At 67.2% G+C, this 55939-nt stretch carries 49 protein-coding genes and 1 tRNA gene (1 of these 50 cut by a window edge); 22 read left to right on the top strand and 28 right to left on the bottom strand.

The window, feature by feature from the left end:
- The 9 genes from BLR75_RS17420 to BLR75_RS17380 form a co-directional block, all read right to left on the bottom strand.
- Nucleotides 1–1045, bottom strand: the 5' portion of a protein-coding gene (locus BLR75_RS17420; RefSeq protein ID WP_084311719.1) for a methyltransferase. It extends 179 nt beyond the left edge of the window; the window shows 1045 of its 1224 coding nt (coding positions 1–1045); it begins with the start codon at nucleotides 1043–1045; the stop codon falls past the left edge of the window.
- A 323-nt stretch (nucleotides 1046–1368) separates the two neighbouring features.
- Nucleotides 1369–2061, bottom strand: coding sequence for an ABC transporter permease (locus BLR75_RS17415; RefSeq protein WP_084311720.1), 693 nt, complete (start codon nucleotides 2059–2061; stop codon nucleotides 1369–1371).
- The gene (locus BLR75_RS17410) at nucleotides 2058–2753 is read right to left on the bottom strand and encodes an ABC transporter permease (protein WP_084311721.1); all 696 of its coding nucleotides are present in this window, start codon (nucleotides 2751–2753) and stop codon (nucleotides 2058–2060) included. Before BLR75_RS17410 ends, BLR75_RS17415 begins: the two co-directional genes overlap by 4 nt.
- Nucleotides 2754–2812: 59 nt before the next feature.
- Entirely contained in the window at nucleotides 2813–3565 is a 753-nt protein-coding gene (locus tag BLR75_RS17405) for an ABC transporter substrate-binding protein (RefSeq protein WP_084311722.1), read from the bottom strand.
- A 14-nt stretch (nucleotides 3566–3579) separates the two neighbouring features.
- Nucleotides 3580–4353 (bottom strand): ABC transporter ATP-binding protein, encoded by a 774-nt coding sequence (locus tag BLR75_RS17400; RefSeq protein WP_084311723.1) that lies wholly within the window; start codon nucleotides 4351–4353, stop codon nucleotides 3580–3582.
- A gap of 321 nt (nucleotides 4354–4674) precedes the next feature.
- Nucleotides 4675–7005, bottom strand: coding sequence for an LTA synthase family protein (locus tag BLR75_RS17395; protein WP_084311724.1), 2331 nt, complete (start codon nucleotides 7003–7005; stop codon nucleotides 4675–4677).
- 211 nt (nucleotides 7006–7216) lie between these two features.
- A complete protein-coding gene (locus tag BLR75_RS17390; protein ID WP_084311725.1) occupies nucleotides 7217–9571 on the bottom strand; it encodes a TonB-dependent receptor in 2355 nt (784 codons plus the stop codon).
- Between the two features lie 227 nt (nucleotides 9572–9798).
- Nucleotides 9799–10719, bottom strand: coding sequence for a FecR family protein (locus BLR75_RS17385; RefSeq protein ID WP_084311726.1), 921 nt, complete (start codon nucleotides 10717–10719; stop codon nucleotides 9799–9801).
- Nucleotides 10716–11246 (bottom strand): sigma-70 family RNA polymerase sigma factor, encoded by a 531-nt coding sequence (locus BLR75_RS17380; protein WP_084311727.1) that lies wholly within the window; start codon nucleotides 11244–11246, stop codon nucleotides 10716–10718. The genes BLR75_RS17385 and BLR75_RS17380 overlap by 4 nt, the downstream gene beginning before the upstream one ends.
- Before the next feature lie 193 nt (nucleotides 11247–11439).
- On the opposite strand from BLR75_RS17380, the gene dctP reads away from it, so the two are divergent.
- The 4 genes from dctP to chrA all read left to right on the top strand — a co-directional run bounded on the left by dctP (nucleotide 11440) and on the right by chrA (nucleotide 15723).
- Nucleotides 11440–12435, top strand: coding sequence for a C4-dicarboxylate TRAP substrate-binding protein DctP (gene dctP / locus BLR75_RS17375; RefSeq protein ID WP_084311728.1), 996 nt, complete (start codon nucleotides 11440–11442; stop codon nucleotides 12433–12435).
- A 60-nt stretch (nucleotides 12436–12495) separates the two neighbouring features.
- The gene (locus BLR75_RS17370) at nucleotides 12496–13128 is read left to right on the top strand and encodes a TRAP transporter small permease (RefSeq protein WP_084311729.1); all 633 of its coding nucleotides are present in this window, start codon (nucleotides 12496–12498) and stop codon (nucleotides 13126–13128) included.
- Nucleotides 13125–14408 (top strand): C4-dicarboxylate TRAP transporter large permease protein DctM, encoded by a 1284-nt coding sequence (dctM, locus tag BLR75_RS17365; RefSeq protein WP_084311730.1) that lies wholly within the window; start codon nucleotides 13125–13127, stop codon nucleotides 14406–14408. Before BLR75_RS17370 ends, dctM begins: the two co-directional genes overlap by 4 nt.
- 112 nt (nucleotides 14409–14520) lie before the next feature.
- Complete coding sequence (gene chrA, locus BLR75_RS17360) at nucleotides 14521–15723, top strand: chromate efflux transporter (protein WP_084311731.1); 1203 nt, start codon at nucleotides 14521–14523, stop codon at nucleotides 15721–15723.
- Between the two features lie 321 nt (nucleotides 15724–16044).
- Here chrA and BLR75_RS17355 read toward each other — a convergent pair whose 3' ends face one another.
- From BLR75_RS17355 to BLR75_RS17315, 9 genes are all read right to left on the bottom strand, one after another.
- Nucleotides 16045–16743, bottom strand: a complete 699-nt coding sequence (locus BLR75_RS17355; protein WP_084311732.1) for an anaerobic ribonucleoside-triphosphate reductase activating protein — start codon at nucleotides 16741–16743, stop codon at nucleotides 16045–16047.
- Nucleotides 16740–16886 (bottom strand): anaerobic ribonucleoside-triphosphate reductase, encoded by a 147-nt coding sequence (nrdD, locus tag BLR75_RS27265; RefSeq protein ID WP_024766965.1) that lies wholly within the window; start codon nucleotides 16884–16886, stop codon nucleotides 16740–16742. The genes BLR75_RS17355 and nrdD overlap by 4 nt, the downstream gene beginning before the upstream one ends.
- A 39-nt stretch (nucleotides 16887–16925) precedes the next feature.
- A complete protein-coding gene (locus BLR75_RS17345) occupies nucleotides 16926–18947 on the bottom strand; it encodes a ribonucleoside triphosphate reductase (RefSeq protein WP_084311733.1) in 2022 nt (673 codons plus the stop codon).
- A gap of 318 nt (nucleotides 18948–19265) precedes the next feature.
- Nucleotides 19266–19341, bottom strand: a tRNA-Phe gene (locus tag BLR75_RS17340).
- A 107-nt stretch (nucleotides 19342–19448) separates the two neighbouring features.
- Nucleotides 19449–19721 (bottom strand): oxidative damage protection protein, encoded by a 273-nt coding sequence (locus tag BLR75_RS17335; protein WP_084311734.1) that lies wholly within the window; start codon nucleotides 19719–19721, stop codon nucleotides 19449–19451.
- Complete coding sequence (mutY, locus tag BLR75_RS17330) at nucleotides 19718–20785, bottom strand: A/G-specific adenine glycosylase (protein WP_084311735.1); 1068 nt, start codon at nucleotides 20783–20785, stop codon at nucleotides 19718–19720. Before mutY ends, BLR75_RS17335 begins: the two co-directional genes overlap by 4 nt.
- Entirely contained in the window at nucleotides 20782–23016 is a 2235-nt protein-coding gene (locus tag BLR75_RS17325; protein WP_084311736.1) for an AsmA family protein, read from the bottom strand. Before BLR75_RS17325 ends, mutY begins: the two co-directional genes overlap by 4 nt.
- Nucleotides 23017–23077: 61 nt before the next feature.
- Complete coding sequence (locus BLR75_RS17320; RefSeq protein WP_084311737.1) at nucleotides 23078–24178, bottom strand: NAD(P)/FAD-dependent oxidoreductase; 1101 nt, start codon at nucleotides 24176–24178, stop codon at nucleotides 23078–23080.
- Nucleotides 24179–24181: 3 nt separating this feature from the next.
- Nucleotides 24182–24580, bottom strand: a complete 399-nt coding sequence (locus tag BLR75_RS17315; protein ID WP_084311738.1) for an acetyl-CoA sensor PanZ family protein — start codon at nucleotides 24578–24580, stop codon at nucleotides 24182–24184.
- 154 nt (nucleotides 24581–24734) lie between these two features.
- Here BLR75_RS17315 and hisB point away from each other — a divergent pair, with 154 nt between their 5' ends.
- The 6 genes from hisB to BLR75_RS17285 all read left to right on the top strand — a co-directional run bounded on the left by hisB (nucleotide 24735) and on the right by BLR75_RS17285 (nucleotide 28846).
- Complete coding sequence (gene hisB, locus BLR75_RS17310; RefSeq protein ID WP_015479330.1) at nucleotides 24735–25328, top strand: imidazoleglycerol-phosphate dehydratase HisB; 594 nt, start codon at nucleotides 24735–24737, stop codon at nucleotides 25326–25328.
- The gene (hisH, locus tag BLR75_RS17305; RefSeq protein WP_084311739.1) at nucleotides 25328–25966 is read left to right on the top strand and encodes an imidazole glycerol phosphate synthase subunit HisH; all 639 of its coding nucleotides are present in this window, start codon (nucleotides 25328–25330) and stop codon (nucleotides 25964–25966) included. The genes hisB and hisH overlap by 1 nt, the downstream gene beginning before the upstream one ends.
- 3 nt (nucleotides 25967–25969) lie before the next feature.
- Nucleotides 25970–26230, top strand: a complete 261-nt coding sequence (locus BLR75_RS17300) for a DUF2164 domain-containing protein (RefSeq protein ID WP_084311740.1) — start codon at nucleotides 25970–25972, stop codon at nucleotides 26228–26230.
- Nucleotides 26231–26266: 36 nt separating this feature from the next.
- Nucleotides 26267–27004: a 1-(5-phosphoribosyl)-5-[(5-phosphoribosylamino)methylideneamino]imidazole-4-carboxamide isomerase gene (gene hisA / locus BLR75_RS17295; protein ID WP_084311741.1), complete on the top strand. Its 738-nt coding sequence runs from the start codon at nucleotides 26267–26269 to the stop codon at nucleotides 27002–27004.
- A gap of 112 nt (nucleotides 27005–27116) precedes the next feature.
- On the top strand, nucleotides 27117–27887 hold the full coding sequence (gene hisF, locus BLR75_RS17290; RefSeq protein ID WP_084311742.1) for an imidazole glycerol phosphate synthase subunit HisF: 771 nt from the start codon (nucleotides 27117–27119) through the stop codon (nucleotides 27885–27887).
- Between the two features lie 203 nt (nucleotides 27888–28090).
- Nucleotides 28091–28846, top strand: coding sequence for a substrate-binding periplasmic protein (locus BLR75_RS17285; protein WP_084311743.1), 756 nt, complete (start codon nucleotides 28091–28093; stop codon nucleotides 28844–28846).
- 318 nt (nucleotides 28847–29164) lie between these two features.
- Here BLR75_RS17285 and BLR75_RS17280 read toward each other — a convergent pair whose 3' ends face one another.
- The 4 genes from BLR75_RS17280 to gpmI form a co-directional block, all read right to left on the bottom strand.
- On the bottom strand, nucleotides 29165–29941 hold the full coding sequence (locus BLR75_RS17280) for a divergent polysaccharide deacetylase family protein (RefSeq protein WP_084311744.1): 777 nt from the start codon (nucleotides 29939–29941) through the stop codon (nucleotides 29165–29167).
- A 3-nt stretch (nucleotides 29942–29944) separates the two neighbouring features.
- Nucleotides 29945–31261 carry a S41 family peptidase gene (locus BLR75_RS17275; RefSeq protein ID WP_084311745.1) on the bottom strand — a complete coding sequence of 439 codons (1317 nt, stop codon included), beginning with the start codon at nucleotides 31259–31261 and terminating at the stop codon, nucleotides 29945–29947.
- A gap of 27 nt (nucleotides 31262–31288) precedes the next feature.
- The gene (locus BLR75_RS17270) at nucleotides 31289–32575 is read right to left on the bottom strand and encodes a murein hydrolase activator EnvC family protein (RefSeq protein ID WP_084311746.1); all 1287 of its coding nucleotides are present in this window, start codon (nucleotides 32573–32575) and stop codon (nucleotides 31289–31291) included.
- A 116-nt stretch (nucleotides 32576–32691) separates the two neighbouring features.
- Entirely contained in the window at nucleotides 32692–34227 is a 1536-nt protein-coding gene (gene gpmI / locus BLR75_RS17265) for a 2,3-bisphosphoglycerate-independent phosphoglycerate mutase (RefSeq protein ID WP_084311747.1), read from the bottom strand.
- Between the two features lie 143 nt (nucleotides 34228–34370).
- Here gpmI and BLR75_RS17260 point away from each other — a divergent pair, with 143 nt between their 5' ends.
- The 3 genes from BLR75_RS17260 to secB are packed head-to-tail and all read left to right on the top strand — an operon-like array spanning nucleotide 34371 to nucleotide 35570.
- A complete protein-coding gene (locus tag BLR75_RS17260; protein ID WP_084311748.1) occupies nucleotides 34371–34793 on the top strand; it encodes a rhodanese-like domain-containing protein in 423 nt (140 codons plus the stop codon).
- Nucleotide 34794: 1 nt separating this feature from the next.
- Nucleotides 34795–35049, top strand: a complete 255-nt coding sequence (gene grxC, locus BLR75_RS17255) for a glutaredoxin 3 (RefSeq protein ID WP_084311749.1) — start codon at nucleotides 34795–34797, stop codon at nucleotides 35047–35049.
- Nucleotides 35050–35084: 35 nt separating this feature from the next.
- A complete protein-coding gene (gene secB, locus BLR75_RS17250) occupies nucleotides 35085–35570 on the top strand; it encodes a protein-export chaperone SecB (protein WP_084311750.1) in 486 nt (161 codons plus the stop codon).
- Between the two features lie 467 nt (nucleotides 35571–36037).
- On the opposite strand, the gene BLR75_RS17245 is transcribed toward secB, so the two are convergent.
- Nucleotides 36038–36487, bottom strand: coding sequence for a hypothetical protein (locus BLR75_RS17245; protein WP_084311751.1), 450 nt, complete (start codon nucleotides 36485–36487; stop codon nucleotides 36038–36040).
- On the opposite strand from BLR75_RS17245, the gene BLR75_RS17240 reads away from it, so the two are divergent.
- Nucleotides 36486–36947, top strand: a complete 462-nt coding sequence (locus BLR75_RS17240) for a tRNA (cytidine(34)-2'-O)-methyltransferase (protein ID WP_084311752.1) — start codon at nucleotides 36486–36488, stop codon at nucleotides 36945–36947. The genes BLR75_RS17245 and BLR75_RS17240 overlap by 2 nt on opposite strands.
- A gap of 220 nt (nucleotides 36948–37167) precedes the next feature.
- On the opposite strand, the gene ntrC is transcribed toward BLR75_RS17240, so the two are convergent.
- The 5 genes from ntrC to glnA all read right to left on the bottom strand — a co-directional run bounded on the left by ntrC (nucleotide 37168) and on the right by glnA (nucleotide 42862).
- Nucleotides 37168–38598, bottom strand: coding sequence for a two-component system response regulator NtrC (gene ntrC, locus BLR75_RS17235; protein ID WP_084311753.1), 1431 nt, complete (start codon nucleotides 38596–38598; stop codon nucleotides 37168–37170).
- A gap of 3 nt (nucleotides 38599–38601) precedes the next feature.
- Complete coding sequence (gene glnL / locus BLR75_RS17230; protein ID WP_084311754.1) at nucleotides 38602–39678, bottom strand: nitrogen regulation protein NR(II); 1077 nt, start codon at nucleotides 39676–39678, stop codon at nucleotides 38602–38604.
- A gap of 181 nt (nucleotides 39679–39859) precedes the next feature.
- Entirely contained in the window at nucleotides 39860–40408 is a 549-nt protein-coding gene (locus BLR75_RS17225) for a DUF4124 domain-containing protein (RefSeq protein WP_084311755.1), read from the bottom strand.
- Nucleotides 40409–40410: 2 nt separating this feature from the next.
- The gene (locus tag BLR75_RS17220; protein ID WP_084311756.1) at nucleotides 40411–41010 is read right to left on the bottom strand and encodes a DUF4124 domain-containing protein; all 600 of its coding nucleotides are present in this window, start codon (nucleotides 41008–41010) and stop codon (nucleotides 40411–40413) included.
- A 442-nt stretch (nucleotides 41011–41452) separates the two neighbouring features.
- Nucleotides 41453–42862, bottom strand: coding sequence for a glutamate--ammonia ligase (gene glnA, locus BLR75_RS17215; RefSeq protein WP_015479309.1), 1410 nt, complete (start codon nucleotides 42860–42862; stop codon nucleotides 41453–41455).
- Nucleotides 42863–43192: 330 nt separating this feature from the next.
- Between glnA and thiI the strand changes: the two genes are divergently transcribed.
- The 8 genes from thiI (at nucleotide 43193) to BLR75_RS17175 (ending at nucleotide 55570) form a co-directional block, all read left to right on the top strand.
- Entirely contained in the window at nucleotides 43193–44647 is a 1455-nt protein-coding gene (gene thiI, locus BLR75_RS17210) for a tRNA uracil 4-sulfurtransferase ThiI (protein ID WP_084311757.1), read from the top strand.
- A 139-nt stretch (nucleotides 44648–44786) separates the two neighbouring features.
- The gene (typA, locus tag BLR75_RS17205) at nucleotides 44787–46607 is read left to right on the top strand and encodes a translational GTPase TypA (protein ID WP_084311766.1); all 1821 of its coding nucleotides are present in this window, start codon (nucleotides 44787–44789) and stop codon (nucleotides 46605–46607) included.
- Nucleotides 46608–46716: 109 nt separating this feature from the next.
- Nucleotides 46717–47865, top strand: coding sequence for an efflux RND transporter periplasmic adaptor subunit (locus BLR75_RS17200; RefSeq protein WP_084311758.1), 1149 nt, complete (start codon nucleotides 46717–46719; stop codon nucleotides 47863–47865).
- A complete protein-coding gene (locus BLR75_RS17195) occupies nucleotides 47862–48542 on the top strand; it encodes an ABC transporter ATP-binding protein (protein ID WP_084311759.1) in 681 nt (226 codons plus the stop codon). Before BLR75_RS17200 ends, BLR75_RS17195 begins: the two co-directional genes overlap by 4 nt.
- A complete protein-coding gene (locus BLR75_RS17190) occupies nucleotides 48542–49756 on the top strand; it encodes an ABC transporter permease (protein WP_084311760.1) in 1215 nt (404 codons plus the stop codon). The genes BLR75_RS17195 and BLR75_RS17190 overlap by 1 nt, the downstream gene beginning before the upstream one ends.
- The gene (locus BLR75_RS17185; RefSeq protein WP_084311767.1) at nucleotides 49756–50952 is read left to right on the top strand and encodes an ABC transporter permease; all 1197 of its coding nucleotides are present in this window, start codon (nucleotides 49756–49758) and stop codon (nucleotides 50950–50952) included. Before BLR75_RS17190 ends, BLR75_RS17185 begins: the two co-directional genes overlap by 1 nt.
- An 86-nt stretch (nucleotides 50953–51038) precedes the next feature.
- On the top strand, nucleotides 51039–54224 hold the full coding sequence (locus BLR75_RS17180) for a DUF2339 domain-containing protein (protein ID WP_084311761.1): 3186 nt from the start codon (nucleotides 51039–51041) through the stop codon (nucleotides 54222–54224).
- Nucleotides 54221–55570 carry a DUF3999 domain-containing protein gene (locus BLR75_RS17175; protein ID WP_084311762.1) on the top strand — a complete coding sequence of 450 codons (1350 nt, stop codon included), beginning with the start codon at nucleotides 54221–54223 and terminating at the stop codon, nucleotides 55568–55570. The genes BLR75_RS17180 and BLR75_RS17175 overlap by 4 nt, the downstream gene beginning before the upstream one ends.
- Nucleotides 55571–55939 lie beyond the last annotated feature (369 nt).

Raw genomic sequence — 55939 nt, 5'->3', positions numbered from 1 at the left:
GGCGCCGGTAGCCGCTGGCTTCCAGCTGCTGCCAGGCGCGTTCGACGGGAGCCGGCAGGTCCTTGAGCGCGGCCAGGTCGCGGCAGTAGTCGGCGAAGGGCTTGTCCAGCCAGGCGGGCGGCACGGGTGGTACCGGCAGGTAGCTGTCCTCGCCGCGCAGTTCCCGCTGCAGCAGGTCGAAGGCCAGGCGCCGGGCCATGGAGGCGTCGCGCTGGCGGCGCACGCGCGCGCCGGCAGTGACGGTTTCGGTCAGCGGCAGGCGCAGGTCGTCGTGGCTCAGGCGCAGCGACGAGCGCTGTGCGGTGGCGGACAGCGGCGAGTATTCCGGCGTGTCGATGCGGTTGTAGCAGCAGGGCGCGACCGCCAGTTGCCGACAGCCGTGGGCGGCGCCGAGGCGCAGCAGGCGGACGTGCAGGTCGCCGCAGGCGTGCAGGGCGACGGCGGTCTGCGCGGCGCGCAGGTGTTCGCCTGCGGAATCCTCGAGGACATCCTGCTGGCGGTGGCGGGCGTTGAGGTGCAGGCGGTCGCTCAGGCGCTGGCCGTCCTCCACCAGCGCCGCCTGGTACTCCAGGCTCACCAGCGGCTCGCCGGCATGGGCCAGCAGGCGGCCGAGATGCCCTTTGCCGGCGCACCAGTCCAGCCAGCGCGCAGGTGCCTCGGTGAAATCCAGGCGGCTGGCGAAGGCTTCGATCTGCTGCCATTTGCGCCCGGGCACGTCGACGCTGAAGCTGGCCGGCAGCTGCGGCAGCTCCCGGGCCGGCAGGTCGCCGACGGCGCACAGCGCGGCGGATTGCGCGGCCAGGGCGGGAAAGGGCGCCGGTGCTGGCAGTTCATGCGGCTGGTTGTGCGCCGCGTCGGCCTGCTCCAGGGTGCGCTCGCGCAGCCAGCGGGCCAGCTCCGGGTACTCGGCTTCCCACGGCAGTTCGAGCAGGGTGAACGGCTTCGGCCGCCACAGTGCCTGATGGGCGAGCAGGAAGGCGTCCAGGGCCTGGAAGCGCTGGATCAGGGCATCGCCGGTCAGGATGGGGGCGGTCGGGTGGTTCACGGTGGGCAGCGGGGGAACGCGGAGGGGCGGGGATTATAGCGGCAGTGCGGGGGAATGGCGTGTCGTTTGGTCGAAGGGGCGCCATGTCGCCGGCACATGTTGCAATGGCGGATGAAGCGTTCCGCTTCATCCGCCCTACGCCCAGAGTTCGGCGCCAGTCGTAGGAGCGCGCCACGCGCGCGACCCGTTTCCATTCGGTCGCGGGCATGGCCCGTTCCTACAGGGCAGGCCCACTGGGCTCTTGTGTAGGAGCGAGCTTGCTCGCGAAATTCAGCCGCGCCGATCGCCAGCAAGCTGGCTCCTACAGGTCCGTGCGGCTCCCTTCAGCGCCCCTGCATCGCATCCACCCGCAGCCAGCGTTCCAGCAGACGGAACACGCGGGTCAGCACCAGGGTGATCAGCAGGTAGAAGAGTCCGGCCAGGGCGAAGAACAGCATCGACTCGTAGGTGCGGGCGATGATGGTGCGGGTCATGCCCATGATGTCGAACAGCGTCACGGTGTAGACCACGGCGCTGGCCTTGAGCATCAGGATCACCTCGTTGCTGTAGGCCGGCAGGGCGATGCGCGCGGCGCGCGGCAGGATGATGTGGAACAGCGCCTGCCGCCGCGACATGCCCAGCGCGCGGGCCGCTTCCACCTCGCCGACCGGGATGGCGCCGATGGCGCCGCGGAGGATCTCGGCGATGTAGGCGGCGGTGTGCATGGTCATGGTGACCAGCGCGCACCAGTACGGATCGCGCAGGTACGCCCAGAACATGCTCTTGCGCACCGCCTCGAACTGCGCCAGTCCGTAGTAGACGATGAACAGCTGCAGCAGCAGCGGGGTGCCGCGGAAGAAGAAGATGTAGGCATACGGCAGCGCGCGCACGTACCAGTGCCGCGAGGCGCGGGCGATGCCCAGCGGCAGCGCCAGGGCGAGGCCGGCGACCACGGCGATGGCCAGCAGCTCCAGGGTCAGGCCGACGCCCTGCAGCATGCGCGGCAGCCACTTGATGATCAGTTCCAGGTCGGTCATAGCTCGGTCCTCACGAAACCGCGGCCGGCGCGGCGTTCAAGGTAATGCAGGGCCGCCATGATGAAGACCGTCAGGCCCAGGTAGATCAGGGCTGCAGTCATGTAGAAGGTGAAGGGTTCCTTGGTCGCGTTGGAGGCCACCTGCGCCTTGCGCATGATTTCCTCGAGGGTGATCAGCGAGACCAGGGCGGTGTCCTTCAGCAGGATCAGGTACAGGTTGCCCAGGCCGGGCAGCGCCACGCGCCAGACCTGCGGCAGGATGATCCGCCAGAAGATCCGCGGGGCGGAAAGACCGAGTGCCTGGCCGGCTTCGCGGTGCCCCTTGGGGATCGCCAGCAGCGCGCCGCGGAACACCTCGGTGGCGTAGGCGCCGAAGCACAGGCCCAGCGCGCAGGTGCCGGCGGCGAAGGGCGTGAGGGCGAACTCCGGCTTGCCGAACAGGCTGCCGATGGCGTTCAGGCCGGTCACCGTGCCGAAGTAGATCATCAGCACCCAGAGGGTTTCCGGCACGCCGCGGACGATGGTGGTGTAGCTGCCGCCGAGGAATTGCAGGAAGCGGTTGTTCGAGGTCTTGGCGATGGCGCCGAGCAGGCCCAGCAGCAGTCCCACGCAGACCGCGGCGAGCGAGAGCTTCAGCGTCATCCAGGTGCCGGCGATCAGCTGATCGCCAAAGCCGTGCAGGTCGAAAATCATGGAGTGTCACGCCTGAAGGCACACGCCGGCCCCGCAGGGCCGGCGTTGCGGGGTCGGCATCAATAGATGCTGAAGGGGAAGTACTTGTCGTTGATCTTCTTGTAGGTGCCGTCTTCGACGATTTCCTGCAGCGCGGCGTTCAGCTTCTCGCGCAGCGGGTCGCCCTTGCGTACGGCGATACCGATCTTGTCGTTGTCGAACACGGGCTCGCCCTTGAACTCGAAGTCCTTGCCGGCGTTGCTCTTCAGCCAGTCGTACTGCACGAACTTGTCGGCCAGCACGCCGTCCAGGCGGCCCGAGGACAGGTCGAGGTAGGCGTTTTCCTGGGTGTCGTAGAGCTTGATGGTGACCACGTCGGCCAGGTTGTCTTCCAGCCAGGTGCCGGCGATGGTGGCGCGCTGCGCACCGATCACCTTGTCCTTCAGGTAGCCCTTGTCGGTCTTGAAGTCCACCGACTTGGGCGCCACGAACTGCAGCTTGTTGGTGTAGTAGGGGTTGGTGAAGTCGACGGCCTGCTTGCGCTCGTCGGTGATCGACATGGAGGCGACGATGAAGTCGAACTTCTTGGCGTTCAGCGCCGGAATGATGCCGTCCCAGTCGGAGGTGACGACTTCGCACTCGGTCTTCATCTTGGCGCACAGCGCCTTGGCGATGTCGAGGTCGAAGCCGACCACCTGGCCGCTGGCATCGATGCCGTTGAAGGGAGGGTATGCGCCTTCGGTGCCGATGCGCAGCTTGTCGGCGGCGACGGCGTGGACGCCGAAGGCCAGGGTGGCTGCTGCGGCCAGAAGAAGCTTCTTGTAGTTTTTCATGCGGTGTTGCTCCGTTAGCGGTGGCTAGACATGAACTGTTTACAGCGTGCCGACGTGGGGTTGTCAAATACCTGGTCCGGCGGGCCCTTCTCTTCCACCACGCCCTGGTGGAGGAACACCACCTCGCTGGAAACCTGGCGGGCGAAATTCATCTCGTGGGTGACCAGCAGCATGGTGCGGCCTTCCTCGGCCAGCGCGCGGATCACGTTGAGCACTTCCTGGACCATTTCCGGGTCGAGCGCCGAGGTGGGTTCGTCGAACAGGATCACCTTCGGCTGCATCGCCAGGGTGCGGGCGATGGCGGCGCGCTGCTGCTGGCCGCCGGAAAGCTGGGCGGGGAAGCTGTGGCGCTTGTCGGAGATGCCGACCTTGGCCAGCAGGGCCTCGGCGATCTCGATGGCCTCGGCCTTGCTCTTGCCCAGCACGCGGCGCGGCGCCTCGATGATGTTGTCGAGGATGGTCATGTGCGGCCACAGGTTGAAGTTCTGGAAGACGAAGCCGAGCTCGCTGCGCAGGCGGTTTATCTGCCTGCTGTCGGCAGCGATCAGGTCGCCGTTCTTGCTCTTCTTCAGCTTGAGTTCTTCGCCGGCGACGAGGATCTGGCCCTCGTGCGGGTTCTCCAGCAGGTTGATGCAGCGCAGGAACGTGGACTTGCCGGAACCGGAGGAGCCGAGAATGGAGATGACGTCGCCGTCACGGGCGGTGAGGGAAATGCCCTTGAGCACTTCCAGGTCGCCATAACGCTTGTGCAGATTGCGGATTTCCAGGGCGGGTACAGCCTCGGCCATGGGGGGCTCCTCTATTATTCTTCGAACGCTTTTGACGCTTGCCACTGCAAGTTTGGGGCCTTCCTGGCGATGCGAAGCTAACACGCGCTCCCGGGGGAGCCCAGCCGCAGGCCGGTGCGATGCTGGCAAGTTGTCGCATTGCCGCAGTGTCTTGTCGCCAGGGGTGAACAAGCGGCTGCTGGCATGGCGCTATCAGCGTCGCGGCTGCGTTCACAAAGAGTAGCGTGTGCGGGGGGCAATGCGAGGGGCGCGGATACTGCCAGCTTTCGCCGGACGGGAAAAGCCCGGCGGCAGGCACTGCCGCCGGGGCGTCCGGCCGGGTCACTGCATCAACTGGCGCAGTTCCGGATCGGGTGTGGCGGACAGCTTGGTGCCGTCCGCTTCCTTCTCCAGCTGGTCGAGCTGGCGGGCCATCAGGATCGGATGGCCGCCGATGCGCGGGCCGCTGGGGGACGTGCCGTCAGCCATGCGCCGGGAGTCCGGTTCGCGGGCGTCGATGCTGGATTTTCGCGGCTGGGTGCTGACGTGGAAGTCGGTGATCTCGATGACTCCGCGGCCTTCCACCAGCAGGTGGAAGGAGAACGCCTTGCGCGCCTTCTCGTTGTCGAAGCTGAAGCTGACGTCGAGCGGCTGGTTGCGGGTGATCAGCGGGAATTCCGGCATCGGCACATGCACGTTCTTCTCGAACTCCTTGGTCTTCAGCTGCACCCGCGCGCCTTCCTTGCCCATGCGGATCGCGCGGATCTTCAGCTGCACGGTGGTGAGGCTGTCCGGCGGGAATTCCAGGTACTGCGCGCCGATCAGGTTGTCCGTATAGTCGTTGGTGGCGTTCGGCTTCAGGCGAATCCGCTCGTGGGTGGCGAACTGGTATTCGCGGTCCATCGGATTGGCGATCACCGAATGGTCGAGGAAGGCGGCCTCGGCGGCGATCATCCGCGCCTTGCGCCCGCCGAAGCGGCCGGCGAAGTGCGCGCTGTCGGCGATGAAGCCTTCGCTGTCGTACGTGCGGCAGACCTGCTGGAAGTCGCACTCGGTGAAATGGCCCTTGCCGTCGTGGAAGCGCAGCAGGCCGTTGGTGAAGGAGATCATCTCGCGGCCGCTGTCGTACTCGCGGAACAGCGAGCGGCCGTAGATGCTCTGCGGCAGCGGCAGGCCGAAGTAATCGAGCACCGAGGCCTCCAGGTCGACGTGGCCGTAGACGCCGCTCTTCACCGGCGGCAGCGCGGCCTGTTCCGGGGCGAAGACCAGGTTCAGGCCCCAGGAGGAGGCGAGGCGGACGCCGTCGATGCCGTGGGATTCGTCGGAGGTGACGATCACCAGGGTGTCCTTCAGCACGCCCTGCTTCTCCAGGCCCTTGAGGAAGGCGTCCATGGCGTCGTCCAGGTAGGCGACGGCGGCCTGGCGCGCGGTGGGGTACTTCGCCAGGTACTCGGGCGTGGCGGAATAGGGCTGGTGGGTGCCGACGGTGAGCAGGGTGAGCATCCACGGCTTGTCCTTCCTGCGCAGCTGGCCGACGTAGTCCAGCGCGCCTTCGAAGAACGCCTTGTCGTCCATGCCCCAGGCGAATTCCAGGTACGGCTTGTTGCGGAACCAGTCGCGGCCGAGGGTCTTGTCGAAGCCCATGGCCGGCATGACCTTGTCCTTGGCCATGAAGCGCAGCCCGGCGCCCTGCAGGAAGTGGGTGCTGAAGCCGTGCCGGCGCAGTTGCCCCGGCAGGCAGTCGTTGCCGCGGGCGGGATTGCCGAGCAGTTCCACGCCCTTCGGCGTGCCGTTGTCCAGCTTGCTGTAGTCCCCGCAGAGCAGCGCGTACATGCCGCGGATGGTCTGGTGGCTGTGCACCGCGTAGTCCGGCGTGGTCATGGCGCGCGTGGCCCAGGCGCTGAGCCGGGGCATCATCGACTCGCCGTAGCTGCTGCTCAGCGCCGCGCGGTTGGTGGCGATGTAGCCGCCCGGGATGCCTTCCATCGCGATGATCAGCACGTTGCGCGCCTGGCCGTTGCCGGCCAGCAGCGGGGTGCCGTTCAGGTCCTGGCGGGTCAGGCCGCTGGCGTCGACGGGGATTTCCGGCTGGTTGCGGTCCTGCCAGTTCTCGATGGCCAGCTCGGCGCGGCTGATCTGCCCGGCGAGCAGCTTGTGCGGCAGGTTGAACTGCTTCCATTCCCAGGCGTCGCTGGGCACGTAGTACTGCATGCCGAAGTGCCCGGCCAGCAGGCCCAGCGGCACGGCATAGGCGTAGCGCGGCAGGGGCTTCTCCTCGCGCCGCCAGAGCAGCGCGCAGAGCGCCACGCCGGCGGCCAGCGCGGCCACCAGCCACGGCTGGGCGAGCCGGCCGCCTTCGGTGGAGTTGCCGACGAACTGCGGGTCGAGCGCGTACTTGATGTCGGCCAGGTCCGGCATGCGGCCGACGGCGCTGACCAGCTCGACGCTGCCGATGGTGATCAGGCTCCACAGCAGCATCACCGGCAGGGCGACGAACAGCCGGCGGTTGTGCAGCAGCACCACCAGCAGGCTGCCGGTGAACAGGTCGGACAGATAGCCGAGCGGCGTTCCCCAGCCCAGCCAGTAGCGGCTGGCGACGGGGATTGCAAGGAACAGGGCGGCGAGGGTGGCGAGGTTGCCGCGGGTATGCCACCAGCGAGTAAGAGGGCGCACAGATGCTCCGTCAGGACGAAACTGGGAAACCGGACGAAATTCGCCATTGGGCAGAAATCGTCCGGAATTTCACGATTCTGAAATATCGCCGTGATACATGCTAGTAGACAGTGCTGCCGCCGGATTATTCGATCTTTCTGCGGCGATTCGTTTGTATCCGCGCATTGCCGCGCCTCCGGGGCCTGCGGCCAGGCCCCGGAGGCGCTCGGCGTCACCAGTCCACGGAATAGCTCAGCGCCAGCCGGCGGCCCTCGGCATGGGGGAAGGGCGCGGCGGCGTTGGCCTGGACGAACAGGGTCTCGTAGGTGCGGTCGGTCAGGTTGTAGACACCCGCCTCCAGCTTGCCCACCGGCAGCGCCACGGCGCCGAGCAGGTCGAGGGTGGTGTAGCCCTCGATCTTGCGCCCGTTGCTGTCCTTGAACGCATCGTCGTAGCTCTCCAGGCGCATGGCCTGCAGGCGCAGGTTGTAGCCGTCCTCCTCGAAGCCGACGAACGCGGTGGTCTTCGCCGGCGACACGCGGGTGGCCGGCAGGTCGATCCACTTGCCGTTCTGGTGCGTCTCGCCCTTGGTCCAGGCGTAGCTGCCGCCCACCGACCAGTTGTCGTCGAGATGCCAGGTCAGGCTGCTTTCCACCCCGCGCACCCGCTCCTCCTGGTCGATCAGGCGCAACGCGCGGTTGATCGAATCGAAGAACTGGGTCACGTCCGAGCGGTTCTCGAACAGCGTCACGTTGGCCTGCACGCCCTGCCAGTCGCCGCGCCAACCCAGCTCGTAGCTGTCGACCTTGATCGCCTGGGCGTTCAGCTGCCGGATGTCGTAGCCGCCGCGCACGTCGCGCAGGAAGCGCTGCATGTCGGGCAGCGAGAAGCCCTGGCTGAAGTTGGCGAAGACGTCCTGGTAGTCGCTGATGTGGTAGACCACGCCGAGGTTGTAGAGGGTGTCCTCGTAGCGCAGGGTGCCGCCGTCCAGCTGCTCGACCACCCCGGCCTGCCAGATGCCGCCGAACGAGGTGCTGTCCGCCACGTCGCTGTGGATCCACTGGTGGCGCGCGCCGCCGCGCAGGGTCCAGTCGCCGATGTCCCAGCTGGTCTGGGCGAACAGCGCGCTGCTCAGGGTCTCGATGTCCGGGCCGAAGTCGTAGCGCTGGCCGGTCTTGCTGTAGCTCAGGCCGTCGACGCTGTAGCGGTCGCCGGACTGGCTGACCTTCTCGTTCTCGAAGTCCGCACCCCAGACCAGGTTGCCACGGGCCTCGCCGATATCCGGCAGGGCGCTGTCCACCGCGGCGCGCAGGCCGTAGACCTCGGCCTCGCTCTCCGAGGCGACCACTCCGGCGTTGGCGCCCCAGTTGAACGGGAAGAAGCGCGCCTCCTGCTTGCGCCAGTAGCTTTCCACCTGCAGGCGCTGGCCGAGCAGGTCGTGGTCGCTGTAGTTGAGGTTCACCGCCTGGTTGTGGGTGAACGGCTGGTCGCTCAGCTGCAGGCCCTGGATCGCCACGGCCTCGCCATCGCGCACGCCGGCGGCGTAGCCGGTGTCCTGCCTGTCGCGGTAGTCCTGCAGCGACAGGTCGAAGCGGCGCTCGGCGTCCAGCTCCAGGCCCAGCCTGGCGTGCAGGTCATGGCCTTCGGTATCCATCTCGCTGCCCTGCAGCGGTTCCGGCGGGATGCGCTCGTTGTCGCCGTCGAACTGGTCGTTGCGCTGCAGCCAGTCGGCGGAGAGGTACCAGTCCAGCGCGCCCTGGCGGCCGGTGGCGCTCTGGAACGCCTCGTAGGCGAAGCCCTTGGGATTGAAGTTGTCGTAGCTGCTGAGGCCGGCGCGGCTGCTGAAGGCCAGCTCCTCGCCCTGGTTGCGCTTGGTGATGATGTTGATGATCCCGCCGGACGCGCCGGCGCCGTAGAGACTGCTGGCGCCGGAAATCACCTCGACGCGCTCGATGCTCGACGGCGCGATGCTGTTCAGCTGGCGCGACACGTCGCGGCTGGCGTTCTGCGAGACGCCGTCGATCAGCACCTGCACGTTGCGCCCGCGGATGGTCTGGCCGAAGTTGCTCATGGTCCCGGAGGAGGGCGCCAGGCCCGGGACCAGGGTGCCGAGGATGTCGGCGATCTTGCGTCCCGCGGCGTTCTGCTCGGCGATCTGCTGCGCCTCGATCACCTGCACCGTGCCGGGGATCGAGGCGATGCTGGCGTCGCTGCGGCTGGCGGAGATCACCGTATCGCCCAGCGACAGCGGCTCGCCGGCAGTTGCGGGGGCCCGATACAGCGTCACGCTGCGTTCGCCGTCGAGGCGCCATTCCAGCCCGCTGCCCTGCAGCAGGCGGTCCAGCGCCTGCGCCGCGCTGTATTCGCCATGCAGCGCCGGGGCCTGCTTGCCGGAGAGCAGCGCGGCGTCGGCGCCGATGGACAGGCCGGTCTTCGCCGCCAGCTCGGTGAGGGCGCGATCCAGCGGCTGGTTGGCCTGCTCGAAGCGGTACGTCGGCTCCGCCGCGACGGCCAGCGCCGGCATGCTGCAGCCAAGGGCCAGCGCCAGGGCGCTGGCGCGGAACAGGGAAAGGTTCGGTGCGGTCATTGTTCCCCCCAAGGGAATTCCGTGTTTTGCCTTCAATGACCGGGCTCGAAGGAAATCGGGCAGTGCCCATGGGAAATTTTTCCGTTTGCACGCGTATGGGCGCCGCTGTAGGAGCGAGCTTGCTGGCCGGCGACGGGAAAGAGCTTCGCGAGCAAGCCCGCTCCTACAGGGGCTGTCGGCTTTCGTAGGGCGGATAACGTTCCACGTTATCCGCCGATACCCACACCTCAGCGCGGCACCACCCGCACCAGATAAGCGCTGTGCCGCTCCAGGCGGATCGGCAGGCTCGCCTCCAGCAGGCGCAGCGCCGCATCGCTGTCGGCAAGCGGCAGCACGCCGGTGAAGCGCAGGCTTTCCAGCGCGTCGCCGGACGACCAGATCAGCCCATGCCGATGCCGCTGCAGTTCCGCCAGCACCTCGCCCAGCGGCCGGTCGTGGAACACCAGCTGGTTGCGCGACCAGGCCGCGGTTTCCGCCGTCACCGCTTCCACCGGGCCGATACGTCCGGCGTCGAAGCGCGCCTGCTCGCCGGCATTCAGCGTCTGCACGGCGTCGGCGCTGCTGACGCTGACCTTCGATTCGAGCACCGCCGCGCGGCTGCCGTCGTCGTCCTGGCGCACCAGATAGCGGGTGCCGAGCGCGCGCACTTCGCCGTCGCGGTCGCTGATCAGGAACGGCCGGCCGAGCGGATCGCGGCGCACCTCGGCCAGCACCTCGCCGGCAACCAGTTCGATGCGCCGCTGCCGGCCGTCGTAACGGATGTTCACCGCGGAATTGCTGTTCAGCATGAGGTAGCTGCCGTCTTCCAGTTCGATCCGGCGGATTTCGCCGCTGCCGCTGCGCTGGTCGGCCAGCCACGGACGCACCGCCGGCGCCTGGCCGAGCAGCAGCAACGCGGGAATCGCCAGCGCCAGGGCGAGCGCCACGGCGCGCGGCGGCCGGCGTTTCGGCGCCGGCTGCAGGGCCTGCCAGAGGCGCTGGATCTGCTCGAACACCTGCGCGTGGCGTGGATCGGCGCCGCGCCAGGCTTCGAATTCGGCGAGGGTCTGCGCCGAGGAATCCTCCAGGCGCAGCAGCCAGTCGGCGGCCTCTTCGCGGATGCGGCCAAGCTCGGATGGAAGGTGGCCGGCTGGAGAGTGCCCGCTCATGCGCCATCCCCCTCGGCCAGAGCGTCGTAGAGGCGGCCGTGCAGGTGTGCCAGGGTCTTCGCCAGGTACTGCTTCACACTGCTTTCGGAAACCTGCAGATGGCGGGCGATCTCGGCGTAGGAACAGCCCTCCAGCCGCGCCATCAGGAAGGCCGTGCGCGGCTTGGGCTCCAGTTCCTCCAGCAGGAGCAGCAGCACCTTGCCGAGCAGATGGTGCTGGGCGGCGATGCGTTCGGGACTCCGCTCGTCCTGCTGCTCCATCAGCAGCGCCATGCTGCGCAGGGTTTCCTCCTCCACGCGGCGCCGGTGGTAGTGGTTGATCAGCAGGCGGTTGGCCGCCACCAGCAGGTAGGCGCGCGGTTCCTGCAGCTGCGCCAGGTCATCCTTGCCGAGCAGCCTGGCGAAGGTGTCGTGGGCGGCGTCCGCCGCGTTGTCCGGGCAGCCGAGCTTCTTGCGCAGCCAGCCGAACAGCCAGCCGTGGTGGCTGCGGTAGAGCGCGGCGAGCGGGGAGGCGGGCGGAGCGGACACGATGCGGACCTCTGGCGGGAGCGGCGTGCGAAATAATAAGGACTCGCATTTGAGAATGCATGCATTTCCTTTTGGGAACGGAATCTCCCCGAGCGCCTAGACTTGCTCCTGTCTCTGCAACCAGCGACGAGCGGTGCCGGCCCGTCAGGAGTGCGACGTGGGCGGCCAGCGATAACAAGAAGAGGACCCACCAATGTCGAAAGCATTTCTCAAGGGGCTGGGCTGTGCCCTGCTGATGAGCCTGGCCGGCCTGGCGCAGGCAGCCGATCCCATCGTGATCAAGTTCTCCCACGTCGTGGCCGAGCACACGCCGAAGGGCCAGGGAGCGCTGTTGTTCAAGAAGCTTGCGGAGGAACGCCTGCCCGGCAAGGTGCGGGTGGAGGTGTATCCCAACTCGTCGCTGTTCGGCGACGGCAAGGAGATGGAGGCGCTGCTGCTCGGCGACGTGCAGATCATCGCCCCGTCGCTGGCCAAGTTCGAGCAGTACACGAAGAAGCTGCAGCTGTTCGACCTGCCGTTCCTGTTCGATGACCTGGCGGCCGTGGACCGCTTCCAGAAGAGCGCCGAAGGCCGCGCCCTGCTCACTTCGATGCAGGACAAGGGCATCACCGGTCTGGACTATTGGCACAACGGCATGAAGCAGCTCTCGGCGAACAAGCCGCTGCGCGAGCCCAAGGACGCCCGCGGCCTGAAGTTCCGCGTGCAGGCTTCGGCGGTGCTCGAGGAGCAGTTCAAGGCGGTACGCGCCAATCCGCGCAAGATGAGCTTCGCCGAGGTCTACCAGGGGCTGCAGACCGGCGTGGTCAATGGCGCCGAGAACCCCTGGTCGAACATCTATTCGCAGAAGATGCACGAGGTGCAGAAGTACATCACCGAGTCCAACCACGGCCTGCTCGACTACATGGTCATCACCAACACCAAGTTCTGGAACGGCCTGCCGGACGACGTGCGCACGGAGCTGACGAAGATCATGGAGGAGGTCACCGTGGAGGTGAACCGGCAGGCCGATGCCCTCAACCAGGGGGACAAGCAGCGCATCATCGAGGCCAGGACCAGCGAGATCATCGAACTCACTCCCGAGCAGCGGGCCATGTGGCGCGACGCCATGAAGCCGGTATGGAAGAAGTTCGAAGGGGAGATCGGCGCCGACCTGATCAAGGCCGCCGAAGCGTCCAACAAGGCGATGTGATCCGCCGGCGGCCGGCCCCGGCTGGAGCCGGCCGCGGCCCCTATCCGGGAGATGCCAACGATGAGCGCATTGCGGCGCGTCTGGGAGCACTTCGAGGAAGGCTTCATCGCCTTCCTCCTGGCGGCGATGACGCTGGTGACCTTCGTCTACGTCGTCCTCAACAACCTCTACAGCGTGTTCTACAGCCTGGCCGACCACTGGGAAGGCGCCAGCGAGACGTTCCTGGCCATCGGTGACGCGATCCTCGCCATGGCCCAGGCGATGACCTGGAGCAACGCGCTGACCAGGGCCCTGTTCGCCTGGCTGATCTTCTTCGGCCTGTCCTACGGCGTGCGGGTCGGTGCGCATATCGGCATGGACGTGCTGGTCCGGCTCTTCGGGCGGCCGTTGCAGAAGATCATCGGCGTGATCGCCTGCCTGCTCTGCCTGGGCTATGCCGGCCTGCTCTGCGTCGCCAGCTTCGAGTGGATGCAGACCCTGTTCGTCGCCGCCATCGGCGCCGAGGATCTCGGGCACTTCGGTGTCCAGCAGTGGCACATCGGGCTGATCGTCCCGCTGGGCTTCGCCCTGATGTTCATTCGTTTCGCCGAGATACTGGTGCGCATCCTGCGCAACCGCCAGACCGGCCTCGGCCTTGCCGACGAGGCAGCCGAAGCGCTGGAGCTCGCCAGGGAAACGGAGGAACGGAAATGACCATCGCCTTCCTCTTCCTCCTGCTGTTCCTGCTCATGTTCATGGGCGTACCCATCGCCATTTCCCTCGGGCTGTCCGGCGCGCTGACGATCATGCTGTTCAGTCCCGACTCGGTGCGCTCGCTGGCGATCAAGCTGTTCGAGACGTCCGAGCACTACACCCTGCTGGCGATCCCGTTCTTCCTGCTGGCCGGGGCCTTCATGACCACCGGCGGCGTGGCGCGGCGCCTGATCGACTTCGCCAATGCCTGCGTCGGGCATATCCGCGGCGGCCTGGCCATCGCCGCGGTGCTGGCCTGCATGCTGTTCGCCGCGCTCTCCGGCTCGTCGCCGGCCACGGTGGCGGCGGTGGGCTCCATCGCCATCGCGGGAATGGTGCGTTCCGGTTATCCACAGGCGTTCGGCGCCGGCATCATCTGCAACGCCGGCACCCTCGGCATCCTCATCCCGCCGTCGATCGTCATGGTGGTCTACGCCGCCGCCACCGAGACCTCGGTGGGCCGGCTGTTCATCGCCGGCGTGGTGCCGGGGCTGGTACTCGGCGTGGTGCTGATGGTCGCCATCTACCTGGTGGCGGTGAAGAAGCAGCTGCCGGCCATGCCGCGAGCCTCCCTGCGCGAACTGCTGGACTCCGGGCGCAAGGCCCTGTGGGGGCTGCTGCTGATGGTGATCATCCTCGGCGGCATCTACTCCGGCATGTTCACGCCGACCGAGGCGGCGGCCGTCGCGGCGGTCTATTCGGCCTTCATCGCGCTGTTCGTCTACAAGGACATGAGCCTGCGCGAGGCGCCGAGGGTGCTGCTGGATTCGGCGCGGCTGAGCATCGTGCTGATGTTCATCATCGCCAACGCCATGCTGTTCGCCCATGTGCTGACCACCGAGCAGATTCCCCAGGCCATCACCGCCTGGGTGATCGAGGCCGGTCTCACGCCGGTGGCCTTCCTGCTGATGGTGAACATCGTGCTGCTGATCGCCGGCGCCTTCATGGAGCCGTCGGCGATCATCCTGATCCTCGCGCCGATCCTGTTCCCCATCGCCACGAAACTGGGGATCGACCCGATCCATCTGGGCATCATCATGGTGGTGAACATGGAAATCGGCCTGGTCACGCCGCCGGTGGGCCTGAACCTGTTCGTCTCCTCGGCGATCACCGGCATGCCGCTCGCGGCGACCATCCGCGCCGCCATGCCCTGGCTGCTGATCCTGCTGCTGTTCCTGGTCCTGGTCACCTATGTGCCGTGGCTCTCGCTGGCGCTGCCGAACTGGCTGCAGATGAGCTGAGCGTGCCCTTGCCGTCCAGGCGCCCCGGCTGGAGCGTAGCGCAGCGGTCACGCGGATGCTCCAGGATGGGGCGCCGCGCGCTCGACTGCGTTCCAGGAGACTCCCCATCGCCATGTCCTTCGACGACGATCACCCGCCCGCCAGTGCCTGGCAGGTCTTCCTCATCTTCCTGCGCCTGGGCTGCATTTCGTTCGGCGGGCCGGTCGCCCATCTCGCGTTGTTCCGCGACGAGTTCGTGCGTCGGCGAGGATGGCTGGGCGAGCGCGATTACGTCGAACTGGTCGCGCTCTGCCAGTTCCTCCCCGGCCCGGCCAGCAGCCAGGTGGGCATGGCGCTGGGTATGTCGCGCAGGGGATACAGGGGCGCGCTGGCGGCGTGGGCGGGATTCACCCTGCCGCCGGCCGTGCTGCTGATCTGCCTCGCCCTCGGCGTGGCGGCGGCGGGGCAGGCGCTGCCCGATGGACTGGTGCACGGCCTGAAGCTGGTCACCGTCGCGGTGGTCGCCCAGGCGGTCTGGGCGATGGCGCGCAGCCTGTGCCGGGGCTGGCAGCGCCTGGCGCTGATGGCGGGATCGGCGCTGGTCCTGCTGCTCTGGCCCTTCCCGCTGAGCCAGTTGCTGGTGATGGCCGCCGCCGGGCTGATCGGCTGGCGCTGGTTGCAGAGCCCCGGCGTGACGTCCGGCGACTCCCTGGCGATCGGCCGCGGACGCAAGGCGGGGCGGTGTTTCCTCGGCCTGTTCTTCCTCCTGCTGGCCGCCCTGCCGCTGGCCGCGCGCCTGTGGCCGCAGCCGGAACTGGCCGCCTTCGACGCCTTCTACCGCACCGGCTCGCTGGTCTTCGGCGGCGGCCATGTGATGCTGCCGTTGCTGCAGGCGGAAGTGGTCGGCCGCGGCTGGCTGGACAGGGACATCTTCCTCTCCGGCTACGGCGTGGTGCAGGCGCTGCCGGGGCCGCTGTTCGCCTTCTCCGCCTACGTCGGCACCGCCCTGCAGAACGACGCCGGCGGCTGGAGCGGCGGGCTGCTGTGTCTTGTGGCGATCTTCCTGCCGGCCTTCCTCCTGCTTGCCGGCGCGCTCCCGCTGTGGAGCCGCCTGCGCACCAACCCCTCCGCCCAGGCGGCGCTGGCCGGAGTGAATGCGGCGGTGGTGGGTCTGCTGCTGGCGGCGCTGTACCGCCCGGTGTGGACCAGCGCGGTGTTCGGTGTGGGCGACTTTCTCTTCGTCCTGCTGGCGCTGGCCGCGCTGCTCAGTGGACGGTTGCCGGCGTGGGCGGTGGTGGTTGTGGGTGGGGTGGGGTATTGGCTGGTGCAGGGGTGAAACTCGGCTACGCAATGGGATCAGAAATGAAACCTGCTCCCGCCAATGCCTGAACGACTCCGCGAAGCAGGTAGCTCTGGCTGAGCCCCAGCGTGTACTGGTCCACCAGGAGCGAGTCGAAGGAGGGGGTCAGCAGTGCCAGGTCGTGATACTTGAAGGATGGCATGTCGGATTATCTCGAAATCCAGATTTCGTTATTTAGAAAATAGAATCTGGAGGTCCCGTACTACAGGGCATGCTGCAGAAATGAAGAAGAGTTTATTTGGAATTCAGAGCTTTCCGTATCTCAAACTCGGCTAATTCGGACGGCCGCAGTTCCGCTCATGCATCGCGCAACTCGAAGTTGGGGAACAGGCGCTCCAGGCTGCGCCAAAGGGCTGGAGCTTCATCCGGCGTCGGGGCAAGCTCGAGGTCGGGATCGAGCTGGTGGGTCGCACGCGCCAGCTGCACCGCGAAACGCTCCACGCCCATTTCCCGCAGGCGTCGGGCCAGGCGCCAGAGACGCTCCACATCGAATAGCTGCCAATGGACGGTGGTCCGGCACTCGTGCGCCACGCCGCTCTCCAGCAGCAGTTCCAGGCTGCGCCAGTTGGCTGCGCCGCTGCCTTTCACGCCGGTGATCGATGCGACGTCCCCCGCCAGCGCCTTGACGTCGAAGCCGACCCAGTCCGTCCGCGGCAGTGCCTGGGCCAGCGCTCGCGGATTGATTCCCGCGCTGTGCAGGCCGACGCGGAAGCCCAGTTCGCGCACCCTGTCCATGGCGCCGGGAAGTGCGGCCTGGAGCGTCGCCTCGCCGCCGCTGAAGACCACGGCCTGCAGCAGGCCGCGGCGGCGCTGGAGGAATGCGAGCACCTCCGGCCAGGCGATTTCCCCGGCGCCCCGGGCGGGGATCAGCTGCGGGTTGTGGCAGTAGCGGCAACGCCAGGCGCAGCCCTGGCAGAACAGTACGCAGGCCAGCAGCCCCGGGTAGTCGAGGGTGGTCAGGGGCACCAGGCCCCCGACCCTGAGCATGGCGCTCATCGCGTCTCGCGGAAGTGGCGACGTTCGCGGTGCTCGGACTGCTTGCCGGCGTTGAAGGCGGACACCGGGCGGTGATAGCCCATCACGCGGGTCCAGACTTCGCAGCGCTGGCGCTGGCTTTCGGGCAGTTGGTTCGCGGTCATCGGTAGTGCTCCTTTTGCGTGGATGAAAGTGAAGAAGGGTCAGCCGCCACAACCGCCGCAGCAGCTCCTGCTGGCGGCTTTCTGCAGCGCGGCCTCGTCGCACCTGGGGCAGAACTCGTGCTCGCCGGCCAGGTAGCCGTGCACCGGGCAGATGGAGAAGGTCGGGGTCACCGTCAGATAGGGCAGGCGGAAGCGTCCGAGGGCGGTGCGCACCAGCGTCTTGCAGGCCTCGGCGCTGGATATGCGCTCGGCCATGTACAGGTGCAGCACGGTGCCGCCGGTGTACTTGCACTGCAGGGCGTCCTGCAGCTCCAGCGCCTCGAACGGGTCGTCGGTGAAGCCCACCGGCAACTGCGAGGAGTTGGTGTAGTAGGGCGCGTCCGGCGTGCCGGCCTGGAGAATGTCCGGGTGGCGCTTGCGGTCCTCGCGGGCGAAGCGGTAGGTGGTGCCTTCGGCGGGCGTGGCTTCGAGGTTGTAGAGGTGTCCGCTGTCTTCCTGGAAGCCCACCAGCCGCGCGCGCACATGGTCCAGCAGCTCCAGCGCCATCCGCCGCCCGGCCTCGGTATGCAGGCCTTCGCGGTCGTCGGTGAAGTTGCGCAGCATCTCGTGCAGGCCGTTCACGCCGATGGTGGAGAAGTGATTGCGCAGGGTGCCCAGGTAGCGCCTGGTGTAGGGATAGAGGCCGGCGTCCATGTGCTGCTGGATCACCTTGCGCTTCACCTCCAGGCTGTCGAAGGCGAGCTCCAGCAGATGGTCCAACTGGCGATGGAGGCCAGCGAGATCGCCGCGATGGCGGTAGCCCAGGCGCGCGCAGTTGATGGTCACCACGCCCAGCGAGCCGGTCTGTTCCGCCGAGCCGAACAGGCCGTTGCCGCGCTTGAGCAATTCGCGCACGTCCAGCTGCAGGCGGCAGCACATGGAGCGCACCTGGTTGGGCTGCATGTCCGAGTTGAGGAAGTTCTGGAAGTAGGGCAGGCCGTAGCGCGCGGTCATTTCGAAGAGGCGCGTGGCGTTGTCGCTGTCCCAGGGGAAGTCGTGGGTGATGTTGTAGGTCGGGATCGGGAAGGTGAATACCCGGCCGTGGGCGTCGCCGGCCTGCATCACCTCGATGTAGGCGCGGTTGATCAGGTCCATCTCGGCCTGCAGCTCGCCATAGGCGAAGGGCATCTCCTCGCCGCCGACGTAGGGAATCTGCTCGCGCAGGTCCTCCGGGCAGACCCAGTCGAAGGTCAGGTTGGTGAAGGGCGTCTGGGTGCCCCAGCGCGACGGCACGTTGAGGTTGTAGATGAACTCCTGGATCGCCTGGCGCACCTCGTCATAACCGAGGTTGTCCTTGCGCACGTAGGGCGCGAGGTAGGTATCGAAGGAGCTGAAGGCCTGGGCGCCGGCCCATTCGTTCTGCAGGGTGCCGAGGAAGTTGACCATCTGCCCCAGGGCGCTGGACAGGTGCCTCGGCGGCCCGGCCTCGACCCGCCCCGGCACACCGTTCAGGCCCTCGTTGAGCAGGGTGCGTAGCGACCAGCCGGCACAGTAGCCGGCGAGCATGTCGAGGTCGTGGATGTGCAGGTCGGCCTCGCGGTGGGCGATGGCGATGCCCTGGCTGTACACCTCGTCCAGCCAGTAGTTGGCGGTGACCTTGCCCGACACGTTGAGGATCAGCCCGCCGAGGGAATAGCCCTGGTTGGCGTTGGCGCGCACCCGCCAGTCTTCCCGCGACAGGTACTCGTTCATCGACGCGGCGACGTCCACCAGCGTCTTGCGCTCGCGGCGAAGGCGGCCGTGGCGTTCGCGGTAGACGATGTAGGCGCGTGCGGTGGGGTAGTGCCCGGCCTCCATCAGCACCCGTTCGACGACGTCCTGCACCTGCTCGATATCCAGGCTCGCTTGTGCTGGCAGGCGCTCCAGCACGGTGCCGGCCAGGTCCTGCGCGTGCCGCTCGCCGAACTCGCCGCTGGCTTGCCCGGCTGCAGCGATGGCGCGCCGGATCTTGCCGGGATCGAATGCGACCTCGAGGCCATTGCGTTTGCGCAGGGATATGGGAAGGGGATGGGAGGTGGTCATCTGGCGTCCTTACACAACATGATGTGTTTGTTGGATGTTATTCCAACAAGATGTTGTGGAATTTAGCGATGGCCTCGGGAGGAAGATTGACTTCTGTCAATGCTTGTCGGCTTGCGGGCGGGCCAATGGAGGTATTGACCGATCCTGCCGCGCTGGCGCCCTGGGCTGGTGCAGGGACTTTTCGATGGCCGAACTGGCGGTACCCTCAAAATGCCCTGAACTGACAGATGCCGGAAAAAATCCAGACAACAAAAAACCCGCACTAGGCGGGTTTCTTGAGACTTTCGGGTGGTTTTGGCACCACCTGAAAGTTGAAGGTGGTGCCCAGGGACGGAATCGAACCGCCGACACGGGGATTTTCAATCCCCTGCTCTACCAACTGAGCTACCTGGGCGACGGGGCGCATTAAAAGGGTTTTGCAGGGGGGTGTCAAGCGCGCCGTGAAAAAATTTTTCAGTTAATACCGAAACTTAGGTCCGGTTTCGACGAGTGAGGGTTCCTTCACTCGCTCGGCGGAACGTAGCCCTCGGCCTTGGCGTACTCCTCGCCGGAGAGGAACTTGTCCATCTCGGCCTGGAGGAACTTGCGGTCGTCGGCGTTCATCATGTTCAGCCGGCGTTCGTTGATCAGCATGGTCTGGTGCTTCTGCCACTCGTCCCAGGCTTTCTTCGAGACGTTGTTGTAGATGTCCTCGCCCTTGGGGCCGGGGTAGGGCGGGCGGTCGAGGCCGGGCAGTTCTTCTTTGTACTTGCGGCACATCACCAGTCGGGTCATGGCATTTCTCCTGCTTTCAACGCGTCGGCTGCCCGTTTGAGCAGCTTTTTCACCGGAGCGGCGAGGCCGAGTCGCGGTGGGGTGGCGAGGTTATACCAGAGCCAGTCGGCCTCGGCCACGGCGGGGGCGGCGCTTTCCACGCGCACCAGCCAGGGCCGGATGGCCAGCTGGAAGTGGCTGAAGGTGTGGGTCAGGCCGGGTAGTTCGTGGCGTTCGCCGAGGTCGAGGGAATGGCGTTCGGCGAAGGGGGCGAGATCGGCCAGGTCGTCCATTTCCGGCAGGCTCCACAGTCCGCCCCAGAGGCCGGTGGATGGCCGGCGATAGAGCAGGATGGCGCCGTCGCGGTTGGCCAGGATCGGCATCAGCGTCTGCTTCTGCGGCAGGGCCTTGCGCGGCTTGGGCACCGGGAAGTCGCTCTCGCGGCCGAGCAGGTGGGCGCGGCAGCCCTCGCGCAGCGGGCAGAGCAGGCAGCTCGGCCGGGTGCGGGTGCAGAGGGTGGCGCCGAGGTCCATCATCGCCTGGGTGTAGTGGTTGACCCGCGCGTGCGGGGTGAAGCGTTCGGCGGCGTCCCATAGCTGCTTCGCCACCTTCGGTTCGCCCGGATAGCCGTCGGCGGCCAGATAGCGGGCCAGCACGCGCTTGACGTTGCCGTCGAGGATCGGTGCGCGCAGGCCCATGGAGATGCTGGCGATGGCGCCGGCGGTGGAGCGGCCGATGCCGGGGAGTTCGGCGAGCTGCTCGACGTCGCGGGGGAATTCGCCGCCGTGCTGCTCGACCACCCGCTTCGCGGTCTTGTGCAGGTTGCGCGCGCGGCTGTAGTAGCCGAGCCCGGTCCACAGGTGCAGGACCTCGTCCTCCGGCGCGGCGGCCAGGTCGCGCACGCTGGGCAGCGCGTCCATGAAGCGGTCGTAATAGCCCATCACGGTGCCGACCTGGGTCTGCTGCAGCATGATTTCCGAGACCCATACGCGGTACGGGTTGATGTCCCGTTGCCAGGGGAGGTCATGGCGGCCGTGGCGGTCGAACCAGTCGAGCACGGCGGTGTGGAAGCGTTCCGGCGTCATTCTTTCTTGAACAGCCCTTTGAGTGCGTCTTTGAGCTCCGGACTGACCTTGTCGCCGAGCTTCTCTTCGATCTTCTGGTTCAGCTTCTGGCCGGCCAGCTGCGCGGCGATCTTGCCGAGGCCGTCCTGGTCCAGGCGGCAGGCCTTGGCGCCGAGTTCCAGCGGGCCGCGGCAGCGCAGCGGCCAGGAGATGCCGACGTAGCGCGGGTTCACCTGGCAGGCCGGGTCGGGCATGTCGCTCTTGTCGCCTTCGATGATCACGCCGACGCGGTAGTCCATGCCGAGCACGCGCAGGTCGATGTCGCCGTCGGCGTTGACCGTCAGGCCGGGGATGCTGGCCTTGAGGTCGGGGTTGCTGGCGACGCCGTTGCGGAAGGTGAGATTGCCCTTGAGCTCGCGGAACGGCGTGTCCTTGCCGCCGTGGGGCGCGCTCAGGGACTTGCGGTTGAGGGTGGCGATACCCTGGCAGAGCTGCTGCTCCAGGTTGGCGTTGAGCAGCACGCCCTTGTTCAGGACGAAGCGGGCGGTGCCGTTGAGATTGTCGATCCAGGCTTTCTGGCTGTTGCCCTGGGTGGTGATGTTGCTGTCCAGGTCGAGCAGGCCGGTGAGCGGCGGCTTCTGTCCCTGGGATTCGAGGAGGCGCTCCACCGGCACGTTGTCGATGTGTTTCTGCGCGCTGAGCAGCGCCACGTCCTGGCGCACGTCGAGGCTGGCCTTGGCGTTGAAGCGGCCGTCGTAGAGGTCGCCGCGCATGTCCTGCAGCTCCAGCTGGCCGCCGCGGCCCTGCAGCTTGAGGCTGGCGTCGGTGATCGGCAGCTTGTCGAGGGTCAGCTGGCCGATGTTCAGGGCGACGTCCAGGTCCAGCGCGCGCAGGCGGGCGATGGGCAGGACCGCCGCGTCGCTCCAGGCCTGCTGGGTCGGCGCGTTGGGCAGCGGGGTGTTGCCCTGGGTGGCGCTGGCGACGGTGGCGTCGACTTCGGCCTTGCGGTTGATGCTGGTGGCTTCCTGGGCCTTCACTGCCTTCGCTGGCAGGTAGCGGTCGAGGTTCAGGCGGTCGCCGTTGAGCTGCACGCGCAGGGCCTGCCTGGCGATGTCGGTGATCGCCAGGTTGCCGCTGAAGGTGCTGTCGTCGAGCTTCAGCTTGAGGTCGCCCAGCTCGATGCTGTTGCGCGTGCCGCCCAGGCGGGTGGACAGCTCGACCTTGCCGAGGGTGCTGTTGTCGGCCATGGCCGGCAGCGTCTGGCCGAGGCCTTCGAGGAATTCGCGCAGGTTGAACTGGGCGATGGACAGGCCGCCGTCGAACTTCGGCTGCTTGTCCAGTTCGCGCGCCTTCAGTTCGCCGATGGCGCGCAGCTGGTTGATCGACAGCTTCAGGCCGTGCCATTCGGCGATCTGCGCGGCCTGGTCGACCAGCAGCTGGCCCTGGGCGGCGAAAGTCGCGGTCTTGCCCTGCAACTGGTCGCCGGAGGCCTCGCCGGAGAGCTTGGCGTCCTCCAGCTGGTAGCGCTTGAGCGCGCGGTCGAAGCGCAGGTTGCCGGTCAGCTCGGTGCGCGCGCGCACCACCGGCTGGTTGGTGCCGAGGTAGGCGCTGAGCTTGAGCGGTATGCTGCGGCCCTCGCGGATGCGCCCGGTGGAGAGGTCGATACCTTCGACGCTGTAGCGCTTGCCGCTCTGCTCGTCGGTGTAGTCGATGCGCGAGTTCTTCACGCTCAGGCTGTCGATGTCCAGGGCCAGCGCCTCGCGGGGGTCGCCGGGGGGCGGTGGGGGCGTCTCGCTGCTGCCGGGTTGCGGCGCTGGCGCCGGTGCCGGGGCGCCGTCGGCCGGTTGCGCCGGCTTGCCGATGTTTTCCCAGTTGCCGGCGCCGTTCCTGTCGCGGGTCAGTGTGAGGGTCAGGCCGTCGACGCGGATGTCGCTCATCTGCACCTGCCTGCGCAGCAGCGGCAGCACGCGGACCGAGAAGCCGAGCAGCTGGGCGTCGGCGAACGGCTGGTCCGGCGCCTGCAGGGTGGCGACGCTGGTGTCGTGCAGTTCCAGGCCGAGCCAGGGGAACAGGCTCCAGCCGATGTCGCCGCGTAGGTTCAGTTCGACGTTGGCCTTGTCGCGGGCGAGCTGGCGGATTTCGTCCTTGTAGTCGTTCGGGTCGAAGAAGTGGGTGAGGATGAAGCCCCCTGCGACGACTGCCAGAAGCAGGACGAGCAGCACGATGCCCAGGATTTTGCCGAACGCTTTCATGGACGGATCCTTGTTCAGACGGCGAATGAGATAGCCGGGAAGTATATCAATGTGATGGCCGTCAACAGGCCGCGGCGACACGCTCGGCGATCGCCAGGCTGGCGGTCAGCCCCGGTGACTCGATGCCGAACAGGTTGACCAGGCCTGGCAGGCCATGGTCTTCCGGGGTTTGGATGAGGAAGTCGGCCGCGGGTTCCCCGGGGCCGGCCAGTTTGGGCCGGATGCCACTGTAGCCGGGCTGCAGGCGGGCGGCGTCGAGGCCCGGGAAATAGCGGGCGATGGCCGTGGCGAAGGCGTCCCGCAGCTGTTCGTCGACGCGATAGTCGATGGCGTCTAGATAGCGCACGTCGGGCCCGAAGCGCAGCTGCCCGGCGAGGTCGAGGGTGGCGTGGATGCCGAGACCGGCGGTGTTGGCTTCCGGCATCGGGTAGATCAGGTGGTGGAACGGCGAGCGCCCGGCGTAGGTGAAGTAGCGGCCCTGGCACAGGTGCAGAGGCGGCGCGCCGGCCAGTCCGGCGGTCGCTCCGGCCAGTTGTTGGGCGAACAGGCCGCCGGCATTGATTACCCGTTCGGCCTTCAGCGTGAAGGGCTCGCCAACGCTGGAGCCTTCGGCGATCCAGCCATCCGCCGTGTGTTGCAGGCGGTCGATGCGGGTATCCAGGACCAGTTGCGCGCCTTTCCTTTCGGCTTCGCCGAGCAGCGATTGCAGGTAGGCGTGGCTGTCGACGATGCCGGTGCTTGGCGAGAGCAGGGCGGCGACGCCCCGTACGGCCGGCTCCAGGGAATGCAGGCGGGCGGCATCGATTTCCTGCAGGTCATGCACACCACAGGCCGCGGCGTTGACGGCGAGGCTGTCCAGCTTGGCGCGCTCGGCGTCCTCCACCGCCACCAGCAGCTTGCCGATGCGTTGGTGCGGCACGTCGTGGGCGGCGCACCAGGCGTACAGGCGTTCGCGGCCTTCCAGGCAGAGTTCGGCCTTCAGCGAGCCGGGCGTGTAATAGAGGCCGGCGTGGATGACTTCGGAATTGCGACTGGATGTGTGGCTGCCGATCAGGCGTTCCTGTTCGACCACCAGCACGCTGCGAGCGGGATCGGCCAGGCGCGCGGCGCAGGCCAGGCCGAGCGCGCCGGCGCCGACGATCAGCAGGTCTACGCCGTCCATTCCTCAGTCCTGCTCCAGTTGCAGGTGCGCCCGGGCGGCCAGCGCCTGGGCTTCCAGATGGCCGGATGGCGCGCGCAGCAGCAAGGGTTTGCCGGCTTCGCTGGCGAGGCGCCTGCTCTCGTCGAGCAGACGCTGGCCGACGCCGCGCCCGCGGGTGACCTTGCGCACGCACAGGCGCGACAGGCGCCAGGCGTCGTCGTCGAGTTCCAGCCAGGCGGCACCGAGCAGGCGGTCGTTGAAGCGTCCGCCGAGCAGCCGGCCTTCGCGCAGCCCGGCCTCCACCAGCGCGGGCGCGTCGGCATGCGGTGCGAGCAGCCAGTCCGGGGCGTCGGCGTAGATCTTCAGCAGGTCCTGGCGGTCCTGTTCGGTGGGCTGGACGAGCGTTTCGACGATCACGGGCATGGCGGCTTCCTCGGCGTGGGCCGGCAAGTGTAAGTAAGGCGAGGGCGTCGAGGCCAGCCGGCCGACCGTCGCCCGTAGCCGCAGAAGGCCCGTCGCGCCTATAATGCCGGCCCTTTTCTTATAATTACGTGCAGTGTTAGCTGTGGAGCTGGTGATGGCCGAACGCAAGGCATCCGTCGCGCGCGACACCCTGGAAACCCAGATCAAGGTTTCCATCGACCTGGATGGAACGGGCAAGGCCCGCTTCGATACCGGGGTTCCCTTCCTCGAGCACATGATGGACCAGATCGCCCGCCACGGCCTGATCGACCTGGACATCGAGTGCAAGGGCGACCTGCATATCGACGACCACCATACCGTCGAGGATATCGGCATCACCCTCGGCCAGGCCTTCGCCAAGGCCATCGGCGACAAGAAGGGCATCCGCCGCTACGGCCATGCCTACGTGCCGCTGGACGAGGCGCTGTCGCGCGTGGTGATCGATTTCTCCGGCCGCCCCGGCCTGCAGATGCACGTGCCGTTCACCCGCGCCAGCGTCGGCGGCTTCGATGTCGACCTGTTCATGGAGTTCTTCCAGGGCTTCGTCAACCACGCCAACGTGACCCTGCACATCGACAACCTGCGCGGGCACAACACCCACCACCAGATCGAGACCGTGTTCAAGGCCTTCGGCCGCGCGCTGCGCATGGCCATCGAGCTGGACGAACGCATGGCCGGGCAGATGCCGTCGACCAAAGGGTGTCTGTGATGCAGACGGTAGCCGTCATCGACTATGGCATGGGCAACCTGCACTCGGTGTCCAAGGCGCTGGAGCACGTGGGCGCCGGCCGGGTGCTGGTGACCAGCGACGCTGCGGTGATCCGCGAGGCCGACCGCGTGGTGTTCCCCGGCGTCGGTGCGATCCGCGACTGCATGGCCGAGATCAAGCGCCTGGGTTTCGACACGCTGGTGCGTGAAGTCAGCCAGGACCGCCCGTTCCTCGGCATCTGCGTCGGCATGCAGGCGCTGCTGGAGCACAGCGAGGAGAACGACGGGGTCGACTGCATCGGCCTGTTCCCCGGCCAGGTGCGCTTCTTCGGCAAGGATCTGCACGAGGACGGCGAACACCTGAAGGTCCCGCACATGGGCTGGAACCAGGTCTCGCAGAGCGTGGCGCACCCGCTCTGGCACGACATCCCGGACAACGCGCGCTTCTACTTCGTGCACAGCTACTACATCGAGGCGGGCAATCCGCGCCAGGTCGCCGGTCGCGGCCACTATGGCGTCGACTTCGCCGCCGCGCTGGCCGAGGGCTCGCGCTTCGCCGTGCAGTTCCACCCGGAAAAGAGCCACACCCACGGCCTGCAGCTGCTGCAGAACTTCGCCGCCTGGGACGGGCGCTGGTAAGCCATGGCGCGCCAGAAGGACAAGCCGGCCATCCTCGAACTCGACGGCGCCCAGCGCCAGAGCGCGGCGCGGGCCATCCAGCGCTTCCTCGAAGATCGGTTCGAGCTGGATGTCGGCTCCTTCGAGGCCGAAGAGGCGCTGGATTTCTTCATGCGCGAGTTCGGCCCGCTGTTCTACAACAAGGCGATCCTCGACGTGCAGACGCACCTGAAGGACAGGTTCGAAAGCATCGAGAGCGACTTGTGGGCGCTCGAAAAGAGCTGACCCTCCCGATTTCAATGACGTGAGCAGGTTCAACCGATGCTGATCATTCCCGCTATCGATCTGAAAGACGGCGCCTGCGTGCGCCTGCGCCAGGGCCTGATGGAAGATGCCACCGTCTTCTCCGACGACCCGGTGGCCATGGCCGCCAAGTGGGTGGAGGGCGGTTGCCGCCGCCTGCACCTGGTTGACCTGAACGGCGCCTTCGAAGGCAAGCCGGTCAATGGCGAGGTGGTCACCGCCATCGCCAGGCGCTACCCGGACCTGCCGATCCAGATCGGCGGCGGCATCCGCTCGCTGGAAACCATCGAGCACTACGTCCGCGCCGGCGTCAGCTACGTGATCATCGGCACCAAGGCGGTCAAGCAGCCGGAATTCGTCGGCGAAGCCTGCCGCGCCTTCCCGGGCAAGGTGATCGTCGGTCTCGACGCGAAGGACGGCTTCGTCGCCACCGACGGCTGGGCCGAAGTCAGCGAAGTGCAGGTGATCGACCTGGCCAGGCGCTTCGAGGCCGATGGCGTCTCGGCGATCGTCTACACCGACATCTCCAAGGACGGCATGATGCAGGGCTGCAACGTCGAAGCCACCGCCGCCCTGGCCCGCGCCACGCGCATCCCGGTGATCGCTTCCGGCGGCATCCACAACCTCGGCGACATCCAGAAACTGCTGGATGCGAAGGAGCCGGGCATCGTCGGCGCCATCACCGGCCGGGCGATCTATGAAGGCACGCTGGACGTCGCCGAGGCCCAGGCGCTGTGCGACAGCTTCAAGGGCTGATTCGAACGTAGGGTGGGTTATCCGCGCAGCGGCGTAACCCACCGATGAGGGTATCGGGTGGCGAGTCAGCATGGGTATCGCTGCGCTCCACCCATCCTACGGAAGCAAAGACATGGCACTGGCAAAACGCATCATCCCCTGCCTCGACGTGGACAACGGCCGCGTGGTGAAGGGCGTCAAGTTCGAGAACATCCGCGACGCCGGCGACCCGGTGGAAATCGCCCGCCGCTACGATGAGCAGGGCGCCGACGAGATCACCTTCCTCGACATCACCGCCAGCGTCGATGGCCGCGACACCACCCTGCATACCGTCGAGCGCATGGCCAGCCAGGTGTTCATTCCGCTGACCGTGGGCGGCGGCGTGCGCACCGTGCAGGACATCCGCAACCTGCTGAATGCCGGCGCGGACAAGGTGTCGATCAACACCGCCGCGGTGTTCACCCCGGAATTCGTCGGCGAGGCTGCCGCGCGCTTCGGCTCGCAGTGCATCGTCGTCGCCATCGACGCCAAGAAGGTCTCCGCGCCGGGCGAAACCCCGCGCTGGGAAATCTTCACCCACGGCGGCCGCAAGCCCACCGGGCTCGACGCAGTGGAATGGGCGAAGAAGATGGAAGGCCTGGGCGCCGGTGAAATCCTCCTCACCAGCATGGACCAGGACGGCGTGAAGAGCGGCTACGACCTCGGCGTGACCCGCGCCATCAGCGAGGCGGTGGGCATTCCGGTGATCGCTTCCGGCGGCGTCGGCAACCTGCAGCACCTGGCCGACGGCATCATCGAGGGCAAGGCCGACGCGGTACTGGCGGCGAGCATCTTCCACTTCGGCGAGTACAGCATCCCCGAAGCCAAGGCCTATATGGCCAGCCGCGGCATCGTCGTGCGCTGAGCATGATCTGCTGCGCGTCGGCATAACTGCGTCGAGCGCCTGCTGCCCGTCGGCATGACGGGCTCACGCACGATTCTGGCATTTTCTGCACAGCGGAGTGGGTGGCAATCGGCTACTCTGCTGCGCTGTGTGCGGGGTTTTTCTGGCGTCAAACTTGCGTCACTCCGCGCGATCCCGAAATCCAGGAAACCAGGAAGATGCCAATGCTGAAACGCATTCTGCTTGCGTGCGTGAGTTGTACCTTGTTGCTGTCCGCCGGGGCGCGAGCCGAAATCTCTCCCGACTACAGCATGGTCCTGCTGACCGAAAACTTCCCGCCCTACAACATGGCGATCAACGGGAAGAACTTCGCCCAGGAAGACAATATCGACGGCATCGCCGTGGATATCGTGCGGGAAATGTTCAGGCGCGCCGGGATCAAGTACAGCCTGACCCTGCGCTTCCCCTGGGATCGCATCTACAAGCTGGCGCTGGAGAAGCCCGGCTACGGCGTGTTCGTCACCGCCCGGCTGCCCGAGCGCGAGGCGTCGTTCAAATGGGTCGGCCCGATCGGTCCGGACGACTGGGTGCTGCTGGCCAAGGGCGACAGCACCATCAGCGTGGGGAGCCTGGACGAGGCCAAGCAGTACAGGATCGGCGCCTACAAGGGCGATGCCATCGCCGAATACCTGGGCAAGCGCGGCTTCGATCCGGTGCTGGCGCTGCGCGACCAGGAAAACGCCAGCAAGCTGGACAAGGGCCAGATCGACCTCTGGGCCAGCGGCGACCCGGCCGGCCGCTACCTGGCCAGGCAGGAAGGCGTGACCGGCCTGAAGACCGTGCTGCGCTTCAACAGCGACCAGCTCTTCCTGGCGCTGAACCGCGAGACTCCGGACGAGGTGGTGAAGAAGCTGCAGGACACCCTCGACCAGATGCGCGGCGAAGGCTTCGTCGACGATGTGCTGAACAGCTATCTCTGAGGCCGGAAAGCGCCCGGCTACAGACCGATGCAGGGCGCGTGAAACCCGCCGGGGCCCAATGGCGGGTTGCGCCCGCCCTACACACTACGCACGCTCCTGCGCCCACCGGCGATGCCGATCCTGTAGGAGCCCAGCTTGCTGGCGATCAGCCGTGTCTGCCGGCGGCTTGTCGGTTGCCGGTGAATCCGGGATCGCCAGCAAGCTGGCTCCTACAGGTTCCTGCCAGTCCAGGCGTAGGGTGGAAATCCGCGAAGCGATTTCCACCATTACGGCCGAGGCGGTGGACAGGAAAAGCGACGTCCACCCAGCAGTGCCGTCTCATCGATAAACCCCATCCTTGCCATGCGCCGCCATCGCCCGGTTGCCGCGTTCGGCGATCAGCGGCAGCGGGTCGATCAGTTCGATGCCCAGCGCCTTCAGCTTCGGCACCTCGCGCTCCAGCACGGCGAGGGTGGCGGGGCGCGGATGGCCGATCAGCACTGCCGAGCCCTGCCGCCGCGCCAGCGCGATGCCCAGTTGCAGCTGACGCGCCACGGCTTCCTCGCTCGGGTCGTCGTCCAGGAACACATCCCGCGACAGGCTCGCCAGCCCGTCCTTCTGCGCCTCGGCGGCGGCCACGGTGGCGGCGCTGGTGCGGCTGTCGAGGAAGAACAGGTGGCGCTGCTGCAGGGTCTGCATCAGCCAGTCCATCGCCGGGCGCTCGGCGGTCATGCGGCTGCCTTCGTGATTGTTCACGCCCTGCACGAAAGGCACGGCGGTTAGCGCAGCGTCGAGCCGGCGCAGCAGTTCCTCGCGGGGCAGTCCGGGACGCCAGGCGAAGGCGCCGCCGGCCGGGTCCATGGGCATGTGCAGCAGCACCGTGTGCCCGCGCTGGTGCGCCTCGTGCGCTACCGTCGCGGCGTGCGGAGTGTCCGGCAGGATGGCGGTGGCGATGCGGGGCGACAGCTGGAGGACGCGGCGGTCGCGTTCGAGGTTCTGCCCCATGTCGTCGATGACGATGGCGAGCAGGGGCGGATGGCTGGGCGCCGGGGCGGCCGGCGCCTGGCAGGACAGCGCGCCCAGGCACAGGCCGAACAGCAGCCGCGCCAGGCGCATCGGTCAGTTGTTGCCGCGGCTGACGCTGAGTCCCTTCAGCAGGCTGAGAGCCTGGCTCAACTGGTAGTCGCTGTCCTGCGGACGCGGCTGGTCGCCGGCCTTGCCGGCGGTGGTCGGGCGATCCGCGCCGCCGTTGCCGTTGGACAGGTGGCCCTGCAGGTCGGCTTCCTTGAAGCCTTCGAAATCGCTCTGCTCGCGGGTGAGCTTGGCGCGTTCCACCTCGATGTCCGGGACGATGCCCTGGGCCTGGATCGAGCGGCCGTTGGGCGTGTAGTAGAGCGCGGTGGTGAGCTTCAGGGCGCGGTCGTTGTTCAGCGGCAGCACGGTCTGCACCGAGCCCTTGCCGAAGCTGTCGGTGCCCATGACGATCGCGCGCTTCTGGTCCTGCAGGGCGCCGGCGACGATTTCCGCCGCCGAGGCGCTGCCGCCGTTGATCAGCACCACCACCGGCACGCCTTCGCTGGGGTCGGACGGGTCGGCGGAGAAGCGCAGCTCGGAGTTGGCGATGCGACCCTTGGTGTAGACGATCAGCCCCTTGGTGAGGAAGGAGTCGGCCACTTCCACCGCGGACTGCAGCACGCCGCCCGGGTTGTTGCGCAGGTCGAGGACCATGCCCTTGAGCTTGCCGTTGTTGTCCTTGCGCAGCTTGCCCAGCGCCTTGACCACTTCCTCGCCGCTGTTGACCTGGAACTGGGTGATGCGCAGGTAGCCGTAGTTCGGTTCGAGGATCTGGCTCCTGACGCTCCGGACCTTGATGATCGCGCGCTTGAGCTCGACGTCGAACGGCCGTCCGCCGCCGCGCACGATGGTCAGGGTGATCGGCGAGCCGGGCTTGCCGCGCATGCTGTCCACCGCCTCGTTCATCGACTGGTCCTTGGTCGGCTTGCCGTCGATCTTGATGATCAGGTCGCCGGGCTGGATGCCGGCCCTGGCCGCCGGGGTATCGTCGATGGGCGAGACCACCTTGATGAAGCCGTCCTCGGTGCCGACTTCCACGCCCAGGCCGCCGAACTCGCCGCTGGTGCTTTCCTGCAGCTCGGCGAATTCCTCCGGGTCGAGATAGGCCGAGTGCGGGTCGAGGTTGCTGAGCATGCCCTTGATGGCGTTTTCCAGCAGGGTCTTGTCGTCCACCGGTTCGACGTAGGCGGCCTTCACCCGGTCGAGGACTTCGGCGAAGGTGCGCAGCTCGTCCAGCGGCAGCGGCGCCTCGCGGCCATCGCCGGCGGGCGCGGCGGATTGCGCGGCCGGAGCGGCGAGCAGGGAGCCGCTACCCAGCAGCAACGCCAGGGCCAGGGTGGTGAGACGGAAGCAATGCGACATGTTTGGCTCCTAAGGCGTGTCCGCCGCTTATCCCTGCGTGCGGCACCAGGTAGTGGGGTCCGCCGGGCGACCCTGGTGGCGAATGGCAAAGTATACCGCCGGGGAGCTCTGTCCGCCGCTGGCGCCAACCGTGGCGATGGGCTCGCCGGCCTTCACCGTGTCGCCGGCGTCCTTCAGCAGGCTCTGATTGTGACCGTAGAGGCTGAGGTAGCCGCCGCCGTGGTCGAGGATCACCAGCAGCCCGGCGCCGCGCAGCCAGTCGGCGAACACCACGCGGCCGCCATGCACGGCGCGCACCGTGCTGCCGGCGGCTGCGCCGATCAGTACGCCGTCCCAGGTGGCGCGGGGATCGTCGCCGCGCGGGCTGCCGAAGCGCGCCAGCACGCGGCCGTCGACCGGCCAGGGCAGCTTGCCGCGGGCGGCGCCGAAGGCCCCGCCGAAGCTCGTGCCGGCGCTGGAAACCAATGGACCGCTGTAGTCGGCGCGAGGTTTCTTCGCCGCCGATGAGCTGCTGGCCAGCTCGCGGTCGCGGCGCGCGCGTTCGCGCTCCGCGGCCAGGGCGCGCTGGCGCGCTTCCTCGGCTTCGCGGGCCTGGCGCGCGAGGGTTTCCTCGATGGTCCTGAGTACCTTGGCCAGTTCCGCCTGGTCCTGCTGGCGGGCCTGGAGCTTCCTGTTGCCGTCGCCGTATTCGCTGTTGAGCTTGGCCAGCGCTTCCTGATGCTTCTGGCGCACCTCGGCGAGTTCCGCGCGGCGCGCTTCGAGGCTGTTCTGCTGTTCGAGCTGCTGGCTGTTCTGCGCGGCGATTTCCTGCTCGACGTTGCCCAGCTGGCGCAGGGTCTCGTTGTAGGCGGAAATCTGTTCGAGGCGGGCGCGGTTGAGGTAGTCGTAGTAGGTGAGGGTGCGGCTGAACTTTTCCGGATGTTCCTGGTTGAGCAGCAGCTTGAGGTATTCCTCGCGGCCGCTCTGGTAGGCCGCGCGCGCCTGGATGGCGATCAGGCGCTGCTGCTCAAGGCGCGCGCCCTGGAGTTTTTTTTTCTCCCCGTCGAGCCGCTGCAGCTCCTCTTCGCTCTGCTTGAGCTGCTCCTGCAGGGCCTTGATCTGCTTCTCCAGATCGCCCATCTGCGTCTCGGTGGACTTGAGCTGCTTCTGTACCCCGGACTTCTCTTCCTGGATGGCGCTGAGCGTCTTCTTCAGCTCGGCGACGTCCTTCTTGGTCTGTTCGAGTTGGCGCTGGGTGTCGCTACGTTCGTCGGCGACGGCGGCGAACGGGCTCAGCAGGCAGATCAGCAGCAGGGAGGAGAGGGCACGATGCATGGGGTGGCGGGCACCTGGATTCGGGACCGGACTAGTATGCCCGCCCCGGCGGCCAAAAAGAAACGCCCCAGGCCGCGTGGCATGGGGCGTTTCCCGGTTGTGGCGCTGCCTGTGGATCAGTCCGGGCGGACGATCGAGGTGCCGGTCATTTCCGCCGGCACCGGCAGGCCCATCAGGGTCAGCATGGTCGGCGCCACGTCGGCCAGCACGCCGCCTTCGCGGATGCTCAGCTTGCGCTTGCCGACATAGACGAACGGCACCGGCTCGCAGGTGTGCGCGGTGTGCGCCTGGCCGGTCATCACGTCTTCCATCTGCTCGACGTTGCCGTGGTCGGCGGTGATCAGCGCTTCGCCGCCGACCTTGTCCAGCGCCTCGACGATGCGGCCGACGCAGGTGTCCAGCGCTTCCACGGCCTTCACCGCGGCCTCGAACACGCCGGTGTGGCCGACCATGTCGCCGTTGGCGTAGTTGACGATGATCACGTCGAAACGCTGGTTCTCGATGGCCTCGACGATCCGGTCGGTGACTTCCGGCGCGCTCATTTCCGGCTGCAGGTCGTAGGTGGCGACCTTCGGCGACGGGATGAGGATGCGTTCCTCGCCCTCGAACGGCTCTTCGCGGCCGCCGGAGAAGAAGAAGGTGACGTGGGCGTACTTCTCGGTCTCGGCGATGCGCAGCTGGGTCTTGCCGTTCTTCGCCAGGTATTCGCCGAGGACGTTGTCCAGGGATTCCGGCTTGAACGCGCTGGGCGCCGGGATGCTCGCGGCGTACTGGGTCAGCATGACGAAGCCGGCCATGTTCAGCTCGCGCTGGCGCTGGAATTCCTTGAAGCCCGGCTCGACGAAGGCGCGCGACAGCTCGCGGGCGCGGTCGGCGCGGAAGTTCATGAAGATCACCGCGTCGCCGTCTTCCACCTTCACCGGCTCGCCGATGCGGGTCGCCTTGACGAACTCGTCGCTCTCGCCGCGCTCGTAGGCGGCGGCCAGGCCTTCGACGGCGCTGGCGGCGGTGAATTCGGCCTGGCCTTCGGTGATCAGGTTGTAGGCGGCTTCGACGCGGTCCCAGCGGTTGTCGCGGTCCATGGCGAAGTAGCGGCCGATCAGGCTGGCGGTGCGGCCCTTGCCGAGGCGGGCGAAGGTCTCGTCCATCAGCCTGATGGAGGACTCGGCGCTCTTCGGTGGGGTATCGCGGCCGTCGAGGAAGGCGTGCAGGTAGATATTCCCGGCGCCGCGCTGGGCGGCCAGCTCGGCCATGGCGACCAGGTGGTCCTGGTGGCTGTGCACGCCGCCGTCGGAGAGCAGGCCCATGAAGTGCACGGCCTTGCCGGCGGCCACGGCCTTGTCGACCGCCGCGGTGATTTCCGGATTGCTGAAGAACTCGCCGTCGCGGATCGCCTTGGTCACGCGGGTGAAGTCCTGGTAGACGACGCGGCCGGCGCCGAGGTTCATGTGGCCGACCTCGGAGTTGCCCATCTGGCCGTCGGGCAGGCCGACGTCCATGCCGCTGCCGGAAATCAGGCCGTGCGGCTGGGTAGCCAGCAGGCGGTCCCAGTTCGGCTTGTTGGCGGCGTGGATGGCGTTGTATTCGGGGGAATCGCTATGGCCGAAGCCGTCCAGGATGATCAGGACCAGGGGTTTGGGCGATGCAGGCATGTACGGCTCTTTCCTAAACGGGGTCAGAAAAAGGAGCGGCATTTTACCGCCTGGGGCCGACAGGCGCCATGATTCACAGGGTTCAGCCGTCAGATGGGGCTGTGTATACTGGCCGGCATTTTTCCATCTGGATACTTTGCGCCATGCAATCGTTTCTTCCCCGTCTGATCGAATTCGCCACCAACCACTACCTGCTGGTCGCGGCGCTGGTCGTCCTGCTGGTGTTGCTGGCGCTGCACGAGATCCGCCGCGGCGGGCGCAGCCTGTCGAGCCGCGAGCTGACCGCGCTGGTCAACGCCGAGCAGGCGGTGGTGCTGGACATCCGCCCGGCCAAGGAATTCTCCGCCGGGCATATCGTCGACGCGCTGAACATTCCGGCGGACAAACTGAACGCGCGCATGAGCGAGCTGGACAAACACAAGGCCAAGACCATCATCGTGGTCGACGGCATGGGCCAGCACGCCGGCACCTGGTGCGGCGTCCTGCGCAAGGCCGGCTACACGGCCGCCAAACTTTCCGGTGGCATCGGCAGCTGGCGTGGCGATAACCTGCCGCTGGTGAAGTGAGATGTCCTCTGTCCTGATCTACACCACCCAATGGTGTCCCTACTGCATCCGCGCCAAGATGCTGCTGGAGCAGAAGGGCGTGGCCTACGAGGAAGTCCCGGTCGACGGCAAGCCCGACCTGCGCGCCGAGATGGCCCGCAAGGCCGGCCGCACCTCGGTGCCGCAGATCTGGATCGGCGAAAACCATGTCGGCGGCTGCGACGACCTCTACGCGCTGGAACGCGCGGGTAAGCTGGATGCGCTGCTGTCGGCGTGATCCTCACTGCAAACGAAGCACAAGAAGGTTCTGAAATGACTGAGCAAGCTACTACCGGCGCCGCCGAGCAAGACAACAACCCGCAGTTCTCCCTGCAGCGCATCTATGTGCGCGACCTCTCCTTCGAGGCTCCCAAGGCGCCGGAGATCTTCCGTCAGGATTGGCAGCCGAGCATCGCCATGGACCTCAACACCCGCCAGAAGCAGCTCGAGGGCGACTTCCACGAAGTGGTGCTGACCGTTTCGGTGACCGTGAAGAACAAGGAAGAGACCGCCTTCATCGTCGAAGTGCAGCAGGCCGGCATCTTCCTGATCCGCAACCTCGACGCGGCCAGCATGAGCCACACCCTCGGCGCCTTCTGCCCGAACATCCTCTTCCCCTATGCCCGCGAGACCCTGGACAGCCTGGTGGTGCGCGGCTCGTTCCCGGCGCTGATGCTGTCGCCGGTGAACTTCGACGCCCTGTACGCCCAGGAAATGGCGCGCATGCAGGCCGCCGGCGAAGCGCCGAGCGTGCAGTGAGGACCGGACGGTCCGACCGGAAAGGCGCCTGAGGGCGCCTTTTTTGTTGCCTGCAGAAACGTGGATGAGGTTTTTTTCATCCACCATTGCAGCGCCGCATGCGTGGCCTTTGGGGGCGGGGCGTAGGGGGCTTCCGTAGGAGCGCCACATTGGTGCGCCTCGCACTGGCAGTGCGCAGCGGGAGCGAGGCGCCAGGCCGGCCGGTCAACGCCTTCCGGGTTCGTTCCAGCCCCCTGGCGACCCCCCCGAATCCCCCGGAGTATGCGGCCTCGCGCCAATCCATCAGCGCCTGTCCGACCCATTCCGCGAAGTTGGCACACCCCCTGCAAAGACCCTGTCAGACAAGGTTTGGGGGTCCTGGTACAGGCAGGCCGGGGAAGCCCCCCTTTTATTCCCGGAGGAGCGCGGCGCGCCCTCCATGCCCGTTAAGGGGTCCTCGGTTCAGGCAGGCTGGGGAATCCCCTCTTTTATTCCGGCTGGGGATCGACGGTCAGCAGCCACTCGCCGTCGCGGCTGGATTCGCTCCAGCTGCCGTGCAGCGGTCGGGTCGAGATCAGGCTCAGCAGCAACCCGCCGTCCCGCGGCTGGATGCGCCAGCGCAGCGGCAAATCTCCCAGCCGACCCTGGCCCTGCCGGGCTTCCCCCTGCGCATCCAGCATCAGCGCCAGCGCGCCGTCGAGCCGGGCGGCATGCACCCGGATTTCCCGGTCGAAGCGCAATTGCAGGGAGTTGCCCTGCATCTCCACCGCCAGCAGGCGGGGCGGTTGCGGTTCCGGTGCGAACAGGCGGCCGAGCATCAGCCCGACCAGTAGACCGAACACCGCCAGCGACAGGAACACCCGCAGCCACGGCCGGGGCCGCACATCATCGCGCGTGGGAGTAGAATGCCGGCCGTCCTCAGGCCCGGAGCGCTGCATGTTCCACGTCATCCTCTTCCAACCGGAAATCCCACCGAATACCGGCAACATTATCAGGCTGTGCGCCAACGCGGGCTGCAGCCTGCACCTGATCGAGCCGCTGGGCTTCGAGCTGGACGACAAGCGCCTGCGCCGCGCCGGCCTGGACTATCACGAGTACGCCAGCGTGAAGCGCTACGCCAGCCTCGATGAATGCCTGGCAAGCCTCGGCCAGCCGCGCCTGTTCGCCTTCACCACCAAGGGCTCGCACGCCTTCCACGAGGTCGCATACCAGCGCGGCGACGCCTTCCTGTTCGGCCCGGAAAGCCGTGGTTTGCCGGATGAGGTGCGCAACGCCCTGCCGCCGGAACAGCGCCTGCGCCTGCTGATGCGGCCGGGCTGCCGCAGCCTGAACCTGTCGAATACCGTGGCGGTGACGGTGTACGAGGCGTGGCGGCAACTGGGGTTCGCCATGGAGTGAGGCCGGATGGCGGATAACGCTGTGGCGTTATTCGCCCTACGAACTGTGGGCGATACGTAGCGTAGGGTGGATGAGGCTTTTTGCATCCACCATTGCGGGGCCGCGTGCGCGGCCATGGTGGATCGATGGAGCGTGATCCACCCTACGGGTTTTCCCCTGCAATCCGCGCCGAATCATAAAAAAGGGGCCATGAGGCCCCTTCGATCGCTCCAGTGGCGCTTCAGTCGTCGCCTTCGTCGTCCGGGCCTTCGACTTTCATGCCCAGTTCCTTGATCTTGCGCGTCAAGGTATTCCTTCCCCAGCCCAGCAGCACGGCGGCGTCGCGGCGGCGACCGGCGGTGTGCTTGAGGGCGGTTTCGATCATGATCCGCTCGAACGCCGGCACGGCGATGTCCAGCAGGCCGGACTGGCCGCGGCCGAGGGCCTGGTCGGCCCACTGGCGCAGCCCCTGTTCCCAGTTGGCGGCGGGCTGGCTGTCCTGCGGCTGGGTCAGCAGTTCCGGCGGCAGGTCGTCGATCAGCACCTCGCGGCCGGAGGCCATCACGGTGATCCAGCGGCAGGTGTTCTCCAGCTGGCGCACGTTGCCCGGCCAGCCGAGGCCTTTCATGTAGTCCTCGGTTTCCGGCTTGAGCAGCTTCGGCTCCACCGCCAGTTCCTGGGCGGCGCGGGAGAGGAAGTGCCGGGCCAGCGTCGGGATGTCCTCGCGGCGGTCGGCCAGGCGCGGGATGTGGATGCGGATGACGTTCAGGCGATGGAACAGGTCCTCGCGGAATTTGCCCTCGCGCACCAGGTTTTCCAGGTTCTGGTGGGTGGCGGCGATGATCCGCACGTCGACCTTCACCGGCGTGTGCCCGCCGACCCGGTAGAACTCGCCGTCGGCCAGCACGCGCAGCAGGCGGGTCTGGGTGTCGGCCGGCATGTCGCCGATCTCGTCGAGGAACAGGGTGCCGCCGTCGGCCTGCTCGAAGCGTCCGCGGCGCTGCGCGGCGGCACCGGTGAAGGCGCCCTTCTCGTGGCCGAACAGTTCGGATTCCATCAGGTCCTTGGGAATCGCCGCCATGTTCAGCGCGATGAACGGCTCGGCCGCGCGCGGGCTGTGGCGGTGCAGGGCGTGGGCGACCAGTTCCTTGCCGGTGCCGGATTCGCCGTTGATCAGCACGGTGATGTTGGAATGGCTGAGGCGGCCGATGGCGCGGAACACCTCCTGCATGGCCGGCGCCTCGCCGATGATCTCCGGGGTGCGCGCCAGTGCGGCCGGCGCTTCCAGGGCCTGCTGTTCCTGGGCGTGCTGGTTGGCGCGCTTGACCAGGGAGACCGCCTCGTCGACGTCGAACGGCTTGGGCAGGTATTCGAAGGCGCCGCCCTGGTAGGACGCCACCGCGCTGTCCAGGTCGGAATGCGCGGTCATGATGATCACCGGCAGGCGCGGGTGCATCTCGCGGATCTGCGCCAGCAGGTCGAGGCCGCTGGTGCCGGGCATGCGGATGTCGGAGATGATCACGTCCGGCTGCTGGCGGCCGAGGCGGCCGAGCACGCTGTCGGCGTTGTCGAAGCTGAGCGTGGTCATGCCTTCCTGTTGCAGCGCTTTCTCCAGTACCCAGCGGATGGAGCGGTCGTCGTCGACGATCCAGACGGTCTCTGAACGGCTCATGTATCAATGCACTCCTTGTTCCAGGGGCAGGAACAGACTGAACACGGTATGCCCGGGGTGGCTCTCGCATTCGATCAAGCCCTGGTGCTGGCTGATGATGTTCTGGGCGATGGCCAGGCCCAGCCCGGTGCCGTCCGGGCGGCCGCTGACCATGGGGTAGAAGATGGTGTCCTGCAGTTCCGGCGGGATGCCCGGCCCGTTGTCGATGATCTCCACCTTGCACACCAGGCGGTGGCGGGTGTGGCCGATGGTGAACTGGCGGACTGTACGCGAGCGCAGGGTGATGCGGCCGAGGCGCAGCTCGTTCTGCGAAGCCACCGCCTGCATGGCGTTGCGCACGATGTTGAGCACGGCCTGGATCATCTGCTCGCGGTCGAGCAGCAGGTCGGGGATGCTCGGGTCGTAGTCGCGGACCAGGGTGATGCTGCCCTGGGTTTCCGCCTCCACCAGGCTGCAGACGCGCTCCAGCACTTCGTGGATGTTGGTGACCGACAGCTGCGGCAGCTTGTTCGAGCCGAGCATGCGGTCGACCAGGTTCCGCAGGCGGTCGGCCTCCTCGATGATGACGTTGGTGTAGTCCTTCAGCGAATCGTCCGGCAGCTCGCGGGACAGCAGCTGCGCGGCGCCACGGATGCCGCCCAGCGGGTTCTTGATCTCGTGGGCGAGGCCGCGCACCAGCAGCTTGGTGGTTTCCTGCTTGGACAGCTGCGCCTCTTCCTTGGTGATGCGCATCAGCCGGTCGCGCGGATGGACTTCCAGCAGCAGCAGGGTTTCGCGGCGGCTGAGGATCGGCGTCACCGCGTAGTCGACGGTGATCGACTGGCCGGTAAGCGAGGTCAGCGTAGCTTCCCGCTTGGTGAAGGGGTGCGCCTCTTCCACCGCCTGGCGCAGCGACTGCAGCGCTTCCGGCGATTCGGTGAAGAGTTCGCTGATGAACTGCCCGTGGCTGCGCTGGCCGCTGACGGCGAGAAGCATTTCCGCCGCCGGGTTCATGTATTCCAGGCGCAGCTCGGCGTTGAGCAGGATCACCGCCGTGGTGAGGTTGTCGAGCAGGAGTCGGAGCTGGGTTTCTGTAGGCATGGCGCAAGGACGTCCCAAGGTTGGGCAGGAAAATGCAAGAAACAAACCAGGCCCTGAAAAGGCGCGTCGTTCGGCGCTTCTAGGTGTGCAGGCAGCGGCCGGCGCGGCACAAAATGCCCTGAAACAGGGAGAGTATAGAAATTGGTGCGGGCATATGCACCATTATGGTGCGATGTGTCGCTCAGCGCGAAATGGCCACCGGCCGCGGCGGTTGCTTGCTGCCGGCCACCGCCACGCGCTTCATGTGGAACGGCTGGTTGGGGGTCTGCTCCAGCGTGCGGCCCTGGCTGTCGATGATCTCCACCGACAGCTGGTGGGTGCCGCGATCGACGTTGCGCAGCGGGAATACCGGGCTGCGGCCGGGCTTGCCGACGCTCTTGCCGTCCAGCAGCAGGCGGAAGGAATGCCCGGGCAGCAGGCCGGGGTCGCTGGAGACGCTGACGATCAGCTCGCCGTCATTGGCGCGGACGGTGGCGTCCGGCTCCGGCACTATGATGCGCAGCAACTGGTACTGCGGCGGACTCGGCGGCGGGGAGGGCGCATAGGGGTTGTAGTAGGCGGCCGGCGCCGGCGGCATCGCGTTGGACGGCGCCAGTTCGATGCGCTGGGCATTGCCGCGCCTGGGCTGGTCGGTGAACACGCGATTGCCGTCCTGGTCGAGGTAGGTATAGACCTCGGCGGCGGCCGGCAGGCTGGCCAGCAGGAGCAGGCAGGGCAGCAGTCTGAGCATGCTCAGCGGATGCCGCCGGACGGTGGTGCCGGTTTGGGGGCCGGCGCCGGTGCCGGTGGTTTCGGCGGCGGAGGCGGGGCCGGGCGCCGCGTCGGGCTGTTGGTGCTGGTGCGCTGCACCGTCAGGGCGACCGCCGCGCTGCTCTGCACCACCTGGCTGCCGCTGAGGACCTGCACGGCCAGGGTGTGGTCGCCGCGGTCGATGTTGGTCAGGGTGAAGAGGGTTTCGTTGCTCGGCGAGCCGTAGGGCCGGCCGTCCAGCAGCATCTGCAGGCGATGGCCGGGCGCCAGGCGCGGCTGCAGGGCCACCTCCACGCTGAAGGTGCCGTTGTTGGCGCGCAGGGCTTCCTCGCTGGGCAGGTTGGTCAGCGCCAGCACCCGGTAGTGCGCCTCGCTGGCGGGCTCCGCTGTCGACGGCATGCCGGCGGGCAGCCGGGTGCCCACTACCGGTGCCGGCGGCGCCTCCATCTCCGTCGCGTTCACGCCTTCCGGGGGATGGCTGGTGAACACGGTGTTGCCGTTGGCGTCGGTGTACTTGTAGATCGTCGCGGCGCTGGCCGGCAGCGTCAGGGCAAGCGCGATAAGGGCGATGAACGGGCGCATGGGCGATCTCCGATGGTTCATACAAGCCTTGCATTGCCGGTGGCGGCTGGCAAGCGGGGTATTGTCGGCCAGCGGCGGCGGGGCTGCTGTGCGGTGGTCTTCATCGTTCCCATACACCCGCATCCGAACGGCGCAGTGCGCTTTGCGTAGGAGCCAGCTTGCTGGCGATCAGATTGGCCGGCGACTTCTCGGTTGCCGGTAACTCCGAATTCGCCAGCAAGCTGGCTCCTGCAGGACATGGCGTTTCGGCGAGCGTTTGAGCGCAGCGATAGCCCTCGCCCCGGACGCGGAGCGTCCTCGGATGCGTTCCCACGCGGGAGCGTGGGAACGATGAAACGGTTTTTCGTAGGATACCGGCGCCTCCGCTGTTTCACGCGCATAAAAAAGGCCTCCCGAAGGAGGCCTCAATGTTGACGCTACTTATGGTAGGTATTCGTCGAAATCAGACGCTGTAGTACAGGTCGTATTCCAGCGGGTGCACGAAGGTGCGCACCTTGATCTCTTCTTCCGACTTCAGCTCGATGTAGGCATCGATGAACTCGTCGGTGAACACGCCGCCCTTGGTCAGGAACGCACGGCCCTTGTCGAGTTCTTCCAGCGCCTCTTTCAGGCTGCCGCAAACCTGCGGGATTTCCTTCGCCTCTTCCGGCGGCAGGTCGTACAGGTTCTTGTCGGCGGCATCGCCGGGGTGAATCTTGTTCTGGATACCGTCGAGGCCGGCCATCAGCAGGGCGGCGAAGCACAGGTACGGGTTGGCAGCCGGGTCCGGGAAGCGCGCTTCGATGCGGCGGGCTTTCGGGCTGGAAACGTACGGAATACGGATCGAGGCGGAACGGTTGCGGGCGGAGTAGGCCAGCATGACCGGGGCTTCGAAGCCCGGAACCAGACGCTTGTAGGAGTTGGTGGCCGGGTTGGTGAAGCCGTTCAGCGCCTTGCCGTGCTTGATGATGCCGCCGATGAAGTACAGGGCGGTCTCGGACAGGCCGGCATAGCCTTCACCGGCGAAGGTGTTCTTGCCGTCTTTCGAGATGGACATGTGCACGTGCATGCCCGAGCCGTTGTCGCCGTACAGCGGCTTCGGCATGAAGGTCACGGTCTTGCCGTAGGCGTCGGCGACGTTGTGGATGCAGTACTTCAGGGTCTGGACTTCGTCGGCCTTCTTCACCAGGGTGTTGAACTGCACGCCGATTTCGTTCTGGCCGGCAGTCGCCACTTCGTGGTGGTGAACTTCGATGACCAGGCCCATTTCTTCCATGGCGTTGCACATGGCGGTACGGATTTCATGGTCGTGGTCGACCGGCGGCACCGGGAAGTAGCCGCCCTTCACGCCCGGACGGTGGCCCTTGTTGCCGCTTTCGATGTCGGCGTCGGTGTTCCAGGAAGCCTGCTCGGAGTAGATCTTGAACATCGAGCCGGAGATGTCGGACTTGAACTTCACTTCGTCGAAGATGAAGAACTCCGGCTCCGGGCCGACGAATACGGTGTCACCGATACCGGTGGACTTCAGGTATTCCTCGGCGCGCTTGGCGATGTTGCGCGGGTCGCGCTCGTAGCCCTGCATGGTGCTCGGCTCGATGATGTCGCAGACCAGGATCAGGGTCGGCTCTTCGGTGAACGGGTCGAGCACGGCGGTGCTGTCGTCCGGGAGCAGGATCATGTCGGAGGCTTCGATGCCCTTCCAGCCTTCGATGGAGGAGCCGTCGAACATCTTGCCGGCTTCGAAGAAGTCATCGTCCAGCGCGTCGCGGGCCGGCATGGTGACGTGCTGCTGCTTGCCTTTGGTATCGGTGAAGCGCAGGTCTACCCACTTCACGTCATGGTCTTTGATCAGTTGCTGCGACTTGTACGACATGCTGTCCTCCGGGAGGTGTAAAAGCGTGGAGCTCATGCTCCAGATCGGGTGATGCCGGGCCGGAATATCCGCCTGGGCAACCTGCCTCACAAGAGAGCAAGTTGCGTGCCAGTGCCCGCATTCGGGCAGGAGCGCGCAGAATAAGGCCTCCCGCCCGCGCCATGCGCCAATTCCGGCCGATTGGCGCACCATTCTGGTGCTCCGTTGTGGTGCGCAAGTCCATTTTGGTGCATGGAAAAGAAAGTCATCTCTTTCTGCTCAAGTCTTGAGCAATTTCGGATATAATCTCGCCCCTTTTTTTAGCGACCCGGCCCGAGCGGTCTCCACTGCATGAAACTCATCGTCAAGGTCTTCCAGGAAATCACCATCAAGAGCCGGCCGGTGCGCAAGCGCTTCATCCGGCAACTGGCGAAGAACATTCGCACGGTGCTGCGCGACCTCGATCCCGAGCTGCTGGTGGAAGGCGAGTGGGACAACCTCGACGTCGAGACGAAGGTGACCGATCCCAAGGTGCTGCGCGAGATGATCGAGCGCCTGACCTGCACCCCGGGCATCGGCCACTTCCTCGAGGTCCACGAATACCCGCTGGGCGACTTCGACGACATCCTCGAGAAGTGCAAGCAGCACTTCGGCGACAAGCTGCCGGGCAGGATCTTCTCCATGCGCTGCAAGCGCGCCGGCAAGCACCCGTTCACCTCCATCGATGTGGAGCGCTACGTCGGCGGTGGCCTGCGCCAGCACTGCGGTGCGGCCGGGGTTTCGCTGAAGAACCCGGAAGTGGAAGTGCGCGTGGAAATCCGCCATGACCGCCTCTACGTCATCCACGCCCAGCACAACGGCCTCGGCGGCTACCCGCTGGGCGCGCTGGAGCAGGTGCTGGTGCTGATGTCCGGCGGCTTCGACTCCACCGTCGCGGCCTACCAGATGATGCGCCGCGGCATGATCAGCCACTTCGTGTTCTTCAACCTCGGCGGTCGTGCACACGAACTGGGCGTGATGGAAGTCGCCCACTATCTATGGGAGAAGTTCGGTCGTTCCCAACGCGTGCTGTTCGTCAGCGTGCCCTTCGAGGAAGTGGTCGGCGAGATTCTCACCAAGGTCGACGACAGCTACATGGGCGTGACCCTCAAGCGCATGATGCTGCGCGCCGCCAGCCGCGTGGCCGAGCGCCTGCAGCTGGACGCGCTGGTCACCGGCGAGGCGATCTCCCAGGTGTCCAGCCAGACCCTGCCGAACCTCTCGGTGATCGACCGGGTGACCGACACCCTGGTGCTGCGCCCGCTGATCGTCAGCCACAAGCAGGACATCATCGACACCGCGACGAAGATCGGCACCGCCGAGTTCGCCAAGCACATGCCGGAATACTGCGGCGTGATCTCGGTGAACCCGACCACCCAGGCCAAGCCGTACCGCGTCGAGCACGAAGAGACCAAGTTCGACATGGCCGTGCTGGACCGCGCCCTGGAGCGCGCCACCCAGATGACCGTCGATCGCGTGATCGACGAGCTGGGCAAGGACCTGCCGGTGGAAATGGTCGAGGAAGTGCTGCCGGGACAGATCGTTGTCGACATCCGTCACCCCGATGCCCGGGAAGACGAACCGCTGGAGCTCGGCGAGATCGAAGTGCTGCCGCTGCCGTTCTATGCGATCAACAGCAAGTTCAAGGAACTGGACCCGAACCGCCAGTACCTCCTTTATTGCGACAAGGGCGTGATGAGCCGTCTGCATGCCCATCATCTGGTCAACGAGGGGCACACGAATGTCCGTGTTTATCGTCCCCGCTGAGCGGCCCGGGCTGTTCGCCAGCGCCGGTCGCCATCACCCGCCCGACGCAGCCCGGTCACACTGAGCGTGCAGAATCACCGGCAACATCATTAATTCCAGCTTCGAGCCGATGTTCGAAGCCAACAATCGAGAATCCATCGTGATCGAAAAACTCCGCAACATCGCCATCATCGCCCACGTCGACCATGGCAAGACCACCCTCGTCGACAAGCTGCTGAAGCTCTCCGGCACCCTGGACCGCAAGGAAGCCGAGAACGAGCGCGTGATGGACTCCAACGACCAGGAAAAGGAACGCGGCATCACCATCCTGGCCAAGAACACCGCCATCAAGTGGAACGGCTACAACATCAACATCGTCGACACCCCCGGCCACGCCGACTTCGGCGGTGAGGTAGAGCGCGTGATGTCGATGGTCGACTCCGTGCTGCTGGTGGTCGACGCCCAGGACGGCCCCATGCCGCAGACCCGCTTCGTGACCCAGAAGGCGTTCAAGGCCGGCCTGCGTCCGATCGTCGTGGTGAACAAGATCGACCGTCCGGGCGCGCGTCCTGACTGGGTCATCGACCAGATCTTCGACCTGTTCGACAACCTCGGCGCCACCGACGAGCAGCTCGACTTCCCGATCGTCTACGCCAGCGCCCTGAACGGCATCGCCGGCATGGACCACGAGAAGATGGACGACAACATGGATGCGCTGTTCCAGGCGATCATCGACCACGTCCCGGCTCCGGAAGTGGATGTCGACGGTCCGTTCCAGATGCAGATCTCCCAGCTGGACTACAACAGCTTCCTCGGCGTGATCGGCATCGGCCGTATCGCCCGCGGCAAGATCAAGTCCAACACTCCGGTGGTCGCCATCAGCGACGACGGCACCAAGCGCAACGGCCGCATCCTGAAGATCATGGGTCACTCCGGTCTGCAGCGCGTCGAAGTCGCCGAAGCCGAAGCCGGCGACATCGTCTGTGTCAGCGGCATGGAAGAGCTGTTCATCTCCGACACCCTGTGCGACCCGGCCAACGTCGAAGCCCGTCCGCCGCTGACCGTCGACCAGCCGACCGTGAGCATGACCTTCCAGGTCAACGACTCGCCGTTCGCCGGCAAGGAAGGCAAGTTCGTCACCAGCCGCAACATCAAGGAGCGTCTGGAGAAGGAACTGCTGCACAACGTGGCCCTGCGCGTCGAGCAAGGCGAGAGCCCGGAGAAGTTCAAGGTCTCCGGTCGTGGCGAACTGCACCTCTCGGTTCTGATCGAAACCATGCGCCGTGAAGGCTTCGAGATGGCCGTCGGCCGTCCGGAAGTGGTGATCATCGAGACCGCCGAGGGCGAGAAGCAGGAGCCGTACGAGAACGTCAGCATCGACATCGAAGAGCAGCACCAGGGCTCGGTGATGGAACAGATGGGCCTGCGCAAGGGCGATCTGAGCAACATGATCCCCGACGGCAAGGGCCGCGTGCGCCTGGAATACACCATCCCGGCGCGTGGCCTGATCGGCTTCCGCAACAACTTCCTGACCCTGACCTCGGGCACCGGCATCCTGACCTCGACCTTCAGCCACTACGGCCCGATCAAGGCCGGCGAAGTCAGCAACCGTCAGAACGGCGTACTGGTCTCCATGGCCACCGGCACCGCGCTGACCTACTCGCTGGAAACCCTGCAAAGCCGCGGCAAGCTGTTCCTCGGCCCAGGCGACGAGATCTACGAAGGCCAGCTGGCCGGCATCAACAGCCGCGACAACGACCTGGTGATCAACCCCACCAAGGGCAAGAAGCTCGACAACATGCGTGCTTCCGGCAAGGACGAAGTCATCGCCCTGGTTCCGCCGATCCGCTTCACCCTGGAGCAGGCGCTGGAATTCATCGCCGACGACGAGCTGGTGGAAGTGACGCCGAAGTCGATCCGTCTGCGCAAGAAGCTGCTGAACGAGAACGACCGCAAGCGCTACGAACGCGCCAAGGTCTGATCCGTTCCAGCGGAACAGCGAGAGCCGGGCATTTGCCCGGCTTTCGCGTTTCCGGGGGAGCGGTTGCCGCCTGCTAGGCTGATGAAGCCGAAAGCAGAGGAACCCGTGCATGCGCAAGCTGCTGATCCTGGCCTTGGTTGTCGTCGGCCTGGGCCTGCTGTTCTGGTGGTGGAGCCGGCCGCAGCCGCAACCGGTGCGGCTGGTGGAAGTGGGGCGGGGACAGGTGGAATCCCTGGTCGCCAACACCCGCGCCGGCACCCTGAAATCCTGCCGGCGCTCGCGGCTGTCGTTCAATCTCGGTGGCCAGGTCACCGAACTGCTGATCGACGAGGGCCAGCGGGTGAAGGCCGGCGAGGTGCTGATGCGCCTGCGCCAGGACGACCGCCAGGCGCGGGTCGCGGAAGCCGAGGCGCGTCTCGCCGGGCAGCGCAAGGCCCGCGAGCAGCGCTGCGCCCAGGCGAAACTGGATCGCCGCGACCTCGAACGCCTGCGCCATCTGGCCGAGCGCCGGCTGGCCGCCGCCGACCTGCTGGACCAGTCCGAGACCCGCGCGCGCCTGGCGCAACTGGCCTGCGATGCCAGCTCGGCGCAGATCGAGGAAACCGAGGCCAATCTCGCCCTGCAACGCTCGCAGCTCGACCAGGCGACCTTGCGCGCGCCCTTCGCCGGCGTGGTGGCGCAGATCAACGGCGAGCTGGGCGAGTACGTCACGCCGTCGCCGCCGGGCATTCCCACGCCGCCGGCGGTGGACCTGATCGACGACAGCTGCCTGTACGTCGAGGCGCCGATCGACGAGGTCGACGCCGCCCGCGTGCGCCTCGGCATGCCGGTGCGCATCAGCCTGGACGCCTTCCGCGAGCGCCACTTCGCCGGCAAGGTCAGCCGCATCGCGCCCTTCGTCCGTGACCTGGAGAAGCAGGCGCGCACCGTGGACGTCGAGGTGCGCTTCGACAGCGTGCCCGCCGACGTGGCGCTGCTCACCGGCTACAGCGCCGACGTGGAAATCCTCCTGGAGCAGAAGGCCGCTGCCCTGCGCATTCCCACCGAGGCGCTGGCCGAGGGGAAGCAGGTCTATCTCTATGACGAAGATGACGGCGTGCTGCGCGAGACGCGCATCGAGACCGGGCTCGGCAACTGGCGCTGGACCGAGGTGCTCTCCGGACTGCAGCCGGGCCAGCGCATCCTCGCCGGCCTGGACGTGGAAGGCCTGGCCGACGGCCTGAAGGTGCGGCCGGAGGCTGCGGAGCCGGCTCGATGATCCGCCTGCGCGGGGTGACCCGGCGTTTCCGCCTCGGCGACCAGGAAGTCATGGGCCTGGACGCGGTGGACCTGGAGATTGAGGCCGGCGACTACGTCGCGGTCAGCGGCCCGTCCGGTTCGGGCAAGTCGACCCTGCTCAACATCCTCGGCCTGCTCGACGCGCCGGATGCCGGCGAGTACTGGCTGCTCGGCGAAGCCACCGCCGGCCTCGACGAGCAACGCCGGGCCGAGCTGCGCAGCCGCTGGATCGGCTTCGTCTTCCAGTCCTACCACCTGATCCCGCGCATGACCGCGCGGGAGAACATCGAGCTGCCGATGATTCTCGCCGGTCTCGCCCCGGCCGAGCGGCAGCAACGCAGCGCCATGCTGGCCGAGCGCCTGGGGCTGGGCGACCGCCTTGCCCATCGCCCCGGCGAGCTTTCCGGCGGGCAGCGCCAGCGCGTCGCCATCGCCCGCGCCATCTGCATGCGGCCGAAACTGCTGCTGGCCGACGAGCCCACCGGCAACCTCGACAGCCAGTCCGGCGCGGAAGTGGTGGCGCTGCTGGAGGAGCTGAACCACGAGGGACTGACGCTGGTGGTGGTGACCCACGACCAGCACCTTTCCGCGCGCTCCCGCCGGCAGCTGGAGATGTGCGACGGACGCATCGTCGCGCAGCGCCAGAGGCAGCCCTGATGCGCGCCGTGGATGCCGCCGCCTTCTGCCTCGGCGCCCTGCGCGGACACCGTTCGCGCAGCCTGATGCTGCTGCTGGCGGTGGCCATCGGCGTGGTCGCGGTCAGCCTGCTCACCGGCCTGGGCGAGGGCGCGCGCAGCTATGTGCTCGGCGAATTCTCCCAGCTCGGCCGCAACACCCTGATCATCCTCCCCGGCCGCAAGGAGACCGTCGGCGGCATGCCGCCGATCACCGGCCTCGCCCCGCACGACCTGACCCTGCAGGACGCCCAGGCCATCGCCCGCCTGCCGCCGGTGCTGCGCGTCGCGCCGCTGCAGGCCGGGCAGCTGGAGGTCAGCGTCGGCAACCGCAACCGCGAGGCCTTCACCCTCGGCACCAGCCACGAGTTCTTCGCCATCCGCCAGCTTGCGGTGAGCCAGGGCCAGCCGCTGCCGGTGCTGGATTTCCGCCAGGCGCAGGCGGTCTGCGTGATCGGCGCCACCCTGCGCCGCGAGCTGTTCGGCACCCGGCCGGCGCTGGGCGAATGGCTGCGCGCCGGCGACCGGCGCTTCCGGGTGATCGGCATCCTCGCCGAGCGCGGCGAGTCGCTGGGCATGGACATCGGCGAGATGCTGATCATCCCGGTGGCCAGCGCCCAGGCGCTGTTCAACCGCGAGGGGTTGTTCCGCGTGTTCGCCGAGGTGCGCGGGCCGACCCTGCTGGACGGCGCCCGCAGACAGATCATCGCCACCATCGCGGCGCGCCATGACGGCAAGGACGACGTCACCCTGATCGGCCAGGACTCCATGCTCGCCGCCTTCGACGACATCCTCGCCGCACTCACCCTGGCGCTGGCCGGCATCGCCGCCGTCAGCCTGCTGGTCGCCGGCATCCTGATCATGAACGTCACCTGGATCTCGGTCAGCCAGCGCACCGCCGAGATCGGCCTGCTCAAGGCCATCGGCGCCAGCGCGACCCAGGTGCGCCTGCTGTTCCTCGGTGAGGCGGTGCTGCTGACGCTGGCCGGCGCGCTGGGCGGGCTGGCGCTGGGCGAGGCGCTGCTCTGGCTCGGCCGCCAACTCTGGGACTTCCCGCTGCAGGCGCCGCTCTGGGCGCGGCTCAGCGCGCTGCTGCTGGCGCTGGCCACGGCGCTGCTGTTCGCCTGGCTGCCGGCCAGCCGCGCCGCCGCCATGGAGCCGGTGGATGCCCTGCGGCCGCCCGGAGCACGGGGATGATGCGCCTGGCCGATGGCGTCGCGCTGACTACCGCGGCGCTCACCAGCCGGCCGCTGCGCAGCCTGCTGACCCTGCTCGGCGTGGCCATCGGCATCGCCGCGGTGGCGCTGCTCACCGCCATCGGCGAGGGGCTGCGCGGCTACGTGATCGACAGCTTCTCGCAGTTCGGTACGCGGCTGATCGCGGTGCAGCCCGGCCGCACCCAGACCGGCGGCTTCGGCGGCCTGCTCAGCAGCGTGCGCCCGCTGACCCTGGACGACGCCGAGGCGCTGCGCCGCCTGCCGCACATCGAGGCGGTGGTGCCGGTGATCCAGGGCAGCGGCGATGTGCGCTACGGCGAGAAGACCCGCAACAGCGACGTGATCGGCGGCGGCCACCAGCTCGCCGAGGCCTGGAAATTCAGGCTGGCGCTGGGGCAGTTCCTCCCCGAGGCGCGCGACGGCCGCTCGCCGCCCTACGCGGTGCTCGGCCACAAGCTGCGCGAGGAACTGTTCGGCGCGGCCAATCCACTGGGCGAGCTGGTGCGCATCGGCGGCACGCGCTTCCGGGTGATCGGCGTGATGGAAAGGAAGGGGCAGCTGCTCGGCTTCGACCTCGACGACATCGCCTACATCCCGGTGGACTGGGCGCAGAGCATGTTCAACCGCGAGGGGCTGATGGAGATCGACGTGGTGTTCGGCGCCGGCAGCAGTTCGGCGCTGATCGGCGAGCGCATCCGCAAGGCGCTGGTGGAGCGTCACGGCGCGGAGGACTTCAGCCTGATCACCCAGGACGACATGCTCGCCAGCCTGGATCGCATCCTCGCCGTGCTCAGCGCTTCCGTTGGCGCACTGGGCGGCATCTCGCTGCTGGTCGGCGCGGTGGGCATCCTCACCATCATGACCACCACGGTGGGCGAGCGCACCGCCGAGATCGGCCTGCTGCGCGCCATCGGCGCCAGCCAGCGGCAGGTGCTCGGGCTGTTCCTCGCCGAGGCGACGCTGCTGTCCCTGGCCGGCGGGCTGCTCGGCCTGCTGCTGATGGGGGCGCTGCTGCTGGTCCTGCATCTGGCGCTGCCGGGACTGCCGCTGGCGTTGCGTCCGGGCTTCCTTCTGCTGGCGCTGCTGCTGTCCGGCGTCATCGGCATTCTCGCCGGCATCGCCCCGGCCCGTGCGGCGTCGCGACTGCATCCGGTGGATGCGCTGCGCAGCGAGTGACCGGGTTGGCGGCTTGAGATGGCGCACGAGCGCCGCGGCAGGGCGCCGATATACTCGCAGGCATCGGGTTGGAGGGATTCGCACGCATGCAATGGATTTTCATGCTGGTAGGCCTGGTCGTCGGGGTGGCGGCCGGGGAGTCGTTGACCGGCGGCCTCCTCGGCGCGCTACTGGGGCTGGCGGTGGGGCAGGCTATCGGCCTGCACGATCTGCAACGCCGGAACGCCGCGCTGCAAGGGGAGCTGGCGCAGTTCGTCGAGCGCTTCGAGGCGGCCACCGAGGCTATCCATCAGCGTCTGCTGAAGGTCGAGCAGCCGTCTCCGGAAGAGACGCCGGAGGAGATCGCCGAATATCCGCTGCCAGCGGCACCGGCGGCTCCCATCGAAGAAGCGGAGCTGACCTGGGATATCGAGCTGCCGCCCCCCGAGCCTGCCGCGACGGCAGTGGAAAGCGCCGTTCCCGAGTGGCCGCCGACAGTCCGCGAAACTGCCCGGCCGATGGAATCGCCCTGGGAGGAATCCAGCGAACCGCGGGAGCCTTCGCCCATCGAGCGCGCCTTCGCCGCCGCCCGCGACTGGCTGCTGGGCGGCAATACCGTGCTGCGGGTCGGCGTGGTGCTGCTGTTCCTCGGTCTGGCCTTCCTCCTGCGCTATGCCACCGAAGGCATGAGCATGCCGCCCCAGGCGCCCTATATCGGCGTCGCCGCCGCGGCGCTGGCGCTGCTCGGCCTGGGCTGGTGGCTGCGCCTGCGCCGGCCGGCCTACGCACTGCTGCTGCAGGGGGCCGGCGTGGCGGTGCTGTACCTGACGGTGTTCGCGGCGATCAGGCTGTACCCGGAGATGAATGGCGGCGAGGTGCTGATCGAGCCCGGCGCCGGTTTCGTCCTGCTGGTGCTGGTGACGCTCTGCTCGGGCGTGCTCGCCGTGCTGCAGGATGCCCTCGGCCTCGCCGCGGCCGCGGCGCTGGGCGGCTTCGCCGCGCCGATCCTGGCGTCCACCGGCGGTGGCAGCCATGTCGCGCTGTTCAGCTACTTCGCCCTGCTCAACGCCGGCATCCTCGCCATCGCCTGGTTCAAGGCCTGGCGTCCGCTCAACCTGATCGGCTTCGTCGGCACCTTCGGTATCGGCTTCGCCTGGGGGCTGCGTTCCTACACGCCGGAGCTGTTCGCCAGTACCGAGCCATTCCTGCTGCTGTTCTTCCTGATGTACGTCGCCATCGGCCTGCTGTTCGCCCGTCGCCGGTTGCACGAACAGGAGCATCTCGCGCTGCGGCGAAGCGATTACGTGGACGCCACCGTGCTGTTCGGCCCGCCGCTGGTCGGCTTCGGCCTGCAGTACGCGCTGGTGCGGCATGTCGAGTTCGGCGCGGCGTTCAGCGCGCTGGTGCTGGGGCTGTTCTACATGGCGCTGGCGCGTCTGCTGGCCCGGCGCGGGGTGCAGTTGCTGGTGGAGATCTGCCTGGCGCTCGGCGTGGTGTTCGGCAGCCTGGCCATTCCGCTGGGGCTGGATGCGCGCTGGACCTCCGCCGCCTGGGCGGTGGAAGGGGCGGGCATCTACTGGCTGGGACTGCGCCAGCGGCGGCTGCCGGCGCGGATGTTCGCGCTGTTGCTGCAGATCGGTGCGGCGCTGGCGTTCCTCGGCGACCTGCGCGGCGGTGTCGATACGCTGCTGGAGGGTGCTCCGCTGGGCGCGTTGATGCTCGGTGCCGCATTGCTGTTCAGCTTCTGGCGGCTGCGTAGCGAATCCGGTGAGCATCTGTCGGCCTGGGAATCGAATTGCCGGCCGGTACTGGCCTGCGCCGGGCTGGCCTTCCTTTATCTGGTCGCCCCGCTGTGCTTTGCCGCCGAGACCACGACGATCGCCTGGGCGCTGGCCGGGCTGGCGGCACTGGTCGCCGGATTGCGGCTGCGTTCGCGCAGCTTCCTTGCCTGCGGCCTGGTCGTGCAGCTGCTCGGTGGCGCGCTGTTGCTGCTGGCGGGACCGGCGTTGTACTGGGGCTGGTCCGGCGAAGGGCTGAAGCCGCTCGCCCATCTCGGCTTCTGGGCGCCGACGGTGCTGGCGCTGGCGGCGTTGGCAGGCGCCTGGTGGCTGCATCGTTCAGCTGAACAGGAGCTGAGCCTGGGCGCGCTCGATCTCGAACGCCTGTCGCAATTGCTGCTGGCCTGGGGGGCCGGTTGGTGGGCGCTGGCCGCGCTGGGCGAGATCGTCCGCTTCGTGCCCGATGCCATGCGCGAGCATGTGGCGTTGCTGGTGGCGGCACTGAGCGTCGCGATGTGGACCCTGCTGGCGCTGCGCGAAGGGTGGCGCGCCCTGGCGGCGCTCTGCCTGACTCTCGCGCCGCTGGCCTGCCTGGCACTGGCGAGCGCCTGGCGGCTGGAGTATCACCCGCTGGCGAACCTTGGCTGGCTCGGCTGGCTGGCCTTCCTGCTGGTCCATCTGCTGTCGCTGCGGCGGCTGGACGAGTTGCTGCCGAAACGGGCGGCCGGCGCCATCCATGTGCTCGGCTGCTGGTTGATCCTCGGCGTGCTGGCGCTGGAGCTGCGCTTCCTCTTCTATTCACTGGCCGAGCATTACAACGCCTGGCGCTGGCTGGGCTGGGCGCTGGTGCCGAGCCTGTTCCTGGTTCTCATGGGGCTGCCGCGACAGTTGCCGTGGCCGGTGGCGGTCTATCCCCGCGAGTACCGCGCCATCGCCGCGCTGCCGGTGGCGCTGCTGTTGTTCGCCTGGTTCTGGCTGGTCAACCTGCTCAGCGACGGGGCGGCCGAGCCGCTGCCTTACCTGCCGCTGCTCAACCCGCTGGAGCTGGGCATGCTGATCGTGCTGGCGGCGATCCATCGCTGGGCGCTGGCCGGGCTGCCGCTGCTCGGTGCGCAGACGCGCGTGCTGCAGGTAGTGATCGGCGCTTCGCTGTTCGGTCTGGCGACCATGGCGGTGTGTCGCGCTGCGCATCACTGGGCGGGCGTGCCGTTCGAGCCGTTCGCCCTGCGCGAGTCGATGGTGGTGCAGGCCGGGCTGTCGATCGTCTGGACCCTGATCGCCCTCGGTCTGATGGTCTTCGGCCATCTGCGTGCACGCCGCGAGCTATGGATGGTCGGCGCGGCGCTGATCGGCGTGGTGGTGATCAAGCTGTTCTTCGTCGAGCTGGGCAACAGCGGCAGCCTGGCGCGCATCGTCTCTTTCATCGGCGTCGGCGTGCTGCTGCTGATCGTCGGCTACTTCGCCCCCTTGCCGCCGCGTCGCGCGGAACCGGAGCAGGAGCAACCTTCCGCATGATCACCCTGATACGAAGCTGTGTTGCCCTGCTGTTCGCCGGGGCCCTGTCCGCTGGCGTGGCGGCGGAGAACCCGAGCGATTTCGCCAGCCAGGTGCCTTTGGCGGTGTCCGGGAACGGGCCCTGGTATCGCCTGCAATTGCCGGTCGCTGCGCAGTTCGCTGCCCGCCATGCCGATCTGCGCGACCTACGGGTGTTCAATGCGGAGGGCGGAGCGCTGCCGTACAGCCTGCGCCTCGGCAGCGCGCGGCAGGCCGAGACGCGGCTGGAGGCTGCGGGACGGGTGTTTCCGCTGCGCGGGCCGGCGGGCGGTGCGGCGTCGGAGAGCCTGAAGGTGATCCGCAACACCGCCGGCACCATTGTCGAGATTCCGCCGGCGGCCGTGCCGGACGGTGGTCGCGAGATTCTGCGCGGCTGGCTGATCGACGCCAGCGCCAGTGACTTTCCGCTGGATCGGCTGAGTCTCGACTGGAGTGCGCCGGCCGAGGGTTTCCAGCGTTTCCGCATCGAGGCCAGCGATGACCTGAGCCACTGGCGTTCCGTTGGCGAGGGGCAGGTCGCCCGGCTGAGCTTCAATGGCGAGCGGATCGACAACAATGATGTCCAGCTGCCGGGTGTGCGGGCGCGTTACCTCCGTCTGCTGTGGATCGCTCCGGAAGAAGCGGCAACCCTGAGTGGAGCGCGCGTGGGCGGGACGCGCAGCAGTGCCGAGCCGGCGCCGCTGGTATGGTCCGATCCCTTGCCGGGTCGCGCCGGCCAGAACGGCGAGTTCACCTGGGACCTGCCGCAGGCTCTACCGCTGGAGCGCGTGCGGATTCCCCTCGGCCAGCCCAATACCCTGGCGCCGGTAACGCTCCAGGGACGCCGGGACGGCAAGGTGCAATGGAGTCCGCTGGCGCGCGGCGTGCTTTATCGTCTGCCGCAGGGCGGTCGCGAAGTGCGCCAGGAGGAAATCACCCTGCCGGGCTGGCCGGTGAGCCAGTTGCGCCTGCAGGTGGACGCGCGCGGCGGCGGTCTGGGCGGTGAGGCGCCACAAATGCGCGTGGCACTGCGCGCCACCGAGGTGATCTTCCTCGCCCGCGGCAGCGCGCCCTATCGACTGGCGCTGGGAAATGCCGGGGCGCGGAACTCCAGCCTGCCGCTCACCGTCCTGGTGCCGGGTTTCGACGAAGGCAAACTGGAAACCATGGGCACGGCGCGCCTGGATGGCACCTTGCAAAGCCAGGCCGCGCTGACTGCAGGAATCGACTGGAAGCGGATTGGCTTGTGGGGTGTGCTGCTGCTGGGTGTAGGCCTGCTGGCAGGCATGGCCTTCAGTCTGTGGCGCACGTCATCGGCGAAGCGCTGAAAATTCTTTCAGAAAGTCGTTGACGGGAATTTCCAGGTCCCTATAATGCGCCCCACTCCAGTCGACGACGCCGACGAAGTTCTTGAAAATCAAGCACTTAAGCGTGGTGAGGTGGTTGGAGTGGTGGTTGGCGACGATCATCGAGGTGCTTGACAGCGAAACTGATCGCTGTAGAATGCGCCTCCCGCTGATGCGAAGGTCTCGACCTTCACGGAAGCGCAAGCGATTGAGTAGAAACGAAAATTTCGAAAATAACGCTTGACGGAAAGAGAGGTTAGCGTAGAATGCGCGCCTCGGTTGAAGCGAAGGCCTCAACCAACTGCTCTTTAACAAGTCGAATCAAGCAATTCGTGTGGGTGCTTGTGAGTT

The sequence above is a fragment of the Pseudomonas jinjuensis genome (genome assembly GCF_900103845.1).
In the GTDB taxonomy this organism is placed as follows: domain Bacteria; phylum Pseudomonadota; class Gammaproteobacteria; order Pseudomonadales; family Pseudomonadaceae; genus Pseudomonas; species Pseudomonas jinjuensis.
Note: the sequence above shows the minus strand (reverse complement) of the source record. Positions and strands in the feature narration are given on the sequence as shown.

What these genes read in the sequence shown, in the direction of transcription:
- ntrC (WP_084311753.1), bottom strand. Translation starts at nt 38,598, where the DNA reads ATGAGCCGTTCAGAGACCGTCTGGATCGTCGACGACGACCGCTCCATC.
- BLR75_RS17390 (WP_084311725.1), bottom strand. Translation starts at nt 9,571, where the DNA reads ATGACCGCACCGAACCTTTCCCTGTTCCGCGCCAGCGCCCTGGCGCTG.
- BLR75_RS17300 (WP_084311740.1), top strand. Translation starts at nt 25,970, where the DNA reads ATGGCGCGCCAGAAGGACAAGCCGGCCATCCTCGAACTCGACGGCGCC.
- BLR75_RS17190 (WP_084311760.1), top strand. Translation starts at nt 48,542, where the DNA reads ATGCGCGCCGTGGATGCCGCCGCCTTCTGCCTCGGCGCCCTGCGCGGA.
- BLR75_RS17285 (WP_084311743.1), top strand. Translation starts at nt 28,091, where the DNA reads ATGCTGAAACGCATTCTGCTTGCGTGCGTGAGTTGTACCTTGTTGCTG.
- dctP (WP_084311728.1), top strand. Translation starts at nt 11,440, where the DNA reads ATGTCGAAAGCATTTCTCAAGGGGCTGGGCTGTGCCCTGCTGATGAGC.
- glnL (WP_084311754.1), bottom strand. Translation starts at nt 39,678, where the DNA reads ATGCCTACAGAAACCCAGCTCCGACTCCTGCTCGACAACCTCACCACG.
- hisA (WP_084311741.1), top strand. Translation starts at nt 26,267, where the DNA reads ATGCTGATCATTCCCGCTATCGATCTGAAAGACGGCGCCTGCGTGCGC.
- gpmI (WP_084311747.1), bottom strand. Translation starts at nt 34,227, where the DNA reads ATGCCTGCATCGCCCAAACCCCTGGTCCTGATCATCCTGGACGGCTTC.
- hisF (WP_084311742.1), top strand. Translation starts at nt 27,117, where the DNA reads ATGGCACTGGCAAAACGCATCATCCCCTGCCTCGACGTGGACAACGGC.
- BLR75_RS17335 (WP_084311734.1), bottom strand. Translation starts at nt 19,721, where the DNA reads ATGACCCGACTGGTGATGTGCCGCAAGTACAAAGAAGAACTGCCCGGC.
- BLR75_RS17280 (WP_084311744.1), bottom strand. Translation starts at nt 29,941, where the DNA reads ATGCGCCTGGCGCGGCTGCTGTTCGGCCTGTGCCTGGGCGCGCTGTCC.
- BLR75_RS17200 (WP_084311758.1), top strand. Translation starts at nt 46,717, where the DNA reads ATGCGCAAGCTGCTGATCCTGGCCTTGGTTGTCGTCGGCCTGGGCCTG.
- hisB (WP_015479330.1), top strand. Translation starts at nt 24,735, where the DNA reads ATGGCCGAACGCAAGGCATCCGTCGCGCGCGACACCCTGGAAACCCAG.
- BLR75_RS17275 (WP_084311745.1), bottom strand. Translation starts at nt 31,261, where the DNA reads ATGTCGCATTGCTTCCGTCTCACCACCCTGGCCCTGGCGTTGCTGCTG.
- BLR75_RS17195 (WP_084311759.1), top strand. Translation starts at nt 47,862, where the DNA reads ATGATCCGCCTGCGCGGGGTGACCCGGCGTTTCCGCCTCGGCGACCAG.
- glnA (WP_015479309.1), bottom strand. Translation starts at nt 42,862, where the DNA reads ATGTCGTACAAGTCGCAGCAACTGATCAAAGACCATGACGTGAAGTGG.
- thiI (WP_084311757.1), top strand. Translation starts at nt 43,193, where the DNA reads ATGAAACTCATCGTCAAGGTCTTCCAGGAAATCACCATCAAGAGCCGG.
- dctM (WP_084311730.1), top strand. Translation starts at nt 13,125, where the DNA reads ATGACCATCGCCTTCCTCTTCCTCCTGCTGTTCCTGCTCATGTTCATG.
- BLR75_RS17270 (WP_084311746.1), bottom strand. Translation starts at nt 32,575, where the DNA reads ATGCATCGTGCCCTCTCCTCCCTGCTGCTGATCTGCCTGCTGAGCCCG.
- BLR75_RS17345 (WP_084311733.1), bottom strand. Translation starts at nt 18,947, where the DNA reads ATGACCACCTCCCATCCCCTTCCCATATCCCTGCGCAAACGCAATGGC.
- BLR75_RS17245 (WP_084311751.1), bottom strand. Translation starts at nt 36,487, where the DNA reads ATGCAGCGCTCCGGGCCTGAGGACGGCCGGCATTCTACTCCCACGCGC.
- BLR75_RS17320 (WP_084311737.1), bottom strand. Translation starts at nt 24,178, where the DNA reads ATGGACGGCGTAGACCTGCTGATCGTCGGCGCCGGCGCGCTCGGCCTG.
- BLR75_RS17355 (WP_084311732.1), bottom strand. Translation starts at nt 16,743, where the DNA reads ATGAGCGCCATGCTCAGGGTCGGGGGCCTGGTGCCCCTGACCACCCTC.
- BLR75_RS17240 (WP_084311752.1), top strand. Translation starts at nt 36,486, where the DNA reads ATGTTCCACGTCATCCTCTTCCAACCGGAAATCCCACCGAATACCGGC.
- BLR75_RS17405 (WP_084311722.1), bottom strand. Translation starts at nt 3,565, where the DNA reads ATGAAAAACTACAAGAAGCTTCTTCTGGCCGCAGCAGCCACCCTGGCC.
- BLR75_RS17180 (WP_084311761.1), top strand. Translation starts at nt 51,039, where the DNA reads ATGCAATGGATTTTCATGCTGGTAGGCCTGGTCGTCGGGGTGGCGGCC.
- secB (WP_084311750.1), top strand. Translation starts at nt 35,085, where the DNA reads ATGACTGAGCAAGCTACTACCGGCGCCGCCGAGCAAGACAACAACCCG.
- grxC (WP_084311749.1), top strand. Translation starts at nt 34,795, where the DNA reads ATGTCCTCTGTCCTGATCTACACCACCCAATGGTGTCCCTACTGCATC.
- BLR75_RS17225 (WP_084311755.1), bottom strand. Translation starts at nt 40,408, where the DNA reads ATGCTCAGACTGCTGCCCTGCCTGCTCCTGCTGGCCAGCCTGCCGGCC.
- mutY (WP_084311735.1), bottom strand. Translation starts at nt 20,785, where the DNA reads ATGACGCCGGAACGCTTCCACACCGCCGTGCTCGACTGGTTCGACCGC.
- BLR75_RS17415 (WP_084311720.1), bottom strand. Translation starts at nt 2,061, where the DNA reads ATGACCGACCTGGAACTGATCATCAAGTGGCTGCCGCGCATGCTGCAG.
- BLR75_RS17220 (WP_084311756.1), bottom strand. Translation starts at nt 41,010, where the DNA reads ATGCGCCCGTTCATCGCCCTTATCGCGCTTGCCCTGACGCTGCCGGCC.
- nrdD (WP_024766965.1), bottom strand. Translation starts at nt 16,886, where the DNA reads ATGACCGCGAACCAACTGCCCGAAAGCCAGCGCCAGCGCTGCGAAGTC.
- BLR75_RS17385 (WP_084311726.1), bottom strand. Translation starts at nt 10,719, where the DNA reads ATGAGCGGGCACTCTCCAGCCGGCCACCTTCCATCCGAGCTTGGCCGC.
- hisH (WP_084311739.1), top strand. Translation starts at nt 25,328, where the DNA reads ATGCAGACGGTAGCCGTCATCGACTATGGCATGGGCAACCTGCACTCG.
- chrA (WP_084311731.1), top strand. Translation starts at nt 14,521, where the DNA reads ATGTCCTTCGACGACGATCACCCGCCCGCCAGTGCCTGGCAGGTCTTC.
- BLR75_RS17410 (WP_084311721.1), bottom strand. Translation starts at nt 2,753, where the DNA reads ATGATTTTCGACCTGCACGGCTTTGGCGATCAGCTGATCGCCGGCACC.
- BLR75_RS17400 (WP_084311723.1), bottom strand. Translation starts at nt 4,353, where the DNA reads ATGGCCGAGGCTGTACCCGCCCTGGAAATCCGCAATCTGCACAAGCGT.
- BLR75_RS17185 (WP_084311767.1), top strand. Translation starts at nt 49,756, where the DNA reads ATGCGCCTGGCCGATGGCGTCGCGCTGACTACCGCGGCGCTCACCAGC.
- BLR75_RS17260 (WP_084311748.1), top strand. Translation starts at nt 34,371, where the DNA reads ATGCAATCGTTTCTTCCCCGTCTGATCGAATTCGCCACCAACCACTAC.
- BLR75_RS17175 (WP_084311762.1), top strand. Translation starts at nt 54,221, where the DNA reads ATGATCACCCTGATACGAAGCTGTGTTGCCCTGCTGTTCGCCGGGGCC.
- BLR75_RS17315 (WP_084311738.1), bottom strand. Translation starts at nt 24,580, where the DNA reads ATGCCCGTGATCGTCGAAACGCTCGTCCAGCCCACCGAACAGGACCGC.
- BLR75_RS17325 (WP_084311736.1), bottom strand. Translation starts at nt 23,016, where the DNA reads ATGAAAGCGTTCGGCAAAATCCTGGGCATCGTGCTGCTCGTCCTGCTT.
- BLR75_RS17370 (WP_084311729.1), top strand. Translation starts at nt 12,496, where the DNA reads ATGAGCGCATTGCGGCGCGTCTGGGAGCACTTCGAGGAAGGCTTCATC.